The organism is Halomonas sp. DP8Y7-3 (assembly GCF_019801675.1).
GTDB classification, from domain to species: Bacteria; Pseudomonadota; Gammaproteobacteria; order Pseudomonadales; family Halomonadaceae; genus Halomonas; species Halomonas litopenaei_A.
The window spans coordinates 1-57,671 of record NZ_JAHVIO010000003.1; the positions used below are offsets into that span (position 1 = coordinate 1).

The 57,671-nt window shown below is 62.0% G+C and carries 46 protein-coding genes; 31 read left to right on the forward strand and 15 right to left on the reverse strand.

All coding sequences use genetic code 11. The features are described 5' to 3' along the window. Together KUV86_RS02410 and KUV86_RS02415 are read left to right on the forward strand one after the other, a co-directional pair. Positions 1-5,053: YadA-like family protein (locus tag KUV86_RS02410; RefSeq protein WP_222483461.1), on the forward strand; the 5,053-nt coding region annotated here is incomplete at its 5' end. A 67-nt stretch (positions 5,054-5,120) separates the two neighbouring features. Then, positions 5,121-5,834, forward strand: a complete 714-nt coding sequence (locus KUV86_RS02415; protein ID WP_222483462.1) for an SH3 domain-containing protein — start codon at positions 5,121-5,123, stop codon at positions 5,832-5,834. Positions 5,835-5,927: 93 nt separating this feature from the next. Here KUV86_RS02415 and tsaA read toward each other — a convergent pair whose 3' ends face one another. Further along, positions 5,928-6,647, reverse strand: coding sequence for a tRNA (N6-threonylcarbamoyladenosine(37)-N6)-methyltransferase TrmO (gene tsaA, locus KUV86_RS02420; RefSeq protein ID WP_222483463.1), 720 nt, complete (start codon positions 6,645-6,647; stop codon positions 5,928-5,930). A gap of 234 nt (positions 6,648-6,881) precedes the next feature. Between tsaA and KUV86_RS02425 the strand changes: the two genes are divergently transcribed. Further along, on the forward strand, positions 6,882-7,403 hold the full coding sequence (locus KUV86_RS02425; RefSeq protein ID WP_222483464.1) for a GNAT family N-acetyltransferase: 522 nt from the start codon (positions 6,882-6,884) through the stop codon (positions 7,401-7,403). Positions 7,404-7,558: 155 nt separating this feature from the next. On the opposite strand, the gene nadC is transcribed toward KUV86_RS02425, so the two are convergent. Beyond that, entirely contained in the window at positions 7,559-8,416 is an 858-nt protein-coding gene (gene nadC / locus KUV86_RS02430; protein ID WP_222237134.1) for a carboxylating nicotinate-nucleotide diphosphorylase, read from the reverse strand. 102 nt (positions 8,417-8,518) lie between these two features. Between nadC and ampD the strand changes: the two genes are divergently transcribed. From ampD to KUV86_RS02460, 6 genes are all read left to right on the forward strand, one after another. Then, positions 8,519-9,088 (forward strand): 1,6-anhydro-N-acetylmuramyl-L-alanine amidase AmpD, encoded by a 570-nt coding sequence (gene ampD / locus KUV86_RS02435; RefSeq protein WP_315900954.1) that lies wholly within the window; start codon positions 8,519-8,521, stop codon positions 9,086-9,088. A 343-nt stretch (positions 9,089-9,431) separates the two neighbouring features. Next, positions 9,432-12,104, forward strand: a complete 2,673-nt coding sequence (gene aceE, locus KUV86_RS02440; protein WP_222483466.1) for a pyruvate dehydrogenase (acetyl-transferring), homodimeric type — start codon at positions 9,432-9,434, stop codon at positions 12,102-12,104. A 74-nt stretch (positions 12,105-12,178) separates the two neighbouring features. Further along, positions 12,179-14,218, forward strand: a complete 2,040-nt coding sequence (gene aceF / locus KUV86_RS02445; protein ID WP_222483467.1) for a pyruvate dehydrogenase complex dihydrolipoyllysine-residue acetyltransferase — start codon at positions 12,179-12,181, stop codon at positions 14,216-14,218. A 313-nt stretch (positions 14,219-14,531) separates the two neighbouring features. Further along, positions 14,532-15,188 (forward strand): adenylate kinase, encoded by a 657-nt coding sequence (adk, locus tag KUV86_RS02450; protein ID WP_222161672.1) that lies wholly within the window; start codon positions 14,532-14,534, stop codon positions 15,186-15,188. Between the two features lie 205 nt (positions 15,189-15,393). Next, on the forward strand, positions 15,394-16,113 hold the full coding sequence (gene tsaB / locus KUV86_RS02455; RefSeq protein WP_222483468.1) for a tRNA (adenosine(37)-N6)-threonylcarbamoyltransferase complex dimerization subunit type 1 TsaB: 720 nt from the start codon (positions 15,394-15,396) through the stop codon (positions 16,111-16,113). A 38-nt stretch (positions 16,114-16,151) separates the two neighbouring features. Beyond that, positions 16,152-16,856: a class I SAM-dependent methyltransferase gene (locus KUV86_RS02460; RefSeq protein WP_261317320.1), complete on the forward strand. Its 705-nt coding sequence runs from the start codon at positions 16,152-16,154 to the stop codon at positions 16,854-16,856. On the opposite strand, the gene plsB is transcribed toward KUV86_RS02460, so the two are convergent. Continuing rightward, the gene (gene plsB / locus KUV86_RS02465) at positions 16,840-19,275 is read right to left on the reverse strand and encodes a glycerol-3-phosphate 1-O-acyltransferase PlsB (RefSeq protein ID WP_261397524.1); all 2,436 of its coding nucleotides are present in this window, start codon (positions 19,273-19,275) and stop codon (positions 16,840-16,842) included. The two genes, KUV86_RS02460 and plsB, sit on opposite strands and share 17 nt — an antisense overlap. Before the next feature lie 236 nt (positions 19,276-19,511). Here plsB and KUV86_RS02470 point away from each other — a divergent pair, with 236 nt between their 5' ends. Further along, complete coding sequence (locus KUV86_RS02470) at positions 19,512-20,636, forward strand: phospholipase D-like domain-containing protein (RefSeq protein ID WP_222483469.1); 1,125 nt, start codon at positions 19,512-19,514, stop codon at positions 20,634-20,636. A 122-nt stretch (positions 20,637-20,758) separates the two neighbouring features. On the opposite strand, the gene KUV86_RS02475 is transcribed toward KUV86_RS02470, so the two are convergent. Beyond that, entirely contained in the window at positions 20,759-21,460 is a 702-nt protein-coding gene (locus KUV86_RS02475; RefSeq protein WP_222483470.1) for a YecA family protein, read from the reverse strand. Between the two features lie 96 nt (positions 21,461-21,556). Here KUV86_RS02475 and KUV86_RS02480 point away from each other — a divergent pair, with 96 nt between their 5' ends. The 3 genes from KUV86_RS02480 to KUV86_RS02490 all read left to right on the forward strand — a co-directional run bounded on the left by KUV86_RS02480 (position 21,557) and on the right by KUV86_RS02490 (position 25,178). Next, positions 21,557-22,141 carry a SprT-like domain-containing protein gene (locus tag KUV86_RS02480; RefSeq protein WP_222483471.1) on the forward strand — a complete coding sequence of 195 codons (585 nt, stop codon included), beginning with the start codon at positions 21,557-21,559 and terminating at the stop codon, positions 22,139-22,141. Between the two features lie 166 nt (positions 22,142-22,307). After that, positions 22,308-24,257, forward strand: a complete 1,950-nt coding sequence (acs, locus tag KUV86_RS02485; protein ID WP_222237142.1) for an acetate--CoA ligase — start codon at positions 22,308-22,310, stop codon at positions 24,255-24,257. Between the two features lie 258 nt (positions 24,258-24,515). Beyond that, positions 24,516-25,178 (forward strand): LuxR C-terminal-related transcriptional regulator, encoded by a 663-nt coding sequence (locus KUV86_RS02490; RefSeq protein WP_206939996.1) that lies wholly within the window; start codon positions 24,516-24,518, stop codon positions 25,176-25,178. Between the two features lie 141 nt (positions 25,179-25,319). Here KUV86_RS02490 and KUV86_RS02495 read toward each other — a convergent pair whose 3' ends face one another. Continuing rightward, complete coding sequence (locus tag KUV86_RS02495) at positions 25,320-26,285, reverse strand: LysR family transcriptional regulator (protein ID WP_222483472.1); 966 nt, start codon at positions 26,283-26,285, stop codon at positions 25,320-25,322. 231 nt (positions 26,286-26,516) lie between these two features. Here KUV86_RS02495 and KUV86_RS02500 point away from each other — a divergent pair, with 231 nt between their 5' ends. Together KUV86_RS02500 and KUV86_RS02505 are read left to right on the forward strand one after the other, a co-directional pair. Then, positions 26,517-28,016 carry a CoA-acylating methylmalonate-semialdehyde dehydrogenase gene (locus KUV86_RS02500; RefSeq protein ID WP_222161676.1) on the forward strand — a complete coding sequence of 500 codons (1,500 nt, stop codon included), beginning with the start codon at positions 26,517-26,519 and terminating at the stop codon, positions 28,014-28,016. A 181-nt stretch (positions 28,017-28,197) separates the two neighbouring features. After that, complete coding sequence (locus tag KUV86_RS02505) at positions 28,198-28,872, forward strand: peroxidase-related enzyme (RefSeq protein ID WP_222483473.1); 675 nt, start codon at positions 28,198-28,200, stop codon at positions 28,870-28,872. A 96-nt stretch (positions 28,873-28,968) separates the two neighbouring features. On the opposite strand, the gene KUV86_RS02510 is transcribed toward KUV86_RS02505, so the two are convergent. The 4 genes from KUV86_RS02510 to KUV86_RS02525 all read right to left on the reverse strand — a co-directional run bounded on the left by KUV86_RS02510 (position 28,969) and on the right by KUV86_RS02525 (position 32,756). Further along, a complete protein-coding gene (locus KUV86_RS02510) occupies positions 28,969-29,640 on the reverse strand; it encodes a hypothetical protein (protein ID WP_222161678.1) in 672 nt (223 codons plus the stop codon). A 353-nt stretch (positions 29,641-29,993) separates the two neighbouring features. Next, complete coding sequence (locus tag KUV86_RS02515) at positions 29,994-31,139, reverse strand: GGDEF domain-containing protein (protein ID WP_222161679.1); 1,146 nt, start codon at positions 31,137-31,139, stop codon at positions 29,994-29,996. Positions 31,140-31,474: 335 nt separating this feature from the next. Then, complete coding sequence (locus KUV86_RS02520) at positions 31,475-32,143, reverse strand: hypothetical protein (protein ID WP_222483474.1); 669 nt, start codon at positions 32,141-32,143, stop codon at positions 31,475-31,477. Between the two features lie 325 nt (positions 32,144-32,468). Continuing rightward, entirely contained in the window at positions 32,469-32,756 is a 288-nt protein-coding gene (locus KUV86_RS02525; protein ID WP_206939980.1) for an XRE family transcriptional regulator, read from the reverse strand. A gap of 357 nt (positions 32,757-33,113) precedes the next feature. Here KUV86_RS02525 and KUV86_RS02530 point away from each other — a divergent pair, with 357 nt between their 5' ends. From KUV86_RS02530 to KUV86_RS02545, 4 genes are all read left to right on the forward strand, one after another. Continuing rightward, positions 33,114-34,547, forward strand: a complete 1,434-nt coding sequence (locus KUV86_RS02530) for an APC family permease (protein ID WP_206939978.1) — start codon at positions 33,114-33,116, stop codon at positions 34,545-34,547. A gap of 290 nt (positions 34,548-34,837) precedes the next feature. Next, the gene (locus KUV86_RS02535) at positions 34,838-35,800 is read left to right on the forward strand and encodes a TAXI family TRAP transporter solute-binding subunit (protein ID WP_206939977.1); all 963 of its coding nucleotides are present in this window, start codon (positions 34,838-34,840) and stop codon (positions 35,798-35,800) included. A 32-nt stretch (positions 35,801-35,832) separates the two neighbouring features. Then, positions 35,833-36,411: a DUF1850 domain-containing protein gene (locus tag KUV86_RS02540; protein WP_222483475.1), complete on the forward strand. Its 579-nt coding sequence runs from the start codon at positions 35,833-35,835 to the stop codon at positions 36,409-36,411. Positions 36,412-36,570: 159 nt separating this feature from the next. Continuing rightward, positions 36,571-38,574 carry a TRAP transporter permease gene (locus KUV86_RS02545; RefSeq protein ID WP_222483476.1) on the forward strand — a complete coding sequence of 668 codons (2,004 nt, stop codon included), beginning with the start codon at positions 36,571-36,573 and terminating at the stop codon, positions 38,572-38,574. A 134-nt stretch (positions 38,575-38,708) separates the two neighbouring features. Here KUV86_RS02545 and KUV86_RS02550 read toward each other — a convergent pair whose 3' ends face one another. Beyond that, a complete protein-coding gene (locus KUV86_RS02550) occupies positions 38,709-39,434 on the reverse strand; it encodes a YbaY family lipoprotein (protein ID WP_222483477.1) in 726 nt (241 codons plus the stop codon). A gap of 234 nt (positions 39,435-39,668) precedes the next feature. Between KUV86_RS02550 and purE the strand changes: the two genes are divergently transcribed. Continuing rightward, complete coding sequence (gene purE / locus KUV86_RS02555) at positions 39,669-40,190, forward strand: 5-(carboxyamino)imidazole ribonucleotide mutase (RefSeq protein WP_206939969.1); 522 nt, start codon at positions 39,669-39,671, stop codon at positions 40,188-40,190. A 55-nt stretch (positions 40,191-40,245) separates the two neighbouring features. Further along, the gene (locus KUV86_RS02560; RefSeq protein ID WP_206939967.1) at positions 40,246-41,361 is read left to right on the forward strand and encodes a 5-(carboxyamino)imidazole ribonucleotide synthase; all 1,116 of its coding nucleotides are present in this window, start codon (positions 40,246-40,248) and stop codon (positions 41,359-41,361) included. Positions 41,362-41,491: 130 nt separating this feature from the next. Here KUV86_RS02560 and KUV86_RS02565 read toward each other — a convergent pair whose 3' ends face one another. Continuing rightward, positions 41,492-42,514 (reverse strand): YeiH family protein, encoded by a 1,023-nt coding sequence (locus KUV86_RS02565; RefSeq protein ID WP_206939965.1) that lies wholly within the window; start codon positions 42,512-42,514, stop codon positions 41,492-41,494. Between the two features lie 224 nt (positions 42,515-42,738). Here KUV86_RS02565 and KUV86_RS02570 point away from each other — a divergent pair, with 224 nt between their 5' ends. Next, positions 42,739-43,674 carry a LysR substrate-binding domain-containing protein gene (locus KUV86_RS02570; RefSeq protein WP_206939963.1) on the forward strand — a complete coding sequence of 312 codons (936 nt, stop codon included), beginning with the start codon at positions 42,739-42,741 and terminating at the stop codon, positions 43,672-43,674. 70 nt (positions 43,675-43,744) lie between these two features. Here KUV86_RS02570 and KUV86_RS02575 read toward each other — a convergent pair whose 3' ends face one another. Continuing rightward, positions 43,745-44,545 (reverse strand): TraX family protein, encoded by an 801-nt coding sequence (locus tag KUV86_RS02575; RefSeq protein WP_222483478.1) that lies wholly within the window; start codon positions 44,543-44,545, stop codon positions 43,745-43,747. A 256-nt stretch (positions 44,546-44,801) separates the two neighbouring features. Between KUV86_RS02575 and KUV86_RS02580 the strand changes: the two genes are divergently transcribed. From KUV86_RS02580 to KUV86_RS02620, 9 genes are all read left to right on the forward strand, one after another. Next, positions 44,802-45,761 carry a LysR family transcriptional regulator gene (locus KUV86_RS02580; RefSeq protein WP_222161688.1) on the forward strand — a complete coding sequence of 320 codons (960 nt, stop codon included), beginning with the start codon at positions 44,802-44,804 and terminating at the stop codon, positions 45,759-45,761. 170 nt (positions 45,762-45,931) lie between these two features. After that, on the forward strand, positions 45,932-46,507 hold the full coding sequence (locus tag KUV86_RS02585; protein ID WP_222483479.1) for a TRAP transporter small permease subunit: 576 nt from the start codon (positions 45,932-45,934) through the stop codon (positions 46,505-46,507). Continuing rightward, positions 46,504-47,826 (forward strand): TRAP transporter large permease subunit, encoded by a 1,323-nt coding sequence (locus KUV86_RS02590; RefSeq protein WP_206939955.1) that lies wholly within the window; start codon positions 46,504-46,506, stop codon positions 47,824-47,826. Before KUV86_RS02585 ends, KUV86_RS02590 begins: the two co-directional genes overlap by 4 nt. A gap of 263 nt (positions 47,827-48,089) precedes the next feature. Further along, a complete protein-coding gene (locus KUV86_RS02595; RefSeq protein ID WP_206939953.1) occupies positions 48,090-49,148 on the forward strand; it encodes a twin-arginine translocation signal domain-containing protein in 1,059 nt (352 codons plus the stop codon). A 66-nt stretch (positions 49,149-49,214) separates the two neighbouring features. Next, positions 49,215-50,594 carry a glutamine synthetase family protein gene (locus KUV86_RS02600; RefSeq protein WP_222483480.1) on the forward strand — a complete coding sequence of 460 codons (1,380 nt, stop codon included), beginning with the start codon at positions 49,215-49,217 and terminating at the stop codon, positions 50,592-50,594. 44 nt (positions 50,595-50,638) lie between these two features. After that, the gene (locus KUV86_RS02605) at positions 50,639-52,024 is read left to right on the forward strand and encodes an aldehyde dehydrogenase family protein (protein ID WP_206939949.1); all 1,386 of its coding nucleotides are present in this window, start codon (positions 50,639-50,641) and stop codon (positions 52,022-52,024) included. Positions 52,025-52,031: 7 nt separating this feature from the next. Further along, entirely contained in the window at positions 52,032-53,210 is a 1,179-nt protein-coding gene (locus KUV86_RS02610; protein WP_206939947.1) for an iron-containing alcohol dehydrogenase, read from the forward strand. 89 nt (positions 53,211-53,299) lie between these two features. Further along, on the forward strand, positions 53,300-54,028 hold the full coding sequence (locus KUV86_RS02615; protein WP_222483481.1) for a glutamine amidotransferase-related protein: 729 nt from the start codon (positions 53,300-53,302) through the stop codon (positions 54,026-54,028). Between the two features lie 89 nt (positions 54,029-54,117). Continuing rightward, the gene (locus tag KUV86_RS02620) at positions 54,118-54,357 is read left to right on the forward strand and encodes a type II toxin-antitoxin system Phd/YefM family antitoxin (protein ID WP_222483482.1); all 240 of its coding nucleotides are present in this window, start codon (positions 54,118-54,120) and stop codon (positions 54,355-54,357) included. Positions 54,358-54,515: 158 nt separating this feature from the next. Here KUV86_RS02620 and KUV86_RS02625 read toward each other — a convergent pair whose 3' ends face one another. From KUV86_RS02625 to KUV86_RS02635, 3 genes are all read right to left on the reverse strand, one after another. Then, the gene (locus KUV86_RS02625; RefSeq protein WP_224908037.1) at positions 54,516-54,941 is read right to left on the reverse strand and encodes a type II toxin-antitoxin system VapC family toxin; all 426 of its coding nucleotides are present in this window, start codon (positions 54,939-54,941) and stop codon (positions 54,516-54,518) included. After that, positions 54,938-55,168 (reverse strand): type II toxin-antitoxin system VapB family antitoxin, encoded by a 231-nt coding sequence (gene vapB / locus KUV86_RS02630; protein WP_222483483.1) that lies wholly within the window; start codon positions 55,166-55,168, stop codon positions 54,938-54,940. The genes KUV86_RS02625 and vapB overlap by 4 nt, the downstream gene beginning before the upstream one ends. 95 nt (positions 55,169-55,263) lie before the next feature. Further along, entirely contained in the window at positions 55,264-57,570 is a 2,307-nt protein-coding gene (locus tag KUV86_RS02635; protein ID WP_222483484.1) for a heavy metal translocating P-type ATPase, read from the reverse strand. Positions 57,571-57,671 lie beyond the last annotated feature (101 nt).

The window sequence follows — 57,671 nt, forward strand, 5'->3', positions numbered from 1 at the left end:
TGGTGCCGTAGCGTCGGCCACCGGCGCTGACAGCCTGGCCATGGGCCCATCTGCGGTGGCGGACAAGGCCAATAGCGTGGCTATCGGCAATGGGGCCAAGGCCACCGTGGCAGACAGCGTAGCTCTGGGTAACGGTGCTACCACGGCTGCCATCGTCGATACCGCAAAAGGTACCGTGGCCGGTACCGAGCACACCTTTGCCGGTGGCGACGCCAAGGGCACCGTCAGCGTCGGTGCGGTGGGCAGCGAGCGCACTATCACCAACGTGGCAGCAGGACGCCTATCCGCGACCAGTACCGATGCGGTGAACGGTAGTCAGTTGTTCGCTACGAATACAGAAGTGGCCGAGAACAGGGGCGATATCACCACGATCAATAGTGATATTGCCAATCTGACGACGGACGCCAAGTACTACCAGGCCAACTCCACTGGTGCCGCAGCGTCGGCCACCGGCGCTGACAGCCTGGCCATGGGCCCATCTGCGGTGGCGGACAAGGCCAACAGCGTGGCTATCGGCAACGGGGCCAACGCCTCGGTGGCAGACAGCGTCGCCCTGGGTAACGGTGCTACCACGTCGGCCATCGTGGATACCGCCAAGGGCACCGTGGCGGGTACCGAGCACACCTTCGCCGGTGGCGATGCCAAGGGCACCGTCAGCGTGGGCGCAGCGGGTAGCGAGCGCACCATTACCAATGTGGCGGCGGGCCAGCTATCCGCGACCAGTACCGATGCGGTCAATGGCAGCCAGCTATACGCCACCAACCAGGCGGTGGGTGCCCTGGATGCGGGTGTGGTCAAGTACGACCTGGACGGAGACGACAATGTCGATACTGACAAGATCACCCTGGCCGGTGGGACTGATGGGACTACGCTGACCAACGTGGCAGATGGAGGCCTGACGGCAGAGAGCAGCGATGCGGTGAATGGCAGTCAGCTCTTTGCCACTAACGAGCGAGTGAGCAAGAACGAAGGCGATATCACCAATCTGACGACGGACGCCAAGTACTACCAGGCCAACTCCACCGGCACGGCGGCATCGGCTACCGGCACCGATAGTCTGGCGATGGGGCCCTCTGCGGTGGCAGACAAGGCCAATAGTGTGGCTATCGGCAACGGCGCCAAGGCTACGGTGGCTGACAGCGTGGCCCTGGGTAACGGAGCGACCACGGCCGCCATCGTGGATACCGCCAAGGGTACCGTGGCGGGCACTGAGTACACCTTTGCCGGTGGCGATGCCAAGGGTACTGTCAGCGTGGGGGCAGTGGGTAGCGAGCGCACCATCACCAATGTGGCGGCGGGCCAGCTGTCCGCGACCAGTACCGATGCGGTGAATGGTAGTCAGTTGTTCGCTACGAATACAGAAGTGGCCGAGAACAGGGGCGATATCACCACGATCAATAGCGATATTGCCAACCTGACGACGGACGCCAAGTACTACCAGGCCAACTCCACCGGCACGGCGGCGTCGGCCTCCGGCACCGATAGTCTGGCGGTGGGGCCCTCTGCGGTGGCAGACAAGGCCAATAGTGTGGCTATCGGCAACGGCGCCAAGGCTACGGTGGCTGACAGCGTTGCCCTGGGTAACGGAGCGACCACGGCGGCTATCGTGGATACCGCCAAGGGCACCGTGGCGGGCACCGAGTACACCTTCGCCGGAGGCGATGCCAAGGGCACCGTCAGCGTGGGGGCAGTGGGCAGTGAGCGCACCATCACCAACGTGGCAGCAGGTCGCCTATCCGCGACCAGTACCGATGCAGTGAACGGTAGTCAGTTGTTCGCTACGAATACAGAAGTGGCCAAAAACAGAGGCGATATCACCACGATCAATAGTGATATCGATGCGCTCGAGAGCGGCAACAAGTACTACCAAGCCAAGTCTACTCTTGATGGCGCCGATGCCAGCGGTACCGACAGCCTGGCCATGGGACCGGTGGCCAAGGCCAGCGCCAGTAATAGTGTGGCCATCGGCAACGGGGCCAACGCCAGCATTGCCAACAGCGTGGCGTTAGGTAACGGTGCCACCACGGCGGCAGTCGTCGATACCGCCAAGGGTACCGTGGCGGGCACCGAGTACACCTTCGCGGGTGGCGATGCCAAGGGCACCGTCAGTGTGGGTGCCGTCGGTAGCGAGCGCACCATCACCAACGTGGCAGCAGGTCGCCTATCCGCGACCAGTACCGATGCAGTGAACGGTAGTCAGTTGTTCGCTACGAATACAGAAGTGGCCAAAAACAGAGGCGATATCACCACGATCAATAGTGATATCGATGCGCTCGAGAGCGGCAACAAGTACTACCAAGCCAAGTCTACTCTTGATGGCGCCGATGCCAGCGGTACCGACAGCCTGGCCATGGGACCGGTGGCCAAGGCCAGCGCCAGTAATAGTGTGGCCATCGGCAACGGGGCCAACGCCAGCATTGCCAACAGCGTGGCGTTAGGTAACGGTGCTACCACGGCCGCCATCGTCGATACCGCAAAAGGTACCGTGGCGGGCACCGAGTACACCTTCGCGGGTGGCGATGCCAAGGGTACCGTCAGCGTTGGCGCTGCTGGTAGCGAGCGCACTATCACCAATGTCGCGGCGGCCCAGCTATCCGCTACCAGTACCGACGCGGTCAATGGCAGCCAGCTTTACGCCACCAATCAGGCGGTGGGTGCCCTGGATGCGGGCGTGGTCAAGTATGACCTGGACAGTAACGACCATGTCGATACCGACAGTATCACCCTCGCCGGCGGAACCGATGGCACCAAGCTGACTAATGTGGCGAAAGGAAACCTGACCGCGACCAGCACCGATGCGGTGAACGGCAGCCAGCTATACGCCACCAACCAGGCGGTGGGGGGACTGGATACCCGTTTGGGCGAGGCGGAAACGGATATCGGCGTCAACGCCGACAATATCAGCATCAATGCCAGCGCCATCAGAGATAACCGCGATGACATTCAGGACAATATCGATGCCATCGGAGGCATAGAGGCTAACGCGCGCTACTACAAGGCCAACTCCACTGGTGACGTGTCTGTCGCCACAGGTGTGGATAGCCTGGCGATGGGGCCCTCTGCCAGCGCCATGGGTGACAACAGCCTCGCCATCGGTAAGGGAGCCTCTGTCAGCGTCGCGTCCAGCGTCGCACTGGGCAGCGGGGCAAAGGCCGATCGCGCGATTGCTCCGGTTTCTGGGCAGTTTGCAGCGGGTTCCGGTGTGGTCTCCTACAACACGGGTGACGGCACCTTGTTGGGTGAAGTCTCTGTTGGCAAGACTGGCGAGTACCGACAGGTCACTCATGTCGCCGATGGTGTCGAGGACCATGACGCGGTGACGTTGCGTCAGCTCAAGGGGGCCATCGGCTCGCTATCGGATACCAATGCACTGTTCTTCCATGCCAACGGCATCGTAGACGAAGACTCCGTCGCATCAGGTGACAATGCCATGGCGGCGGGCCCTGGTGCTGTGGTCAATGCCGACGACGCCATCGGTGTCGGTTACCAAGCCAAGGTGGAAGCATCCGCAGCCGGGGCGATTGCCATCGGTGACCAGGCCCATAGTTCTCTGGCCGATGCGGTGACGATCGGCTCGTCAGCACAGGGTGGCGGGGAACAGTCCGTGGCCCTCGGTGCCGGGGCCAAGGCCACTCAGGCAGGTGCTGTTGCCCTGGGCGCGCAGTCCGTGACAGAGGATGCCGTGGCAACGAATACCGTCACCCTTCTTGGTCAGTCTCGTACAGTGGCAGGCGGTTCCCCCTTGGCGACGGTCAGTGTCGGTGCAGTGGGCAAGGAGCGCACGCTGACCCACTTGGCGGCGGGACGTGTGGCAGCGGATTCCACCGATGCCATCAATGGCAGTCAGCTCTTCGCGACCCATCAGGCGATGAACGAGCTGGTGGCCTACGACCGCATGGGCGATGGCAGCGTCAACTGGGGCCGGGTGACCCTCGGTGCCAAGACGAGGGCTGCGGGCGGAACGGTGCTGGATGGCGTGGCTGACGGCAAGATTGCCAGTGATAGCAAGGAAGCGATCAACGGCAGCCAGCTCAAGGACACCAATGACCGTGTGGCTCGGGTGGAAGGCGATGTGGATGGCATCGAGGACGTCATCGATGACATGAACGGCGATGTCGCAGCGCTGGCGGATAGCGCGGTGCAATATGACGCAGACGGTGACAAGGGTCAGATCACGCTAGGGGGCACTGGCGGTACGCTTATCACCAACGTAGCGGATGGCAGCATCAGTCAAGGCAGCAGTGAGGCCGTCAATGGTGGTCAGATCTGGGACCTGATGGAAGATGTTGGCGATCTGCAAGTGTCGGCGCAGGACAGCCAGTACTTCCAGGCCAACTCCAGCGCTCCTGCCGCCCAGGCCAAGGGTGATGACAGCATCGCCATTGGCGGCAAGGCCGTCGCTGAGTCCAAGGGTGGCGTGGCTCTGGGTAGCGGGGCAATCGCCGATCGCGAGGGCATGAATGGCAAGCAGGAGGCCTTCTCTGACGTTGCGGTGGCGTCGTCCCAGGGCGCGCTGTCGGTCGGGAGCGAAGGCGGTGAGCGCCAGATCACCCACGTGGCCGGTGGTACCGAAGACACCGATGCGGTCAATGTGCGTCAGCTCAAGTCCGTGCAGGAGGGCGCTGTCAACTATGACCGCAAGGATGACGGCAGCGTCGACTACGGTTCTGTCAGCCTCGGTAAGGGTGATGAGCCTGTACAGATCCACAATGTAGCGTCAGGGACGTCGACCTACGATGCGGTCAACCTTGGCCAGCTGAATGCACTGGATAGCAAGTTCAGCCACGCCTATGACCATCTCAGCGACAAGATCAATGAAGTCGAGCGTGATGCCAGTGGTGGCATCGCCGCCCTGGCCGCTATGGCGGATGCCCCTTATGTCGCGGGGAAGTTCACCTACCACATCGGTACTGGCTACCACAACGGCGAATCGGCCCTGGGTGTGAGCCTCCGGCGCACGGCAGATGACGGTCGCTGGAGTGTGGGGCTAGGGATCGGCGCATCCCATGGGGGGCCGACGGTGGGGCTGGGGGTTTCCGGGGTGATCGACTGAGAATGCATTCCCGCGTTGCATGGTGTGGGGTGTCGCATGGACATATGTTGGAAGAGGGCGTGAAGTAATGAAGCGATGGATAAGCGTAGTAGCGGGCTTGCTGCTGACGCCAGCAATGGCCCTGGCAAGCGTGCAAAGCGGCATCGATGCCTACATTAATGGCAATTACCCCGCCGCGTATGAACAGTGGCTGCCTCTGGCGCAGCAGGGTGACAAGGACGCACTGCATAACCTCGGCATCCTGTTTCTCGAAGGGCGAGGCGTCGAGCAGAACACCGAGCAAGCCATCTCCCTGCTGGAGCGAGCGGCAGAGCTCGGTAGCGTCTCGTCAGCGCTTGAACTCGCCGGGCTCTATGAAGCGGGACGACTGGTCCCCCAGGATGCCGCCAAGGCGGCCGAGTGGTATCGCCAAGCCGCTGAGGCGGGCTCGCCGCTGGCCCAGAACAACCTTGGGCTGTTGTACCTCAAGGGAGCGGGAGTAGAGCGTGATGTTGGCCAGGCCTTGAGTCGTTTCTCACTGGCGTCTTCAGCGGGGGTCGCAGTGGCCGCGGAAAACCTCGAGGCCGTCCTGGCTAGGCTTGTGGTCAAGCAGATCAAGGTACGCGGAGCCAATGTGCGTGAAGGGGGCTCGACCGACTTCCCCGTGATTGAGTGGGCCGGCCAAGGTGAGCAGGTCCACGTGATCGGGGAGGTCGATGGCTGGAGTCACGTCTATGTCGATGATGATCGTGCAGTAGGCTGGGTGGCCAGTCGCCTGTTGCAGGCGGCGGATCCCAGCTGAGGGAAGCGCTCGCTGATGTCGTAGGATGTATTGGGTAGCGCAGCTCTTTAGGCAAGGCCGCAGTCACCTGAAAGCTCTGCGTTACTTATCGTGTCAGCTGTTCCGCTCCAGGGCGTCCACGCAGAAGCGCAGGGCGCCTTTTTCATGTTCATGCTCAACATGGAAGCGCACGTTGACGTCGCGCAGGCTGACGCCGTACTGGCGTTGGTCGTCATGACCTCGATAGGCCGGTCTAGGATCTTGGCTCAGGACCTGGACAATCAAGCGCCTAAGCGATGCCCCGTGTGGGTGATCATCCAGTGCAGCCTGCGCTTCGGAAGAAAAGGACACGGCATGCTGGATGGGGGCGGTGGGGGCGAACCCCGCCCTGGCATCGGGCCGGCTTTCGGTCCAGGGCAGATACGGCTTGATGTCGACCACCGGGGTGCCATCCACCAGGTCCGCGCCGGCCAACAGCAAACTGACGCCCGCGGTGGTGTCGATGTCGAGGAGTTCGACCAAGGATAGCCCGAGTCGGTTGGGACGATGTGTGCTGCGGCTGGCGAATACGCCCATTCGGGCATTTCCGCCCAGGCGAGGCGGCCGAACCATCGGTTTCCAGCGTTGCGGACTAAGGTGAAAGATGAAGGTCAGCCACAGGTGGCTGAACTCATCGAGGCCTCTGACCGCCAAGGGGTCGGCAAACTCGCCCTCGAGTGTGAGCCAGGCTCTGGCATCCTTGACCAGGCCCGGCTGCCTGGGGACACCAAACTTATCGGGAAAGTCGCTGTGAATGGTGCCGATGGGGGTAAGCGTGAAGCTGGAGTCGGACATGCTCAGGCAGTGGCTCCGGCAAGAGGAAAATGGTCGAGTGGCGTCGCAGGGAGGGCCGACGTACCGGTGATCAGCGGATGCAGGCATCGTGTCATGGCAAAGCAGTGGGGCATTATCTTCTCTCGGCTGGTATCAAGATGGAGCTGGCTATTGGACAGAGCTCGGCTTGTGGGTAGGCTTGGCGAACCTCGCCAGGCGAGGTTGATGGCTGCCAGTCCCCCAGGAGTGTCTTTCATGTCTGCCCCTCATCCAGCATCGCCCGCACAGGAAGTCCGGCTTCCGCGTATCCGCTATCGCGAAGCCCTGGCGGATGACGCCTCGGACCAGGCGGAAGTGTTCTATCACGCGGTCATGACCGGTGCCAGCCGTCATTACAGCATCGAGCAACGTCATGCCTGGGCCTCGGCATTGCCCCGCGAGGGCGCCGCCTGGCGGGCTCGTCAGGCACTGTTTACGACCCTGGTGGCGGACTGTGACGGCCGCTGTGTCGGCTTTGTCGAGTACGACATCGCCCGTGCCAGAATCGAGACGCTTTACGTCTGGCCATCCCTGGCTGGACAGGGGATCGGCAGGCGTCTGCTCGAGCTGGCGGAGGAACGACTCAAGCAGGCGGGAGCCAGACGAATGATCATCGAGGCCAGCCTGCTGTTGGCCGAACCCTTGCTCAGGGCTGGTTGGGTATCCCATGGCGAAGAGTGGGTCGAGCGTAACGGGGAACGGCTGCCTCGCCTGTGTCTGAGCAAGGCTCTCACATGACGCTGACATGACGCCGACATGGCTCCGACGCGGGCTCTGACATTATCCTGAGACGATGACCCGGCCGCACGCCTGCCAGCGTGCGGGGGTACGCTCTATAAGCCCTCTGTCAGCGATAGGCCCTCTATCAGTAACGAGTCCGCCGTAAGCCTCTGTCAGCTAGCTGGGCCGTCTTCCACCATCCGCATGGACAGGTCAATCGCCTTGATGTCCTTGGTCAAGGCGCCGCTGGAAATGCAGTCGACGCCGGTGTCAGCGATCGCTTTCAGGGTGGTCTCATCGACATTGCCGGAGGCCTCCAGCGTGGCGCGACCGGCGACCTGGCGCACGGCTTCGCGCATATCGTCCAGCGAGAAGTTGTCCAGCATGATGACATCTGCACCGGCTGCCAGCGCCTGGTTGAGCTCATCAAAGGTCTCGACTTCGACCTCCACGGTGAGATCCTTGGCGATGCTGCGCGCTTCCTTCACGGCTCCGGCGATACCGCCGCAGGCCCAGATGTGATTCTCCTTGATCAGAAAGGCATCGTAGAGCCCTATCCGGTGGTTGGTGCCGCCCCCGCAGGCCACCGCATACTTCTGTGCGACGCGCATGCCGGGTAGCGTCTTGCGGGTGTCCAGCAGCTTGACCCCGGTCCCTTCCAGCAGGTCCACATAGTGGCGCGTTCGGGTGGCCGTGGCAGATAGCGTCTGCAGCAGGTTCAGGGCGGCCCGCTCGCCGGTGAGCAGGCTCCTGGCAGGGCCAGTCAGCTCAAGAAACGGCACGTCGGGCGTCAGTCGATCACCGTCGGCTGCATGCCAGGTCAAGGTGACGCGCGGGTCAAGGCGGCGGAACAGCTCGTCGACCCAAGCCACGCCGCACAGGATAGCCGGCTCGCGGCTGATGACTCGGGCGTGGCCCTGGTGTTTTTCGGGAATCAGCTGAGCCGTAATGTCCACCGGGCCGACATCCTCTGCCAGCAGGCGAGCGGCGCTGTTGCGGATCTCTTCGGCAAGGGCGTCCTGGAAATGCATGGATATCTCTGTATTGCGGCGCGTGGAGCCGACATTATAGGGGGGATAAGCCTCGGCGTCAGTGCCTGGGCGACAGACTCCGATACCGGCAAGGAGAGGCCAGTGACCTGTGTGAACGGATGGTTGAACGATGCTCGACAGGTACCTTCACCGAACATCAATGAGCGGCCCGACCAGGAAGTGTCTGCGGTGGTGCTGCATTCGATCAGCCTGCCGCCGGGTGAGTTTGGCGGTGATCATATCGAAGCGCTGTTCTGTAACCGGCTGGTGCCAGAGGCCCATCCTTACTTTGCCAAGATAGCGGGGCTCAAGGTGTCCGCGCATCTGCTGATTCGACGAGATGGCGAGTGCGTGCAGTTTGCTCCCTTCGAGGCTCGCGCCTGGCACGCTGGGCGCTCGCGCTGGTTCGATGGGCATCGCATGCGTGACGAGCTGAATGATTTTTCCATTGGCATCGAACTCGAAGGTGATCCATCGACGCCATATAGAGAAGCACAGTACCGACGTCTGGCACAGGTGCTGCACGATCTGTTTGATGCCTACCCACTCATCACCCCCGAAAGGCTGACCAGTCATGCTCGAATCGCCCCTCTGCGCAAGGACGACCCGGGTCCGTCTTTTGACTGGGCTTATCTGCGCCGCTGTTTGCAGTGCCGCGAGTCGAGGGCCTAGGCCAGCGTTCTTGCACAGTTCGACCGCAAGCCGGGTGTCAAACGGTAGTTTGTTTACAAGTGGCTGACTTTCGTCACATAACTGGCAGAGGAGCGTGGCTAAGCCATTGTGTTGCAGTGCAATATAGCTGAATTGAAAAACATTTCCATAGCTGGTTCAATTGGCAGTGCAGGGCGATTGAGGTATCTTCTTGCCCAATCGTGCCCGGTTGGCACGGATAATCTCGTAATATTACTACATGCCTGACGCTGCGAGGCGGCCGGGGATTACTCCTCAATCCCGCTCGCTCATTGGCCTCGATCGCGGGGCAGTGGACCCCCATCGTCATTCGGAGAGACGTTCTATGAGTCTTGGTTCAAGAGAAGATCTCGATCCGGTCGAAACCCAGGAATGGTTGGATTCCCTGGAGTCAGTCCTGGATCGCGAGGGCGAGGATCGTGCCCGGTACCTGATGACACGGCTCGCCGACCGTTATCGCCAGGACGGCATGCAGGTGCCCTTCTCGGTCACCACCCCGCATCGCAACACCATTCCGGTGCACTGTGAAGCGCCGATGCCGGGCGACCTGTTCATGGAGCGTCGTATCCGCTCGGTGATCCGCTATAACGCCATTGCCCAGGTCATTCGTAATAACCGTGCCAAGCCAGGGCTTGGTGGCCACATCGCCAGTTTCATGTCCTCCGCGACGCTGTATGACGTGGGCTTCAACCACTTCTTCCGCGCCCCGAACGGAGACTTCGAAGGCGACCTGATCTATATCCAGGGCCACGTGGCGCCGGGTATCTATGCCCGTGCCTACCTTGAAGGTCGTCTGACCGAAGAGCAGATGGACAGCTACCGCCAGGAAGTGGACGGCAATGGCTTGTCCTCTTACCCGCACCCCTGGCTGATGCCGGATTTCTGGCAGTTCCCCACGGTGTCCATGGGTCTGGGCCCGATCCAGGCGATCTACCAGGCCCACGTCATGAAGTACCTGCACTCCCGCGAACTGCATGATATGCAGGACCGCAAGATCTGGTGCTTCATGGGTGACGGCGAATGCGACGAGCCGGAATCCCTCGGTGCCATTCACCTGGCCAGCCGCGAAAAACTCGACAACCTCATCTTCGTCATCAACTGCAACCTGCAGCGTCTCGACGGCCCGGTGCGCGGTAACTCCCGCATCATCGACGAGCTCGAAGGTGTCTTCCGCGGCGCCGGCTGGAATGTGCTGAAGGTCGTCTGGGGACGCCACTGGGATCCGCTGTTCGAGAAAGACAAGAAGGGCATGCTGCAGAAGCGCATGGACGAGGCGGTCGACGGCGACTACCAGAATTACAAGGCCAACGGCGGCGCGTACACCCGGGAGCACTTCTTCGGCAAGTACCCGGAAACCGCCGACTTGGTCAAGGACATGTCCGACGAGGACATCTGGAAGCTCAACCGTGGTGGTCATGACCCGTTCAAGGTCTACGCGGCGTATCACGAGGCGACCACCAACGCCAACGGCCGTCCCACCGTGATCCTGGCGCATACCGTCAAGGGCTACGGCATGGGTGGCGGCGATGGTGAGGCGGCCAACGAAGCCCACCAGGTCAAGACCATGGAGTACGAAGCGCTCAAGCGGTTCCGTGATCGCTTCGGCATTCCCATCTCCGACGAGCAGCTCAAGGATGTGCCGTACTACAAGCCCGAAGATGACTCTCCGGAAATGAAGTACATGCACTACCGCCGCGAGCAGCTGGGTGGCTACCTGCCGAGTCGTCGTGCGGACTTTGAAGCGCTGGAAATTCCTGGTCTTGACGACAAGACCTTTGCGTCCCAGACCGCAGGGTCCAAGGGCCGTGAGGTGTCCACCACCATGGCCTTCGTGCGTGTCCTGAACGGCCTGGTCAAGGACAAGAAGATCGGCAAGCGCGTGGTGCCGATCATCCCCGACGAGGCCCGTACCTTTGGCATGGAAGGGATGTTCCGTCAGCTCGGGATCTACACCTCCGAAGGGCAGAAGTACGAGCCCGTCGACAAGGGACAGATCATGTTCTACCGCGAGGATCAGAAAGGTCAGATCCTCGAGGAAGGCATCACCGAGGCCGGCGCCATGTCGGCGTGGATTGCCGCCGCCACGTCCTACTCGAACAACAACACCACGTTGTTGCCGTTCTACATCTACTACTCGATGTTCGGCTTCCAGCGTATCGGTGATCTGGCCTGGGCCGCGGGTGACATGCAGGCGCGAGGCTTCCTGTGTGGCGGCACCGCCGGCCGTACCACGCTCAATGGTGAAGGTCTCCAGCACCAGGACGGGCACAGCCTGCTGCAGGCAGCGATGATCCCGAACTGCCGGACCTACGATCCCACTTACGCCCACGAAGTGGCCGTCATCGTGCAGGATGGTTTGAAGCGCATGTTCGCCGACAAGGAGAACTGCTTCTACTACCTGACCCTGATGAACGAAAACTACGAGCATCCGGAGCTTGCCGAGATTCCCGCCGCGGACATCATCAAGGGCATGTATCTGCTGCGCGAGACCGAGGGCAAGAAGGGACACGTCCAGCTGCTGGGGTCGGGTACCATCCTGCGCGAAGTCGAGGCAGCCGCTGAAATGCTTGCCGAAGAATGGGGTATCGGCTCGGATATCTGGAGCGTGACCAGCTTCAACGAGCTGCGTCGTGAAGCGCTCGGTCTCGATCGTCAGGCCTTCATCAACCCTGAGGCCAAGCCCGAGAAGCCCCATGTCACCAAGTGCCTCGAAGGGCGCAAGGGTCCGGCTATCGCGTCCACCGACTACATGAAGCTGTACGCCGACCAGGTTCGCGCCTGGGTGCCGACCGACTATCATGTACTGGGCACCGACGGCTACGGTCGCTCCGACACTCGCGAAGCGCTGCGTGCCTTCTTCGAGGTGGATCGTTACTACGTCACCGTGGCGGCGCTCAAGGCGCTGGCGGATCGCGACGAGATCGATCGCAAGGTCGTGGCCGAGGCACTCAAGAAGTACGACATCGACCCGAACAAGCCCAACCCCCTGGACGTCTGAGGCGACAAGGGAATGTTCGGTGGCATGGCGGGCCGGGAGGCCCGCCTCCGTCAAGAGTTTGAAGGAGCGCGACCTTGAGTAGCGAAATCATCAAAGTGCCCGATATCGGTGGGGACACCGATGTAGAAATCATCGAGATCGCCGTATCCGAGGGCGACGTGATCGAAGCGGAAGATACGCTGATCACCCTGGAGTCGGACAAGGCCAGCATGGATGTGCCCGCGCCCAAGGGCGGCAAGGTCATCAAGGTGCTGGTCAAGGAAGGGGATACCGTCTCCGAAGGTGACGACATCGTCGAGATCGAAGCCGAAGGCGGTGGCGATGCCGACGCAGGCAACGACGCGGCTGACGATGCCAAGGACGACGCCCCCAAGGCGGAGGCCGACAGCCAGCAGGAGGCGTCAGCGGCCAGCGACAGCAAGCCTGCTCCCAAGCAGAGCGGCGGCAGTCGTACCGTGGAGATCAAGGTTCCGGACCTCGGTGGCTCCAGCGATGTGGAGATCATCGAAGTGGCGGTGTCCGAAGGCGATGATGTCGCCGAAGAAGATACCCTGATTACCCTGGAGTCCGACAAGGCTTCCATGGATGTGCCCAGCCCCCACGCCGGCAAGTTGGTCAGCCTGAGCGTGAAGGAAGGCGACACCGTCTCCGAAGGCGATGTGATCGGCACCATGGAAGTGGCGGGTGAAGGCGGCGACGAGGATGATGGCGCGTCGGATGACGCTGCGTCCGCCAGCGCGCCTGAGGCCAGCGAGCCGGCATCCGAGGATGACGGTGACGATGATGACGCCGCCGCAGAAGGCGGCCGTCAGGAAGTGCGCGTGCCGGATCTCTCCGGTTCCAGTGACGTACCGATCATCGAGATGGCCGTCAGTGAGGGTGATGAGGTCGATGTCGAAGACGCCCTGATCACGTTGGAGTCTGACAAGGCCTCCATGGACGTGCCAAGCCCCTTCAGGGGCAAGGTGGTCGAACTTTCGGTCAAGGAAGGCGACACCGTTTCCGAGGGCGACTTGATCGGCTATATCGAAGTGGCCGGTGCAGCGCCCAAGAAGAAGGCAGCGCCCAAGCAGGAAGCGGCTAAGCAGGCAGCGCCCAAGCAGGAGGCGTCCAAGCAGCAGGCGTCTGGCGGCGGTTCGGCGGATAGCGCCAAGGGCTCTGCCGTGGCGGACAAGCCTCGCGATGCCAAGAACGTGCACGCGGGTCCGGCGGTGCGCATGCTGGCACGTGAGCTGGGTGTCGATCTTGGCCTGGTCAAGCCCTCCGGTCCCAAGGACCGAGTGCTCAAGGAAGACGTCCAGAACTACGTCAAGCAGGCCATGGCCAATCAAGGCAAGAGCCAGGGGGCATCCGCTCCGGCAGCTGCCGCGGGTGGTTCCGGTATTCCGCCGATTCCCGATCAGGACTTTAGCCAGTTCGGTGAGATCGAAGAGAAGCCGATGGGCCGCCTGATGAAGATGGGCGCCAACAACCTGCATCGCAGCTGGGTCAACATTCCCCACGTGACGCAGTTTGACGAGGCCGACATCACCGAGCTCGAGGCCTTCCGCAAGTCGATGAAGGCGGAAGCCGAGGCTCAGGGTGCGAAACTGACGCCGCTGCCGTTCATGATCAAGGCGTGTGCATACGCCCTGGCCAAGTACCCGCAGTTCAACGTCAGCCTCAAGGCCGACGGCGAGACCGTGGTGCACAAGAAGTATGTGCATATCGGCATCGCCGTGGATACGCCTGACGGCCTGATGGTGCCGGTGATTCGTGATGCCGACAAGAAGTCGCTGATCGACCTGGCCAAGGAGTCGGTGGAGCTGGCCAAGAAAGCCCAGTCCAAGAAACTCAAGCGCGAAGAGATGACCGGTGGCTGTTTCACCATCTCGAGCCTTGGGTCGATTGGCGGCACCGCCTTCACCCCCATTGTGAACCCGCCTGAAGTGGCGATTCTCGGGGTGTCCAAGGCGTCCATGAAGCCGGTATGGGATGGTGCGGCCTTCCAGCCACGCCTGATGATGCCGCTGTCGCTGTCCTATGATCACCGTGCGGTGAACGGGGCCGACGCGGCGCGCTTTACCGCGCTGCTGGGACAGCTGCTGACCGACGTCCGGCGTCTGCTGCTGTAAGCCTGCTCCACCTGGGAGCAACGAACGGCGCCGCAAGGCGCCGTTCGTCGTTGGCGGCCCGCTCATCAAGTGGCCCTTCACCTGATCAGAGGTGTTGGTGCCATGCTGTGCTACGTCACGCGAATCATGAACCTTTGATGACGCCTGACGAAAGTGCAATCCAGTATTTAGTTATTTGATATTACAGTTGTTTATCATCTTTTTCCGGTGCTGTGGCGGTTGTCTCAGGTTGTGTCGCCAGAGCTGCGCGGGTATTGTTCGCTAACCCTATTCTTCACCCCGAATTTTTCGCTTTTTCGAAGGAGTTCTACTGATGCGTTTGATCCTCTTGGGTGCACCGGGAGCCGGCAAGGGCACCCAGGCTCAATTCATCTGCGAGCGTTATGACATTCCGCAGATTTCCACTGGCGACATGCTGCGCGCAGCGGTCAAGGAAGGCAGTGAGCTGGGGCTCAAGGTGAAGGAAATCCTGAATACCGGCGGTCTGGTGTCCGATGACATCATCATCGCTCTGGTGAAGGAGCGCATCGCTCAGCCTGACTGTGCCAATGGCTTCCTGTTCGACGGCTTCCCCCGCACCATTCCCCAGGCCGACGCCATGAAGGACGGTGGTGTGAAGATTGACCACGTGCTGGAAATTGCCGTGGCCGATGAAGAGATCGTCAATCGCCTGGCGGGTCGTCGCGTCCACCCGGCATCCGGTCGCGTCTATCACGTCGTCTACAATCCGCCGAAGGAAGAAGGCAAGGATGACGTCACCGGCGAGGCGCTGATCCAGCGTGAAGACGACAGCGAGAGCACCGTGCGCAATCGCCTGTCCGTGTATCACGAACAGACCGAGCCGCTGGTGGGTTACTACCAGGAGTGGGCAGCCGAGGCGCCTGAGGCTGCACCTCGCTACCACCGTGTCGCAGGTGTCGGAAGCGTGGACGACATCACCCGTCAGGTGCTCGAGGCCCTGGAGGGCTAGTCAGGCTTCCCGCCCGTGCATCGCTGACCACGGCCCGCCATTGGCGGGCCGTGGTCGTTTACCGGGCATAGCCTGTCAAATGAGCCTGTCAAATGAGCCCGTCAGCTGAGCCCGCCAAATGTCCGACGAGCTCGGGTGCCGGCCCCCATTTGCCGGTCACTTGCTTTATAATGCGCCGGTTTTTCCCTTGCAGGATGAGTCCAACATGACCCTGATTGTGGCCCTCGACGCTTCTTCCAGCGCCTGTTCTGCGGCCTTGCTGCGCCGTATCGACGGCCAGCCGGATGAAGTGCTGGCACGTTTTGCGCAGACCCCGCGAGAGCACACTCGGCGTTTGATGCCGATGGTGGATGAAGTATTGGCAGAGGCTGGCGTCACGGCCAATGCGTTGGATGCCGTGGCGTACGGTCGTGGGCCAGGCTCGTTCACTGGACTGCGTATCGCGGCGGGAGTGGCTCAGGGGCTTGCTTATGGTCTGGGACGACCGCTGATCGGCGTGTCGACGCTGCAAGCGCTGGCTCTGAGCGGTTATCGCAGCCACCGTTATCGTTACATGGTGACGGCTCTGGACGCTCGTATGGGGGAAGTCTATGCCGCTGCCTGGCGCATCGATGATGGCCTGCCGGTAGCGTTGGTGGACGAAGCGGTGTTGCCACCGGAGCGGCTGCTACTGCCTAAAGAGCATGAGGATCATGACTGGGTCGGGCTTGGGTCTGGCTGGGCCCTGTGGGATCAGATGCCGGCAGAGCTCCAGGCCAACCTGAACCTGACAGTGGTGGACATCGATCCGGCTGCCGAAGACATGGCGCGACTTGCCGTGCAGGTGTTCGACGCTGGCGGCGGTCAGCGGCCCCATGACGCTCAGCCTGTCTATCTTCGAGACCAGGTGGCCTGGAAGAAGACGGCAAGGAAGCGTGCTCAGTGAGCGTACGCTTGGCCCCAGGGCTCGCCTTGCCCTTCCCGCTGGAGCATTGCCCCGAAGCCGGGCTTTTGCTTGAGCGAGACGAGCAGGGACGGCTAGTGCTGGCAGGGGATGAGGCCCTCTACGGCAAGCCGCTGTGGGTCGACTTTATCGGTGGTCGTGATGGTCATCGCCGACGCTTCGGCGGAGGACGCGGTCAGCTGGTGGCCAGGGCCTGTGGCCTGGCAAAGGGCATTACGCCCCAGGTGGTCGATGCTACCGCTGGGCTTGGGCGTGACGCCTTCGTCCTGGCGAGCCTGGGCGCCGACGTGCTGCTGATCGAGCGTGTGGCCGCCATTGCCGCGCTGCTCGACGATGGCCTGCAACGTGCACGTGGCTGCGAGGAAACCCGTGATGCGGCGCAGCGCATGACCCTATGTCACGGCGACAGCAGCCGTGATCTCGCCGAGCTGGTGGCGGACCATCACAAGGCACCCGAAGTGATCCATCTCGATCCCATGTTTCCTCATCGGGACAAGTCAGCGCTGGTCAAGAAGGAGATGCGGGTCTTCCGGGAGTTGGCAGGTGATGATGCTGACGCGCCGCGCTTGCTGGAGGCGGCGCTTGATGTGGCGACTCACCGGGTGGTGGTCAAGCGCCCGCGCAAGGCTCCGCCGATCGATGGGCCCGAGCCAAGGCACCGGCTGGAAGAGAAAACCAGCCGCTACGATATCTACGTGCATCGCTCGCTCAAGGCTCAGGGTTGAGCGCGGACTGGCGGTCGCGCACGTCACTGTTTTCGCGGTAGCGGGTGATCAGCGCCAGGCGTCTGCGCAGTGATGCATCGAGCAGGCGAGAGGCACGCTGGGCGGCTTGTCTGAGACACTCATCGAAGTGGACCTGCTGCTGCTCAAGCCAGATCCAGCCTTCCTGCCCCAGGGTGTCGATCAATGTCTCGAACAGTTTGGGATCAAAGAATTCCGGTGCCTCGCGGCCGCTGAGCAGGCCTAGCCGTTCTGCCAGGTCGCGGGAGCGCTCGGTCAATTCCTGCCGGGTCAGGGTGCCGCTGCCCGCGTGCAGCAGAACTTCGATCAGCAGCGCGTTGCGTTCCAGCGACGGCTGAATCATGCGTCCGACCAGCTGCAGCCGCTCCCGCGCCGCCAGGCTGTCCTTCGGGGTGAAGCTCGCGCCGTAGCGTTCCAGCAGGTCGAGATCACACAGGCTGGTCAGGATGGCATCGATACGCTCTCCAAGATCGGCATCATCGCTGATGCAGAATTCATGTGCCAAGGGTGGCCATAGAGGACGCAGCAGGTCGTGCAGCTCTGCTGGGCTGCGCTGAGTTCGGCTACGGAAGGCAAAGGCCACCAGGGCCGGCAGAGCAAACAGGTGCAGCACATTGTTGCGATACCAGGCCAGTTGCGCGGCCTGGGCGGGGGTGGCACTGACGATATCACCCAGGCGGTGATGGTGGCGTTCGACCAGCTCCAGCGCGACGGCTTTGGTCACACAGTCCTCTGGCGATTCGGCCGGTAAGCTGGGCGTCTGGGCGCAGGCCGGACTGCGGGCAAGCCGGCTCAGCAGCGCCAACTGGTCACACAGCGTCGCGTGTTCCAGTGCGCGATAAGGTGACGCCAGCAGGGCAAGGCCGGTCAGGTTGGCAGCATTCAGCGCGGCGACCTCATTGATACGCTGCGTCAGCAGGTGGCCAAGACCCGTGACCGTGGGTTTCAACCAGGGGTGATCATCGGCCCCGCTAGTGCGCCACTCCGGGGCGGACCGATCAAGGAAGTCGGCGATGGGCAGCGGTTCCCCGATGTTGACGGCGACCCGGCCGTAGGGCTCTCGCAGCCGGCCAATGACCCGCAACAGACCCAGCGGCGATTCCTTGCGTTTCTTGCCGCCGCTCAGTTCGCGCTGATAGCTCGAGTTTTCGAGAATGCGCTCATAGCCAATGTAGACAGGCACGAACACCATCGGGCGGTCGTCGCCGCGTTGACAGCGCATGAATGAGGTCAGGGTCATGGCCAGCATGCCGGGACGCGGAGACAACATGCGGCCACTTCGCGAACGCCCGCCTTCGATGAAGTACTCCATCGGGTAGCCACCGGCCAGCAAGCGATGCAGGTACTCGTTGAAGACGGCGCCATAGAGCCGGTTGTCGCGGAAGCTGCGGCGCAGGAAGAACGCCCCGCCGCGCCTCAAAAGGGGGCCGACGATCGGCATGTTGAGATTCTTGCCCGCCGCGATGTGCGGCGGCATCAGCCCCTCTCGGTAAAGCACGTAGGACAGCAGCAGGTAGTCGATATGACTGCGGTGGCAGGGCACGTAGATCAGGGTGTGGTCGCCTGCCAGGGACTTGACCTTGTCCAGGCCGGTCACATCGACGCCATCGTACAGGCGATTCCACAACCGCCGCAGGGCGCCGGCAAGGAAGCGCAACACCGGATAGGTCATGTTTGCCGCAATCTCATGCCCGTAACGGCGTGCACGTCGCTTTAGCCGCGAGGGCGACATCCCCTGGTCGACCTGCTGTTCGATGGCATGGCGTACCGCATCGCTGGCCACGACGCCCTGGATCATGGTGCTGCGGTGAGACAGATCCGGGCCCAGCACCCGTGTGCGCACGCGGCGAAAATGCACGCGGAGCAGGCGAGCGGCCTTGCGGTTGGTGAGCGATGGGTCACCATTGTGCAGCTCCTCGAGGTGCAGAGGCGCGCCGAACTGCAGCTCCACATCGCGGCCGTTGATCAAGACCGACAAGGCCCGTCGAACTCGCCCGGTTAGTTGCCAGCTATCTGCTGCCAGCAGATGCCAGAAGCCGAAATTCTTGCCCGGGGCGCGACCCCAGAACACGCTGACCGGTACTAGCTGGACCTGGATACCGTTGGCGACAAGCTGGGTAAATGGAGCAACGCTGGTCGCGCGGCCGCGCCACAGGCGCGAGCCACGAGCCGGAAGCGCCACGCAGCGTGGCAGTGAAAGCTCCGCCAACTTGCCGTGGGCGGGAGGCAGTCCATGCTCCCGACAGTAGGCATCCAGCAGCAGCACATCGCTGAGTGCTGGCCTTGGCAGCACATACAACGTCGGCAGGTCGGGATTGAGCTGCAGCGGAGCCGGCTCGGCCAGGCGGACCTCTGTCCATAGTTTGATCAGTCGTCGCAGCGGCGCGTGAAACATAGCCATCCCGTTGTCCATGCCGCGAGCAGTCCGGGCTCGGCGGTCATCCATGTGTGCCGTCAGTATAACGATCGGACACGCAAACTTGGGATTAATTGCGAAGAAGGCTGGCGTCAGGCCACCTTCTCTCGCGACTTTTCTGTGCCCTTTGATTAGGGTATTCAGGAGTCACGATGGTGGCGGGTGTGACGCTGCCATGGCCAGGCAACGACCCGCATGCAATGGCATGGAGGCCAGGCGAGATGAGTACCCAATGGCGTGAGCACAACGCGGTGGAACTGCTGCCAGAGGCAGATCGATTTCTGCCGGCCTTGTTCGAGGCGGTGGCTGAGGCACAGGAATCTGTGCTGGTAGAGTTGTATCTGATGGAATCGGGTGAGCTGGCCAACCGAGTCATCGAGGCGTTGGTCGATGCGGCCGCCAGGGGGGTGGCGGTCTATCTGCTGCTGGATGGATTCGGCGCGATGGGGCTGTCACGCGCTGATCGACAGCGGCTGACGGCAGGCGGAGTCTGGTTGCGTGACTTCAACCCGCTGGGCTGGCACTCATTAGCCCGCAACGTCAGCCGCGATCACCGCAAGCTGGTGGTGGTCGACCAGCGGCTTGCCTTCACCGGCGGATTTGGGGCGGTGGATGACTTCCTGTCGGCCTGGTTTGAGGTGGCAGTGCGGGTGCGGGGGCCGGTCGTCAACGACTGGGTCGCGCTGTTTGCCCAGGTGTGGAATTCACCGCTGGCCAGAGGCGCCGACCAGGCGCCGGCGCTACCTCGCGTACCCGCTGCAGCCGCCACCGCTGACGCGGCGGATGGCAAGATGCGGGCCAGGGTCATGTGGGGGCGTGGCTATCGCTTTCAGGCGATCCGTCATTCATTGCAGCAGCGTATCGATACCAGTCAGGGTCGGTTGTGGCTATGTACGCCCTACTTCGTACCGACATTGGGTACGCGACTGAGACTGCAGCGAGCGGCACGCAAAGGGGTGGATGTGCGCCTGTTGCTGCCAGGGCAGGACCATGACCATCCCGGTATTCGATATGCCGGACAGCGCTTCTACTCGCGCCTGCTCCGCGCTGGCGTGCGCATCTACGAATTCCAGCCGAGCTTTATCCATGCCAAATTCGTCATGGTGGACGACTGGGTCAGTCTAGGGTCATGCAACTTTGATCACTGGAGCCTGCAATGGAACCTGGAGGCCAACCAGGAAGTGGAAGATGCTGGCCTGGCGCAGGAGGTGGCGACGCTGTTCCAGCGCAATTTTGCCGTCAGCAAGGAAATCTCGCATGAGCATTGGAGCCGCCGCTCACTGTGGGCAAAGTTGAGAACCTGGCTGTATGGCACTCTCGATGGCTGGATGACGCGCTTGCGCTGATGGACAGTGGATACCGCCTCATCTAGCGCGGGCTCGACGACGCCAGGCCTCGCCGAACCCGATGACAGTGCCGGTAGCAGCGCCGGTGGCAGCGCTAGTGGCAGCGCTAGTGGCAGTGAGGTTCAGCGCTTGCCCTTGCCTTTGGAGCCGCCCTTGCCGCCTGCTCCCTTCTTGGCGGAAGGTGGCGCGCCCTTGCCCCGTGCGGGGGACTTGCCTCTAGGCTTGGGCTTGGGGGTATCCGGCGGCACCCGGAAGTGCAGATACAGATCCAGCACCAGTTCAGGCAATTGGTTGACCAGCTCTTCCAGACGTTTTGCATCGCCGGCCAGGTCCGCCATGTCGGGTTCATCGGCAAACAGCCCCGACAGTGCCATGAAGGGCAGCAGCAAGGTGGCGACGCTTTCTTCGTCGCCCTCGAACCAGGGGGCCTCGTCCAGGAAGACGCCCTCCATGAAACCGGCACACCAGTCCCCGATGGGGGTCTCTTCCGCTGCCATGCCATCCAGCGTCAGCTCGAAGGGCAGCTCTGGCAGCCCCCCACTTTCCAGCACATTGATGGCGTTGGACCTGAGCTGCTCGAACAGCCCCAGGATGATCTCACGCTCCTGCTCTGACTCGAACTCCGGTGAGCCGTGGAACAGCTCGGCCACCCAAGTGGCAGCATCGGTTTCCCGTGGCGCCACTGCCAGGGCGACCAGAAAGCCGTGCGCGCCAATCAGGTCTAGCGCATCAGCGCCGGCCCGTTCCTCGAGAAAGTCATCGAGCAGGTCCAGAGCATCATCTTCGAGCAGCGGTTGCGGGAGCGGCGTTTCGGCGTCGGACATGGAGCGCTCACTTGGTCGGGGGTGGAATGGGGACGGTCTTTACCGCCCTGGTTCGAGGCGGCATTCTAGCATTCCTTGAGGGAGACTGATGATTCAATGAGTGAGACGCGACGCAGACCGCGTGCTGCTTTGGCAGGCACCGCCCCGGTACTTCCCGCGGTGGACGGAGAGTGGCTGGAAGCGCTTGAGGCCGAGGCCCTGCATGCGGCGGTGAATGCCAGAGTGAAAGCGGCGGTGGCCCTGTGTCGCGACGTTCACCCGCATCTGCCGGAACCCGCCGTGTGGTGTGATCTGCGGGGGAAGGGCGCTGGTCAGGCGCATTTCGGCCGAGGAGGGCTGCGCTTCAATCCCAGGCTGCTGGAGGAGAACCGCCAGGCCTTCTTTGAGGAGGTGATTCCCCATGAGGTAGCCCACTGGTTGGTCTGGCACCTTGAGGATGGTCCTTCCTTTCGTCCGCACGGGCGGGAGTGGCAGACCGTCATGGTGCGCCTGTTTGGCCTGTCACCCAGGGTGACTCATCGCTTTGACACCAGCCGGTCCAGTCCTGCACCGTTTCGCTATCGTTGCCACTGTCGTGACCACCATTTTTCTGCTCGCCGCCACGCCAATGCGAAGGCCGGTCAAGAGTATCGCTGTCGTCACTGTCGTGGGCGGCTTTGCTACATCGATCGGGCCGACTGAAAAAATGGCATAACTCTTTGTTTGTAATAATAAAAATAGTCATACCAATGTCTAAGGGGAAAGCCTGGGCTGGCAACGTTATGCTGGCTAGCAGGTTATTCGCGCCGGACACGCCTCTGTTGGCGGCTGGCTCTCCACTTCAATGGGTATCCAAGGACAGAGCACCATGAGCGATCACAAGCACGTCTATCCGGTCTCCGATACGTTCGCCAAGACCGCCTGGGCCGACAAGGCCACCTATGACAAGCTCTATCGGCAGTCGGTGGAAGACCCTGAAGCTTTCTGGAAAGAGCAGGCCGCTCGCCTCGACTGGATCAAGGCCCCCAACACCATCAAGTCGGTCTCCTACGCCAGTGACAATGTGGATATCCGCTGGTTCGAGGACGGCACCCTGAATGTCGCCGCCAACTGCCTGGACCGTCACCTCGAGACCCGTGGCGACAAGCCGGCCATCATCTGGGAAGGTGACGATCCCGGCGAGTCGTCGATCATCACCTACCGCGAGCTGTACGAGCGTACCTGTCAGTTGGCCAACGGATTGAAATCGCTTGGCGTTGGCAAGGGCGACACGGTGACGCTCTACATGCCGATGATTCCCGAGGCCGCCATGGCCATGCTGGCCTGCGCGCGTATTGGCGCGGTGCACTCGGTCGTGTTCGGCGGTTTCTCCCCTGACGCGCTGGCACAGCGGGTCAAGGACGCTGCTTCTCGCATCATCATCACGGCGGACGAGTCGGTTCGTGGCGGCAAGCACGTGCCGCTCAAGGACAACGTGGATGCGGCGCTGACCCGCGATGGCACCGATGTGGCGGAGAAGGTGCTGGTGGTCAAGCGTACCGGTGGGGATATCGAGTGGCACCAGGATCGTGATGTCTGGTACCACGACCTGGTGGCAGGACAGGACACTGACTGCCCCGCGGAAGAGATGGGCGCTGAGGACCCGCTGTTCATCCTGTATACCTCTGGTTCTACCGGTACCCCCAAGGGGCTCAAGCACACCACCGGTGGCTACCTGACCTACGCCAGCCTGACCCATCAGTACGTGTTCGACTATCACGAGGACGAGGTCTACTGGTGCACCGCGGACGTGGGCTGGGTCACCGGACACAGTTATATCGTCTACGGGCCCCTGGCCAATGGCGCCGTTACCCTGATGTTTGAAGGGGTGCCCAGCTACCCCACTCACGGCCGCATGGGCGAGATCGTCGACAAGCACAAGGTCAACATTCTCTATACCGCCCCGACGGCAGTGCGCGCCCTGATGGCCCATGGTGACCATGTCATGGATTCCAGCTCGCGCAGCAGCCTGCGTCTGCTGGGGTCTGTCGGGGAGCCGATAAATCCGGAAGCCTGGGAGTGGTTCCACCGAGTCATCGGCAACGGCCAGTGCCCAATCGTGGACACCTGGTGGCAAACCGAGACCGGCGGCATCATGATTACCCCGCTCCCCGGTGCCATTGCGCAGAAGCCGGGTTCGGCGACGTTGCCTTTCTTCGGGGTGCAGCCCGCACTGGTGGACAACGAAGGCAAGCGACTTGACGGCGCGACCGAGGGCAACCTGGTCATCCTCGATTCCTGGCCGGGGCAGGCACGTTCCATCTGGAACAACCATGAGCGCTTCGTGCAGACCTATTTCTCGACCTATGAAGGAACCTACTTCACCGGCGATGGTTGTCGTCGCGACGAGGACGGCTATTACTGGATTACCGGCCGGGTAGATGATGTGCTCAACGTTTCGGGCCACCGCATGGGGACGGCCGAGATCGAGTCATCGCTGGTGGCTCACTCCGCCGTCGCGGAGGCCGCGGTGGTGGGCTTCCCGCACGATATCAAGGGGCAGGGCATCTATATCTACGTGACCCTTAACGATGAGGCGGAGCCCAGCGATGAACTGCGCAAGGAATTGACCCAGTGGGTGCGCAAGGACATCGGCCCCATCGCATCGCCTGACCATATCCAGTGGGCGCCGGGGCTTCCCAAAACGCGCTCTGGCAAGATCATGCGGCGTATCTTGCGCAAGATCGCGGCCAACGAATGCGATGGACTGGGTGATACCAGCACGCTGGCCGATCCCACGGTGGTGGAAGACCTGATCGAGCACCGCGCCATCAAGTAACAGCGGGTTGGCAGACGCTCGACATGGCATGAATCATGCCGAAACGCCGGTGGCGGCGATGCCCGCCACCGGCGTCTTTTCGTCTGGAGTGCACCGAATGGTGCGGACTTGATGGGCATCTTGTGGCTGACGTTGATGAAGGGAGTGCAAGGGTGCTTGGGAAAGCCGGTGGCCATGGGGTAACATGCTGGTCAAACAAGCGTCTTGCGTTGTGGCGTCAGGGCCTGACACGCCGCAGCGGAATCCGGAGGAGAATCCATGGCCTTTGCCCAGAAATTCATCGTTGCCGATGATCATCCGCTGTTCCGTGCTGCCTTGACGCAGGCGCTGCGCCAATTGGCACCTCAGGCCGAGATCATTGAAGCGGATACCATGGAAGCCACTTCCGACGTGGTGATCCGGCATCCTGATGCCGATCTGATTCTGCTCGACCTGCACATGCCTGGCGCTCACGGCTTCTCTGGGCTGATCCAGTTGCGTGGACAGACCCCGGACGTGCCGGTGGCGGTAGTGTCCGGCAGTGATGAGCTGCACGTGGTTCGTCGAGCCATCGACTACGGTGCGTCCGGCTTCATTCCCAAGTCTTCTTCGCTGGCGTTGATTGCTGAAGCCGTGGGGGAGATTCTCGATGGTGAGGTGTGGCTGCCGGAAGACATGGCGGACGCCCTCGGTGAAGCCGATGAAGAAGAAGCCCGTTTCGCTGAGGCGATCGCCTCGCTGACCCCCCAGCAGTTTCGCGTGCTGAACATGCTGACGGAAGGGCTTCTCAACAAGCAGATTGCCTACGAGTTGAATGTGTCTGAGGCGACCATCAAAGCCCACGTCACGGCGATTCTGCGCAAGCTTGGGGTGCATTCACGCACCCAGGCGGTGATCGCCGCGCAGAAGCTTGAGGTCGAGCCGCCCAAGGTCGAGTCCTGAACGGACCTGGTCCAGCGCTGCAGAGCACCACAGCAACACCCCGCCATCCGGCGGGGTGTTGTGTTTTGGGGCGCCCGGCCAGGGGCGCCCGGCGAGGGGTGCCCGGCCAGGGGTGTTTAGCGAAGGGGCTCGGCAGGGGTATCAGGGCGAAGCCTGATCGCTGCCGGGGTCGTCGTCCGGCATGACCAGCTGCGCCTGCCTTCCCATCAGGAAGTCCTGGTTGAGCGCGAGAGCCTCCCGCAGGTAGTCCCACAGCAAGCGGATGCGCGTCAGCTGCCGCTGTTCCTGCCGCGCGGTGACCCAGAACTGCCTGTCGATCGATACGTCGTGGTCGAGCACTGTCCTCAGCTCGGCGCGCCCGGCAGCCATGAAGCATGGCAGCACGCCAAGACCGGCACCGCTTTCGGTTGCCATCATCTGCGTCGTGACACTGGTGCTGCGTAGTGAAAAGTGGGCCTTGGTGTCCTCGCGACGGTGTGCCAGCAGAGGGTCCAGATAATTGAGCTGCTCACTGAACAGCAAGTCATCCACATAACCGATCAGCGGGTGCTGGCTGAGTTCCGAGCGGTGCAGGGGGGCACCGTGCTGTCGCAGGTAGCGATCCGCGGCGTAAAGCTTCAAGCGGTAATCGCACAGCCGGGATGTGACCAGGCCCTGATTGGCCGGCCGTTCGATGGTGATCGCCAGGTCGGCCTCATGACGGCTCAAGTTGACGACTCTAGGGAGTGCCAGCAGGTCTAGAGTGAGGCCTGGATGTCGGCGACAGAAAGCGCTGAGCAGGGGCGCTATCACCCAGGTGCCAAAGCCCTCGGTGACACCCAGTCGAATCTGTCCTTCCAGCCTCAGGTTGTGGTCGACCAGACCGTCAGTGGCGTCGTCTGCATGGCGTGCCATGAGCTCTGCGTGCACCTTCAATCGCTCGCCGGCTGGTGTAAGACGATAGCCATGAGTACTGCGTTCAAACAGCTGAGTGTTGAGGCGCTGTTCAAACCGGCGCGTTCGACGAGATAGGGTGGAATGATCGACCCCCAGGCGCCGCGCGGCATCGGCCAGGCGAGGGTGTCTGGCCACTTCAAGAAAGACCTGCAGATCCTGCCAGTCGAGCACGTTTGCCTCCGGTTGTCCGCCGACATCGCTTTTGCAAAATTGCACAAGCAATGTGCCCCGCTGAACATTGTTTGGCTATCCGACCTGTGGCTAGACTGACCCTCTTTGCTTGCGTGTGTAGCCTCACGCTGGGCGTTGGTGGATCGCCCTGCACCACGCGAGCCGCTGGTGTTGACAGCGACACGATACGGCAACAACGCGATACGACAACGACAAGAGTAGGAGCACGCCATGACAGTCCGCGATATTCCGATGATCATCGATGGCCAGGCCGTCCCCTCGCAGTCCAGTGAATGGCGCGACGTGACCAACCCGGCCACCCAGGAGGTGGTAGCCAGGGTCCCCTTCTGTACCCTCGAAGAGGTCGACAAGGCGGTCGCCAACGCCCACCAGGCCTTCTCCAGCTGGCGCAAGGTGCCGCTCGGCAAGCGCATGAGGATCATGCTGAAGCTGCAGGCGCTGATCCGCGAACACACCCCTGAGCTTGCGGCCTTGATCAGCGAGGAGCATGGCAAGACGTTGCCCGATGCAGAAGGAGAGGTGGGGCGTGGGCTCGAGGTGGTGGAGCATGCCTGCTCGATTACCTCGTTGCAGCTCGGCGAGGTGGCGGAAAACGCGGCCAGTGAGGTGGATGTCTATACCCTCAACCAGCCCCTTGGCGTGGGCGCCGGGATCACCGCTTTCAACTTCCCCATCATGTTGCCATGCTTCATGTTTCCGCTGGCGATCGCCACGGGCAATACCTTCGTCCTCAAGCCATCCGAGCAGGATCCCAGCTCGACCATGCGGCTGGTCGAACTGGCCCTTGAAGCCGGTGTCCCGCCTGGCGTGCTGAATGTCGTGCACGGTGGCCCAGATGTGGCCAACCGTCTGTGCGAGCACCCGGATATCAAGGCCATGTCCTTTATCGGCTCGACCCATGTCGGTACCCAGCTCTACCGCCGGGCCAGCGAGTCCGGCAAGCGTGCCCAGGCCATGATGGGAGCCAAGAATCACTGTGTGGTCATGCCCGATGCCAATCGCAGCCAGGCTATCAACAATCTGCTGGGTTCCGCCTTTGGCGCTGCTGGTCAGCGCTGCATGGCGAACTCCGTCGTGGTGCTGGTCGGCCAGGCGCGGGAATGGCTGGACGATATCGTGGAAGGCGCACGCAACATGAGAGTGGGGCCAGGCACCGACCGTCAGGCGGATCTCGGCCCACTGGTGTCTCCGGCGGCCAAGGACCGGGTTGAACGCCTGATCGCCCAGGGTGAGCAGGAGGGCGCCAGGCTGCTGGTCGATGGGCGTGGCTGTCAGGTGGAAGGTTATCCCCAGGGCAACTTTGTGGGGCCTACACTGTTTGCGGGTGTTACCGCCGAGATGGACATCTACCGGGAAGAGATTTTCGGCCCAGTGCTGTGCGTGGTGGAAGTGGACACGCTGGATGAGGCAATCGCCTTCATCAATGCCAATCCTAACGGTAACGGCACCTCGATCTTTACCAACTCGGGATGGGTGGCGCGGCGCTTCGAGACGGATATCGATGTGGGGCAGGTAGGCATCAATGTGCCGATCCCGGTACCGGTCGCCTATTTCAGCTTCACCGGCTCACGGGCATCCAAGCTGGGCGACCTGGGCCCCAACGGCAAGCAGGCGATCAGTTTCTGGACCCAGACCAAGACGGTGACTGCGCGCTGGTTTGAGCCTGAAAATGTCTCCTCTGGCATTAACAGCACGATCTCGCTGAGCTGAGCTGAGCTGTGAACTGAACTGAAGGACGCCAGAACCCGCGACAATGCCCCGGCAACGGGGCATTGTCGTAGGTAGACAGGTGGGGCGTGTTCGATCAAAGGACAAGAGTGAGAGCGCTTGCTTTACGTTAACGTAAAGTCAGTGTTCCGAGAGCCACCTCACTCAATGCTGGAGTCCGCCCATGTCGTCTCGCTCGTCATCCGTTTCTCCTACTCTCTCGTCTTCGTTATCGTCTTCCCTGTCATCGCCGGTACCGCCGTCCGGTGATCCGTCCCTGAGTCGCTTTCCCGTTCCAGCGTCTCTTGACGAGCTGCCCGACGATATTCGTGACAGCATTCTTGCCGTTCAAGACAAGGCGGGTTTTATCCCCAATGTGTTCTTGATGTTGGCCCATCGGCCCGCTGAGTTTCGCGCCTTCTTTGCCTATCACGATGCTCTGATGGAGCGGGAGTCAGATACCCTGACCAAGGCCGAAAAGGAGATGATCGTGGTCGCCACCAGCGCGCGTAACCGCTGCCTGTACTGTGTGGTGGCCCATGGCGCCTTGGTGAGGCTCTACAGCAAGGATCCATTGTTGGCGGATCGCGTGGCGATCAATCACCATAGCGCGGACCTAAGCGAGCGGCATCGTGTGATGCTGGACGCCGCCATTCACTGCGGCATCGACGTAGGAGAGTTGACCGAAGAGTGGATGACGCGACTGGAGGCAGTGGGCTTTACCCAAGACGACATTTGGGACATTGGCGCCATCTGTGCCTTCTTTGGCCTGTCCAATCGATTGGTCACCTTGACCGGCACGCCACCGAATCCAGAGTTCTACCTGATGGGGCGGGTGCCCCGCGAGTCCAACCCTTAGGTTCGCAAGGCAAGCGAGCTCGAGGAAACACGGCATGCCTGCCTGCGCGGACAAGTCGCTGCGTCGCGGGCGTCTGGTGTCGCTTGGCTGGTGACCTCAGCTCAGCAGGGAGAGCAGCGGCTTTTCGGCCAGCTCGATCAGCCATCGTGCAAGCAGCTGGCGCTGGGAACCATGTGCAACCAGGCCCACGGTATCGTCGCTGCCGTTCTCGGCATCGGCGTGTGGCAGGCTGATGGCAAAATCACCCTCCTGCAGGTGGAACTCGTGGATTTCCCGCAAGCCGGCAGGTGTCTCGCAACGTATCGAACGATAGCTGTCGTCTTCTCCATAGATCAGACGATGGCACACCTTGTAGCGCGTATAGAGCGAGAGCCCACCCGCAAAAGCAGGCCATCTGGCGGGGGTGTGGCGAATATCATCGGGAAGGGCAACATCGTCTTCCAGGGCCTGGGAAAGAGACTCTTCCAGGGTGGTGGAAAGCAGCGGGCGCCATGGCATCGCGGGGGAGGCCGTGGCCAAGTCCTCGGGCCGACGGATATCGATATCCTGATAGACCAGCGTATGAGGCTGGCAGTCGCCATTCTGCCAGCCATCGAGCAGTCTCAAGGTCAGTCTGCCCTGCTCAAGAGGGCCAAACAGCAGCGTCTGCAATGCCAGTAACAGATGCAGCTGGCGCTCGTTGGCCTGATTGTCGAATGCAGTATAGGGCGAGGTGAACAGGCGATGCAGACGGCAGGGCGCGTGTTCCTTGGCTTCGCTGTATGGCATGGCGACATGTCCTCGAGAGCCGGGCGAATAGTATCATTTGCTTAGCTTAATAAGTTAATCCTGTTTCTTTAAGCATGGCAACGGCTGTCTTGCTGGACGGTCTTGTTGACTGTCTGAGTTACGGCCTTATCTATGGTTGCGCAGATATCTTCGTGGGGTTCCCGGTGCCAGGAAAACATTGCATCAATATCTGCGCCGACGATTCACCGCGTTGCGCGCTCTCGAGTTCAACAGCGATACCGCATAGGCTCCGAACGCTGTGTTTCGGTTGCCTGGCATCGCGTTGTGCTCGGCTGATGTGTTCAGCGCTTGACTAGGGCGTCAGGCCAGATGATCGATCAGCTGCTCGGTGCCTAGCGTTCATCGTTGTGGGCCGTGGTGGGCTGAGCAGCCTGCTTGTCCGTTACTTGCGCGTCGTCAGTGGGGGAGGGCTTGGCGGCCTTATTGCTGCGGCCTCGCTTTCTGGCTTCCTTGTTGCGATACATCATGGCATCTGCCGCACGCAGCAATTCCTCCTCGCGCAGGTACTCGCGGTCGCCAGTCTCGGCCACCCCCAGGCTAATGGAGAAGTCCGGGTACTTGTCCTGAAAGGCCAGTTCGATCTTGCTGCCAATGGTACCCGCACTCTTGACGTCGCAGTCAGGCAGGATGCAGCAGAACTCGTCGCCGCCAAGGCGACAGCAGATGTCGCTGGACCTCACGGTCTCACGCATGATCTGGCCAAAGGTGATCAGTATCTCGTCACCCTTGTGATGGCCATAGGTATCGTTGATCTGCTTGAAGTCATCGATATCACAGTAGATCAGGCTTACCAGCGAGTGACGCCTTTCTGCCATGCGGATTTCGCGACTCAAGGCCTCGCTCATGCCGCGTTGATTGAACAGTCCCGTCAGCGCGTCCTTTTCGGCGTAGGTAGCAAGCTCCTTCGTCTTTTCCTCGAGATTGCGGGCATAGATTTCCATTCGCCGCTTGGCGCTGTGCACTTCATTGAGCAGGGTGTCGATATAGGTATCGAAGACCAGCGTGATATCGAAGTACATCAACTTGTCGAGGTTATCCTTGGCCGAGGTAAGACTGTGTTGATCGGTCAGGTTCTCGTCGATCACCCGAAACAGGATTTCCTTGAGGGTTCTCATGGCGGCAAGGAACAGCTTGGGCTCCACCCCGATACGCTTGTGTACCAGTCCGATGCGCAGCCGGCTGTTGACGTATTCCGCATCGTAGTAACCGGTGAACAGATCAAGCACGTACTGGCGCTGAGCGGAACGCAGCCGCTGAAGGGTTTCCGAGTCGCCGATCAGCAGGCTGATTTCATCGATTTCGGTCTGGCGCTCGTAGAACTCTTCGACAATGATTTCGATATGTTCATTAATGATGGGCTTTAGCGCAGCCAGATCAGCCAGACCTGCCTCATCAAGATTCAGGAACTCCTTGCGGCGCTGAATCTCTACCTCGCTGATATGCATCTGCTCGAGCAGGGATTTGTCGATCGGCCTCATGGCGACTCTCACCGGATTGATGCGCCGCTCGCGGATTGACGAAAATCCCCGGCGCCGACATTAAGAAGAAGTGTGTCTTCAACATATATCGCGTTACGGCCGGGCTTGCACCGCATTTTGGCGATTGTGCACGCCATTGACACACGAGGATTCCACGCAGTGCGCAAATGAGTACATGTTGGCTGGCGAGAAGGTCGTCAGCACCAGTGTACAAGGGGGGAAGGGCGTGGCGCCGAGAGGCAGGGGGAGAGATTGGAGGGTGACGCGAAATAGCGGGTGCTACGCGCCCGCGCCGTCATGCCAGGATGACGGCGCAGCCGTATGAGTCGACGTCTTTACTGGATCACTGAGCGGAGCAGGTCGGAGACGTTGCCACCTTGCGCGGGAAGGGCTAAAGCGGCGGCATCAGGAGGAGTGGAGGTCAGTTGGGAGACCTGGAACTTGTCACCGAAACGCAGGATACCAAGTCCACGCTGTTCCAGTTGGGCGGCCACTGGATCCGGTTGTCCCGTCATGATGCGCTGATAGCGGTCGACCACCAACAGTAACTCTCGGACCTCGCCGCGCTGGCTGAGTACCAGTGAGTCCTGGCGACGATCGCCGTCACGATTGATCCAGTCGAGGCGGTATACGTCTCCTTCGATACCCGCAACGCTCTCCGTTGAGCCAGTGGGCTCTAGGGCCAGCACCTGCTGAGCCTGATAGCTGCCCAGTTGGGACATGTCCTGTCCGCCGAGCTGCCCGGCAATCGACTGCAGGTCACGGATACCCAGAACCACCGGCTGTCCGCCGAAGTTGGTCACCGCATACCCCTTGCCATCGCGAAGTAGCAAGTAGCCCTTGGCGGCGTGACGAGGGAAGTCCAGGCGAAGCTGGTCTCCTATCCAACGTGCCGTCACTGCGCTATCGGGATCGCCACTGCCGTCTACCAGGGTGGCCTGGCCGTCGGCCAGCACCATGGGGGACATGCACAGAAGGCAGGCTGCCAGAAGGGAACGGCGCATGGGGATTTCCTCTACATAGGGGTAAAGAAGGGGGAAAGAAGCACAAAGGGTGAAGACGCGTGATGCAGAGATACGTGGAAAGTGAGAGTTCGGCAGTCAGCGAAGGTTCCATGGCATCGCCAGAACGGCCTAGCGGCCACGTCAGTGTAGACCCCGGGCGGTGCCCGCGACGACTGGCGCAGCCAGGGGAGTGGCAGGCGTTGCTTGGCAACACTGAGCCAGGCGCGATCGGGATACACGGAAGCTGACGTCATCGCCTGCGGGCGACGTCGTCAGCGTGAGCTATTCAGTGATTCGGCTCAGAGGTTCTGTTCCGAGGTTCAGTTCAGTGATTCAGTGATAGGTGGCCATCGTCGATGATTCGGCGGATGGCCTGCAATTCATCGCAGGTGAAGTGCTCCAGCCTTCCAGACAATAGATCACTGATCTTTTGCATGGGTAGGCCTGCGCGGCGGGCGATCTCACGGCTTCCGAGATCGGATACGGCAATCAGCCGTGTGACGATGCGCATCAGTCGTGTGCGCTGTTCCAGGTCCCTGACGTCGAGGTCAGGGCATCGTCGAGGAGGCGGTTCTGAGGCGTCTGCTCGAGACAAGGAATCTGCGGTGCTCATGGTGCTCCAATGGGCGTTTGCGACCCCTACAGCATGCAACCTTTTTTGCTCCCTTGCCAGTCCAAAATCGGCAAACGGCTAGTGTCATTGACGGGGCCGTCAGGGGAAAGCGCAGGGAGGCCCGCTACGCCCGGGTGCACGGGCGAATGGAGGTATGCTGCGCCGATGTAAACTTAGACGAAAGAGGTATCAACCAGTGCTGCTGACGGCAGAGTAGCGCGTGATAGTTTTCTCGCTCGAGGGATACCTTCAACAAGAAAGGCTCTGACATGAGAGCTTTCCCCCCGCCTGACCTGTTCTGACCTGTTGTCCCTTCGCGGGTAGCCAGGGCGGGGGAGTCACAACGAGCGATAGATTATGCAAGCGAACAGCAGTGAAGGAGCACAGCTAAGTCGAGTGCTCGCGCGCAAGGATGTTCTGGCCCTGGCGTTTGGTGCCATGGTGGGCTGGGGCTGGATTGTCCTCACCGGAGGCTTTATCACCTCAGCCGGGAGCCTTGGTGCCATTCTGGCCTTTCTGCTCGGTGGAGCGGTCATCGTGCTGGTGGGCCTGACCTACGCCGAGCTGGCGTCGGCGATGCCACAGGTGGGCGGGGAGCACGTCTACAGCTATCGCGCCATGGGGCACTTCGCCTCATTTTTGTGTACATGGGCCATTGTGCTGGGCTATCTGAGCGTGGTGGCGTTCGAGGCGGTGGCGCTGCCTACCGTCGTCGAACACCTGTTCCCTTCCTATGCGGTCGGGCATCTTTGGACGCTGGCCGGCTGGGACGTCAAGGCGACCTGGGTCGCCGTGGGCATGGCCGGTTCGATCGTCATGATGATCATCAACTACGTCGGCGTGCGCACCGCTGCGCTGGTGCAGAAGCTGGTGACCTTGCTGATCCTGGCGGTGGGCGTGATGTTCATTACTGGCGCCTTGTTCGAGGGCGGCAGCGCCAATCTGACACCGCTGTTCAACACCGAGAGCGGGGTGCTTGGGGGAATCACCATGGTGCTGATCATGGTGCCGTTCCTGTTCGTCGGCTTTGATGTCATCCCCCAGGCTGCGGAGGAGATCGACCTGCCGTTTCGCGATATCGGACGCGTGTTGATGCTGTCCGTGGTGCTGGCCGTGTTCTGGTACGCCTTCATCGTGCTGGGGACCGCGCTGATGCTGTCTCCCGCTGAACTCGAGAACAGCTCCCTCGCGGTACCGGATGCGATGCGGGCGGTGTTCAACACTCCCTGGGCCGCCAATCTGATGGTGCTGGCAGGTATCGCGGGCATCCTGACCAGTTGGAATGCCTTCTATGTGGGAGGCTCCCGGGCCATCTATGCCCTGGCGCATTGCGGCATGTTGCCGGCCTTCCTGGCCAAGCTGCATCCCCGTCATCGGACGCCGGTCAACGCCATTCTGCTGATGGGACTTGTGTCCAGTCTGGCTCCGCTGCTGGGTCGCCAGGCTATGGTCTGGCTGGTCGTGGCGGGCGGACTGGGCATCGTCATTGCCTACCTGTTTGTGTCCATTTCCTTCCTGATACTGCGGCGTAAGGAGCCGGAGCTCGAACGTCCTTTCCGGGTCAAGCATGCCAGGCTGGTGGGCTGGCTGGCGGTCGTGATGTCGCTGGGCCTGATTGCGCTGTACCTGCCCGGCAGTCCTTCGGCGCTGTCTGCGATCGAGTGGGGACTGTTCGCCGGCTGGATGGGACTTGGACTGGGGCTGTATGTGTGGTCCCGCCAGCGCTACGGCACCGACTACAGCGAGCGCCAGATGAAGCGTGAGCTGGCGGGGGCTGGGCAGGACGTCTGAGTCCGCCGCGTCGCCAGCCGATCCATCATGAACCGTTATTCAACGCTAGCGGGTGAGCGGCGCGGAGCCTCGCGCCCGCAGCCAGGCCGCGGCAGCGGCCTGGTGAATAGCGTTGACGCCATGAATCAGCAGCGATGCATCTAAGACCTTGTGAGAATTGCAGACAAAGACAAAAAACGTCGAAATGTTGGCATTGGCGAAGTCGCTAGGCACTTGCTAGTTTGCTTAGCGCATCTCGAATCGATCAACAACAACGTCACGATGGTTCCCACGAGGAACGGAGGAAGATCATGCGAGCACTGACATTCGCCCTGACGGCGTCCCTGCTGGTTGCCAGCCACACCGCGGTGGCCCAGAGCCAGCTGTCGATTGCCACTGGCGGCACCGGCGGCACCTATTACCCCTATGGCGGGGGCCTGGCGGAGCTGATCAAGAAGCATGTTGATGGCTATGATGCCGTGGCAGAGGTCACTGGTGCCTCGGTAGAGAATATGGGGCTGGTGTGGCGCGGCGACTCGGACCTTGCCCTGGCGCTGGCGGATACGGTGTACCAGGGGGCGACCGGCACCGGCGATTTCGAGGGGCGCAAGCTCGAAAACATTCGTGCTATTGCGTCGATCTACCCCAACGCGGTGCAGATCGTCACCATGGCGGACTCCGGTATCGACTCGCTGGATGACCTGGAAGGTAAGGTGGTATCGGTGGGCGCCCCGGGTAGCGGTACCGAACTTAACGCTCGTGCCATCCTTGAGGCCAACGGCCTCAGCTATGACGATTTCGACGCACGGCGCCTCAACTTCAACGAAACCGCTGATGCCTTGCGTGACGGCGATATCGATGTCGGCTTCTGGAGTGTCGGTCCGCCCACCAGCTCGATTCTGAATCTGGCGACCACCAGCGACGTGCGCCTGATCGGTCTCAGCGACGAGGAAGTCGCCAACGCCCAGGAAGACGAGCCGGTGTTCGCCGCCTACGAGCTCAAGCAAGGCCTTTATGAAGGCATGGACGCCGCGGTGCAGACCCTGGGCGTACCCAATGTGCTGATTGCCAGCAGCGAGATGGATGACGAGCTGGCCTACCAGATCACCAAGACGTTGTTCGAGCAGACCGATGAACTGATCGCCATTCATCCTGCCGCCAATGACACCACGGTTGAGTTCTCGGTGGAGTCCACGCCCATTGCCTTCCATCCGGGTGCCCTGCGTTACTACGAGGAAGTCGGTGCTGAGGTGCAGGACAAGCAGCGTCCCTGATGGTCATGGGGACACGCTTCACAAGGCGAGCCATGGGGCTCGCCTTGTGCGTGCTATGGCTGGGTGTGGCGCCGATGAACGCAGTGGCTGCGGAGCTGACGTCGAGCTGTGACGATCAACTGACGGTTCGCGATAGTCAGGGCAGGCTGCTGGTGGCAATCCCGATGCCGCCTGGCGCAGGGTGGTGCATGGCCTGGAACCATTCCGTGGAAGGGTTCGAGGTGCTCGACTGCTACCGTCACGTAGAAGGCCAAATGGTGCTGGAGCGCAGCCACCTGCCCGACTTTGCCGCCGGCCTTGACCATGTGCCGGGCCGCGGGCGGCAGGTCAGTGATGGGCAGGGAGGCTACTGGATCAACGATATCGACGAGGCGGTGCCGGGTAATCACTACCGGCTGCGGGTCGGCGCCAAGCGCGTTGATCACCGCCTGGTCAGCCGTGGAAAGCCCACGCTGGAAAGGTTGGTCGCGGCGGGACGGTCGTGTGCAGCCGCCTGGGCGGAAGCGTTGCCCGCGCAGGCTACCCCGATCAGCTTAAGCGATATTGCGGCCGGGCGTTTGGTCAGCGTTGGCCTGGAGGGGCGCGGCGTGGATGACCATGGTCCAGGCTAGGCTTGAGCATCCATAAGGCTGGCACGACCAGCCATTGTCTAACGTACATGCAAGGCGAAATTCGCCGATAAGGCAGGGAGCGAACGTCGCTGCTGCGCCATTTGATGGCGCAAGGCTGACACCAGCATGCCCCTGACTGACACTCCCAGGAAGATAACGATGAGCGAATCGCCAGCTTCTCCCGTGGTGCCTGGCAGCCAGGCCAACCACTCGAAAATCGTACTGTGGCTGATCTCTCTGGTAGCGATCGGCCTGTCACTGTTTCAGCTCTATTCGGCTGGCATCCAGCCGCTCGGCTTGTTCTATCAGCGCAGCATCCACCTGGCGCTGGTCATGATGCTGGCGTTTTTGATGTTCCCCGTGTTTGGCCCGTCCCGAGGGCGAGGCCCGGTGGGAGCGCTCATCGACCTGGTGTTCTTCTGTGGCGCCGTGGTCACCGGCGGTTACATGGCGCTGTATCTTGACGAGATCATCAATCGCGCAGGATTCTGGAGCCAGACCGATATCTGGGTGGGCATCATCGCCACCGTGACCGTGCTGGAGGCCAGTCGGCGAGCGGTGGGGCTTGGCATGACCATCATCGGCATGATCGCCATTCTCTACGCTTTTGCCGGCCCCCGGGGCGAGTTGCCCTGGCTCGGGCAGTTCCTGCCGGGCATCCTGGAACACCGCGGCTACAATCTGGATCGCCTGGTGGGCCAGCTGTACCTGGGCCAGGAAGGCATTTTTGGTCTGCCCATGGGGGTAGCCGCCACCTACATCTTCATCTTTGTTCTGTTTGGTGCCTTTCTCGAGATCACTGGCGCAGGCAAGTTCTTCATCGATCTGGCGTATGCCGCCACCGGGCGCCAGCGCGGTGGGCCCGCCAAGGCTGCAGTGATTGCCTCTGCCGGGATGGGGTCGATCTCAGGGAGTGCGATTGCCAACGTGGTGACCACCGGCGCCTTTACCATTCCTCTGATGAAGCGCCTTGGCTACAAGCCGCATCAGGCGGGGGGCATCGAGGCGGCGGCCTCTACCGGGGGGCAGATCATGCCGCCATTGATGGGGGCTGGGGCATTTCTGATTGCGGAATACACCCGGCTGCCCTACCTCGAGGTGGTCAAGGTCAGCATTCTTCCGGCCTTCATGTACTTTGGCACGGTCTACCTTTTCGTCCACATCATCGCTCTGAAAGAGGGCATGCAAGGCATGGCCAAGGAAGAGCTGCCGCAGATGAGCGACGTGCTCAAGCATGGCTGGCACTTCCTGCTGCCGCTGGCGGTGCTGGTGTGGCTGCTGGTGATGAACATGTCGCCGATGCGGGTCGGCTATTACGCCATCGTCTGCATGCTGGTGGTGGCCGTGTTGCGCTTCGCCGTCTGGTTCTTGTTCGTTGCGCCAAAGGAGGGGCAGCCGGTCAATGCCCAGCGCCTGGGCCTGGCCTGTCGCAATGGCCTGATGAAGCTGCTTGAGGGGCTGGAGCTTGGGGCACGCAACGCGGTGGCGGTGACCATGGCCTGTGCGGTGGCCGGTATCATCGTTGGCGTGGTCGGTTTGACCGGCCTCGGCCTCAAGTTCTCGGCCATGATGCTGGCCTTCTCCAACGGCCACTTGCTGCTGGCGCTGATCATGGTGCTGCTGGCCAGTCTGGTCCTGGGCATGGGCCTGCCGGTAACGGCGAGCTATATCGTGCTGATCGTGCTGGTCGGTCCGGCACTCTCCAATGAGTTTGGCGTACCGCTGCTGATCGCTCACCTGGTGGTGTTCTGGTACTCCCAGGATTCCAACGTGACGCCACCTATTGCACTGGCAGGCTTTGCAGGTGCTGCCATTGCGGGTGCCAAGCCGATGGAGACCAGCTTCCAGTCCTGGAAGTTCGCCAAGGGCCTGTATCTGGTGCCGCTGTTCATGGTCTACAACCCCGAAATCATTATCGGTGGGCCGGTCTGGCTGTTGATCTGGAAGGGCGTGACGGGCCTGCTGGCGTTGGGTGCCTTTGCGGCGACGCTGGAGGGCTACCTGTTCACCCGGATCCCGCTGTGGCAGCGGCTGCTGCTGTTGCCGGCAATCGTGGGCGTGTTCCTGCCGTCGATGATGTTCGACGTTGCCGGGGCCGCGGTGATGGCGGCGATCATTGGTTTCAACTATTGGGAGTCGCGCAGGGTGGCAACGCCCGCCTAGTTGGTCGAGTGACAGGTTTTCCCAGCGTGACGACAGCGCCGTGCCTCAGGGCACGGCGCTGTCGTTGTGTCGTGGCACACGTTGTGTTGTGGAACCGCTAGGCCAGAACCGTACGGGTGATGGCGGGGCCCGCGTTACTGGGCTTGAGCGCTGTCGCTGCCTTCAGTAGGGGCTGTCGCATTAGGGGCTGTAGCAGCAGGGGCTGTCGCATTGCCGCCGCCGGCGGCCGCTGCCCCCTGGCTGGGTTCCTGCATGCCAGCTGCTTGCTCGGCCACCGCGTCGGCCTGCTCAGCGGCCTGCTTCTCTGCGGCGGTGGGCTCATCACCGCTCGACAGCAAGGCCTCCTGGGCTTGCTGCATGCTTTCACTCTGCGCGTTGCCATCGGCTCCCACCGGGTGGAGCACGATGGACACCGGAGGCTGGTCGGCGTCTGGGCCGACCTCGACCGGGTTGGCTTGGGTGCTGGTCCAGATCAGCTGGCCGTCGTCGCCCCGGATTTCCCCACGCAGGCTATGGGTGTGACGTTCGCTGACATCGTTGGTGTCATAGCTCAAAGAGAAATCGGTGGGCGCCTGGCGGTCGATCGAGACCGTGGTCTCGGCAATGGTCTTGGCCGGTGCGTCGGCCAGGGCCACATCGTTAAGAAGAACCTTCACGTCAGCGCCCTGTGGCAGTGTCTGCCCGGTTTCGGCAAAGCTGACGGTACCCTTGAGGGTCATCTGTGTGGCCTGCTCGGCGCTGGCCTGCTGGCTGGTCTCGGCACTGCTCTGGGAGCTGCTGGCGTTGCTCTGGCTATCGTCGCAACCGGCCAGCGCCAGGCCAGATGTTAAGGCGGCGATAAGCAGCAGGGTCGGTTTCATGGCTCTCTCCTTGGTGAGCGTGTCGTCCTAATAGACGCTGTGACATTGGCGATGACAGAAAAAAGTAGCAGACCAATGCGCAGTCAGAATGAATGTTGCTGTCGCTGGCTGACGACGTCTGTATCGGGAGAGGTATCGCTCCCTCGGCTCTGCTAGACTATGGCGCTTCCCGATTGTTCCCTAGTCGCGGCGATTTCTTTGCTGCGGCACCGTCGTTTCTTCGAGGAGTTGCCGATGTCATCCACCTCCCCAGCGCCCCGGGTCGGCGTGATCATGGGTTCCAAGTCTGACTGGCCTGTCATGGAGCACGCCGTCACCATGCTGGAGCGCTTGGGCGTGAGCTATGAAACCCAGGTCGTCTCCGCGCATCGGACGCCGGACCTGTTGTTCGACTACGCCAAGAGTGCTGCCGAGCGTGGCATCCAGGTCATCATCGCTGGTGCAGGAGGCGCGGCCCACCTGCCGGGCATGGTGGCGTCGCAGACGGCATTGCCGGTGCTGGGTGTTCCGGTTGAATCCAAGGCGTTGAAAGGGCTGGACTCGTTGCTGTCGATCGCCCAGATGCCAGGTGGCGTAGCGGTGGGTACGCTGGCGATCGGCAAGGCTGGCGCGACCAACGCGGGGCTGCTGGCGGCTCAGATCGTCGGGCTTGCCGATAGCGCGGTGCGTGATGCGGTAGAAGCCTTCCGCGCCGAGCAGACGCAGACGGTGCTGGATAACCCTGATCCCCGTCCGCCGGAAGCTCGCCAGGGCTGAGCGTGGTAGGCGCCCCAACCCTTGCACGACCGTCGTAAGAGCATAGGAGCAAGTCATGAAGATTGGTGTTCTCGGGGCCGGACAGCTTGGCCGCATGCTGGCGCTCGCCGGCTACCCGTTGGCCAACCGGTTCCGCTTTCTCGATACCACCGGGAATCCCAGTGCCGGCATCGGTGAGGTGATGATCGACACCGACCAGAAACATATTCAGAGCTTTCTCGAAGATGTCGACCTGGTCACCTATGAGTTCGAGCATCTGCCAGTCTCGCTGGTTCAGGCGATCGAGGCAGAGCGGCCGGTCTATCCGGGCAGCGAAGCGATTCGCGTGTGTCAGAACCGGGCCGAGGAAAAGGCACTGTTTGATCGCCTGGGCATTCCCACTCCCGCCTATCGGTTGGTAGACAGCGCAGAGGCGCTGGAGGCCGCCGCCAAGGAACTGGGGACTCCGGTGGTGGCCAAGTCCATCACCGAGGGCTACGACGGCAAGGGGCAGGCGGTGCTCAAGCAGCCAAGCGACGCTGCAGACGCCTGGTCGCGCATCAACCACCCGCGGCTGATCGTCGAGTCCTTTGTCGACTTTGTTCGCGAGGTATCGATCATTGCCGTGCGCGGCCGTGATGGACAGGTCGTGTTCTATCCCATGGCCGAGAACGTGCACGTCGACGGCATCCTGCGTTACTCGCTGGCGCCCATGCCCAACCTGGATGACAGTGTTCAGCATACTGCCGATGAGTACATTCGTGCGCTGCTGGACGAGCTGGACTATGTCGGCGTGCTGACGCTGGAGCTGTTTCAGTGTGCCGACGGTAGCCTGTTGGCCAACGAGATGGCGCCACGGGTCCATAACTCCGGTCATTGGACCATGGACGGTGCGGTCACCAGCCAGTTCGAGAACCATTTGCGCGCCATCCAGGGCTTGCCGCTGGGCGATACCAGCGCGCGTGCTCCCACCTGCATGGTCAACGTGATCGGTCGTGAGCCGGACCCGAGCCAGGTGCTGGCCATGCCCGATGCCCATCTGCATCGCTACGACAAGAGCGAACGAGCAGGCCGCAAGCTGGGCCACATCAATCTGGTGGCCGCCGATCATGCGACCTTGCTGGATCGTGTTCGCCAGTGCGCAGCGCTGGTACCCGATGCCCCTGAGGTGCGCTTCAGCTTCGAAGACTGAGCGCAGGTTGCGTGGCAGCAAGCACAGCGGGCCCCTTCTGGGGGCCCGCTGTCGTTTGTGCTGCTTGTACTGTTTGTACTTAGCCGCTGGCGGTCAGACGCTTGGCCGCTATCCAGGATGATGGGGCCGCTCACCCCATCAACACGGCGCTGGCCAGGCCACCGCCGACCACCAGCAGCACGAACAGGATCAATGCCAGCAGGAAGGGCTTGATGCCCAGCGCCTTGAGGCGTGATATCCGGGTATTGATGCCCAGCGCCGCCATGGCCATGGTCAGCGCGATCTGACCACCAAGCACCAGCGCAGCATGGAGTGGAGCCGGCAGGCTGATGACACTGTTGACCCCGACCATGACGATAAAGCCCAGAGCAAACCACGGAATGACCAGCTTGGCTTTCTCGACCTGACCGCCGGCCTGTCCATCCAGCGTGGCGGCGTCTGCTTCACTGGGCTGGCGTAGCCACCACTGGCCGACGATCAGCAGGAAGGGGACCAGCAGCATGACCCTGACCAGCTTGACAATGACCGCATTGGCCAGCGCGTCCGGGCCGACCGCGTCGCCCGCGGCGACGACCTGAGCGACTTCATGAATGGTGGCGCCGATATAGACGCCGAACAACCCTTCCTCCATGCCCAGCCACGGGTACAGCAGGGGATAGGTCAGCATCGCCAGAGAACCGAACAGAACCACGGTGGCCACCGCCATGGACGCAGCGGCAGGCCTGGAGCGGATGGTAGACTCGGTGGCGAGAACCGCCGCCGCCCCGCAGATGGCACTGCCTGCGCTGGTCAGCAGGGTAGTTTCTCGGTCCATGCCGAGCACCCGGGTGCCGATCTGATAGCCGCTCACCAGTACGGCAGTAATCACCAGTGCATCGAGTAACAACACCTTGGGACCGAGTCCTACCACCTGGGCAAAGGTCAACGATAGCCCGAACAGCACGATGCCACCGCGCAGCAGCCAGCGGGTGGCAAACGCCAGTCCCTTATGGGAAGACTCCAGGGTACGCCCCAACGGCAGGTTGCCCACGATGATACCCAGCAGCAGGGCGAACACCAGCGGACTGATCCCCGTGTCACTGATGCCTGGCAGGCGGCTGATCACCTGGCCGGCCAGTGTGAGTAGGGCGCATAGTACCAATCCTTGCCACATGATCCTGACCTCCTTTCATTATTGTGCTGGCATCGATACTTCTGCGAGCGGCACGGGAAGGCGTGCCTCATCTGGCTACCGACGTCAGCTTTGCTCTGATGGGGCCATTCTAGGCTTGGATATATCTTTTGATTATCGTGTAATAACGAAACCGGTTATAAGTAAAACCGATATAAGAGCAGGCGGCGTTTGCGAGGCTCCTGATCACGCAGTGAGAGGTCATCATGTCCCACCCTACCCATCAGCGATCACGCTCGCGCATCACCTTGCGCCAGCTGGAAGTCTTTGTAACCGTCGCCAGACTGGGGACTGTCAGCGCCGCTGCTCGACAGCTAAGCCTTTCTCAATCGGCCACGAGCCAGGCGCTGGCCGATCTGGAGCGGCAGCTTGGCGTGGTGGTATTCGAGCGTCCCGGGCGTAGACTCAGCCTCAACGATATGGGGCATCGTCTGTTGCCCAGAGCCGAGCAGTTGCTGGATGAGCTTGATGACCTGGTCGCCGCAGCGGTAGAGCCAGGGGATGTGCTGCACGGTAGCCTGGCGATTTCTGCCAGTGCCACCATCGGGACCTACCTGCTGCCGCCCCTGGCCGGTGAGTTCGGTGAATGGCATCCCGGTGTCGATCTGCGACTGCGCCTGCGCAATACCGGCGAGGTCATTGCCGAGGTGCAGCGTTTCGATGCGGACCTGGGATTGATCGAGGGGCGCTGCCATGAACCGGGCCTGGCCAGTGAGGTGTGGTGCGAAGATCACATGGTGGTGGTCTGCGCGCCTGGGCATCCACTGGTGGAAAAGGGCCGCATCTCGGACGTGGATCTGGCCGAGCAGCCCTGGATACTGCGTGAACTGGGCTCTGGCTCCCGGGAGGTGCTCGAGGCAGCGGTGCTTCCTCGAGTGGCCAGACTGAAGGTGCGGATGGAGCTGGGGCAGCACGAAGCCATCAAGCAGGCCGTCGCGGCCGGCTTGGGCCTTGGCTGTCTATCACGCTTGAGCGTGCGTGGGGAGCTGGAGCGGGGCGACCTGGTGGAGCTGGCCCATGACCTGCCATTGACGCGCCACTTCTCGCTGGTGTGGCATCCGGACCGCTACCGTAGCCCGGCATGGCAGGCCTTCAAGGTGTTTCTGGTGGAGCACAAGGATCGCGTCATTCACCGTCGCTGAGCCATCCCACAGCAGGATGGCACGAAGTGAGCTGAAGGTATTAAGCGCAGGCTAGCCATCACGTGGCGGTCTACAGGATCTGCGCATTGCCATTCCACAGCAGGATGGCAGCGATCACCGCGAAGTGAGCGGGATACCACGCCAGCCACATCTTTCTCGGCATGGTCACAGAGGGGGCTCGGACCAGGCGGCTGGCACCGGCAGCCAGCAGCAGGACCAGCAGCACGGTGGCTACCGTTACCGACTTCGCCATGTCAGAGGAATTCATCAGGCCGGCCACTGCCAGCAGCGGCAGGCAGCCTGCCACGGCCAGCAGCCGCGATGGGATATCGTCGTCGGCGCGATGCAACTGACCGATCGCCAGCATGAAGAAGGGAACCAGCAACAGCCCCTGGTGGCCGTACTCCACCCAGAAGCCGGCGAAGTACCATGCCAGCGCGATGCCCAGGGTCTCCAGGGCGAGACGTGGATAGCCCAGTTCGCCGCCGTCCTGGCGCCGGGTCAGTTGCTCGAGCCAGTGACCCGCCATCAGGCCAAGGGCCAGGGTAAAGCAGATGTTGAGCTGGAAGATCGCTTCACGTGGCATCAGCTGGTAGGGAAGCTGGGCGAGCAGACCGATGACCATGACTCTGCGGGCGTAGCGCAGGGGATCTCGGGTGTTGAACAGACCATGCCAGGCCACCATGCCGGCGAACAAGGGAAAGGCGATGCGACCGACACTCGAATCGATCCAGCCCATATGCCAGGCATCAGTGGCCAGGTAGCGGGCGACATGATCCAAGGTCATGGTGATCAGTGCAATCCACTGTCCCCAGCCGGTCCAGGCGGAAGACGGGCGCGCCGCGTAGCTGGCGTTGGTGGCGAGGTTCATCGGACATCCCTGTTGTTCGCAATGTCAGGATAGACTGATGGACGTCCCACAAGTTCCAATACGGCACATTTTAGCCGTTGGGAGCTGCACGGCTCAGGCATCCGAGCGGCGCGCCTCGCAGCGGCTCGTCGGGGCAGGCCTTCATGCAGTGGCACCTTTGGACGTCACCGCCGGTGAAGAGCAGGATAAGATGGGGTGCGTGACGGCAGGCGCTGCGTCACAGGGACAATAACAAGACAACCCTTCAGGAGTTGCCATGAAGAATGGCTTCGGTTTCGATCTGCGCAGTATGGAAATCTTCGTCGAGACGCTGGAACGGGGCAGCCAGAGCGCCGCCGCGGAAGCGCTGGGGTTGACCCAATCCTCGGTATCCCACTGTCTGGCGACCCTGGAAGAGAGCCTTGGACTGACGCTGTTCGAGCGTCGCTCACGTCCTTTGGAGCCGACCAGCGCTGGGCGGTTTTTCTATGACCGGGCGAGACGGCTGCTGAGTGAAGCCAGGGATACGCGCCGCGAGCTGATTTCCGGCGCCTTTGGCCAACTGCATCAAATGCGGCTGGCACTGGTCGACTCGTTGGCCACCGCCGTGGGCAAGCCCTTGATCGACCTTATCCGGCGACACACCCGGGACTATACCCTTACCACGGGGCTCTCCCACATGCATGGTCACTCACTGCTGACCCGACATGTGGACGTGATCATTTCGGATGATCGCCTCGAGAATTATGACGGCCTGGAGCGCCACAGCGTGCTGGTGGAGCCTTTCGTGCTGGTCCTTCCGGCCGACTGGTCAGGCCCTGCCGACAATTTGCGCTGGCTATCGCGTCAACTCGATCTGGTGCGCTATGTCCCGCAGTCATTGATCGGGCAGAGCATCGAGCGTCATCTGCGGCTGTCTGGCGTCGAGCTGCCGGCGCGTCTTCATCTGGACAATACCTGTGCCTTGCTCAAGGCGGTCAGCGATGGTGTCGGCTTTACCGTGACGACGCCGTTGTGCCTGTACCAGGCGGGTCTTGACCAGCTCAGGGTGCGGATCGAGCCGCTGCCCCTATCGCCGCTTAGCCGCACGCTGACGCTGGTCGCGCGACGGGATGAGCTGGGAGGGCTGCCTGGGCAGCTGGCCCGTGACGCACGGCGTTTACTGGACGCTGGCTTTCGCCGCACCCTGGCAGCCGAGCTGCCCTGGGTAGACGCACAGATCACGACGACGTCGTGACGTTCCCCGCGGGGTGAACCGTCCTGGTGCGTCGAGGTCCTCACGATGCGCCAAGCGGTGGCAATATCGAAAGCTTCGATAGTGCGGGTGTCGTTGAAGTCGATGCAACTGGCGAGGTTGGTCTGGCTGAACCAAGACTCATGAGATTCCTCTTGAGTCCGGGAGACCCCATGCCGGCAGCCATTCGTCTCTACGTTCGTTACGTCGACCGCTTCAACCGGCGCATCGGTCGTATCGTCATGTACCTGATCTTCGTGATGATAGGTGTACTGCTGTATGCCTCGCTCTCGCGCACGCTGTTTGACCGGCCGCTGCTGTGGGGCGTCGAGGTCTCGCAGTTTCTGATGGTGGCCTACTTTCTGCTGGGTGGCGCCTATTCCATGCAGCTCGATGACCACGTGCGCATGGATCTGTTCTATACCCGGCTGTCCCCTCGTGCCAAGGCCATGAGCGACGTGCTGACGATGCTGTTGCTGCTGGTGTTCCTGGGCACACTACTGGCTGGCGGCATCTCCAGTACCAGCTATGCGATCAAGTACGGCGAGACCAATTACAGCTCCTGGGCGCCGCCACTGGCACCCATCAAGACCATCATGACCGTCGGCGTGGCCTTGATGCTGGCCCAGTGTCTTTCCACCCTGTTCAAGGATGTCGCCGTGCTGCTCGGGCGACCGCTGGAGGAGAGTGAAGGGGAGAAGGATGCCAGGGAAGGGAAGGACCGCAAGAACGGGGAGGGCGACCGATGAGCTACGAAATGATCGCCCTGACCATGTTCTCTTCCATGATGCTGCTGCTGCTGACCGGACAGCGGGTGTTCGGCGTGATTGGCTTTGTCGGCGCGGCAGCCGCCTTGGTGCTGTGGGGCGACGGCGGCATGGAGATGCCCTTCAGTGCCGCCATTCAGTTGATGAACTGGTACCCGCTGTTGACCTTGCCGCTGTTCATCTTCATGGGATACATGCTGTCGGAATCGGGCATCGCCTCCGAGCTCTACGAGATGTTCCACGTGTGGATGGGGGGGCTGAGAGGGGGCCTGGCGGTGGGCACCATCGGTCTGATGGTGGTGGTCTCGGCGATGAATGGGCTGAGTGTGGCCGGTATGGCCATCGGCGCCACCATTGCCCTGCCGGAACTGCTGCGACGGGGCTACGACAAGGTCATGGTCACCGGCGTGATCCAGGCTGGCAGCTCGCTGGGCATATTGGTACCGCCCAGCGTGGTGCTGGTGCTCTACGGCATGATTGCGCGCCAGCCGGTCAGCCAGCTATGGCTGGCCGGGGCGATACCCGGCTTGATCCTGGCGGCCATGTTCGTGGCCTATATCGTCATCCGCTGTCGCTTGCAGCCGAGCCTTGGGCCGACCCTGCCGCCGGAAGAACGCAACCTCTCCACCGCTGACAAGTTGAAGCTGTTGCGCGCCGGCATCATGCCATTGGCCATCTTCTTTTTCATGACCGGCCTGTTTGTGATGGGAGTGACCAGCCTGGTGGAAAGCGCTGCGGTGGGGGCGCTGTCGGCCACCCTGGCTGCCCTGATCAAGGGACGCTTGAATCGCGCAGTCATCGAGACCACGGTGCGCCGCTCGCTGGGTATCACCTGCATGTTCATGTGGATCATTCTGGCGGCGCTGTGCTTTGGCGCGGTGTTCGATGGTCTCGGCGCGGTGCGTGCCATCGAGTCTGTATTCCTCGAGGCCTTTGGCCTGACCCCCTGGCAGATCCTGGTAATGATGCAGCTGTCCTACATCCTGCTTGGCATGTTTCTCGATGACACCGCCATGCTGGTGATCGTGGCGCCGCTTTACGTGCCGCTGGTCATCAGTCTTGGCTTCGACCCGATCTGGTATGGCGTGCTCTACACGATCACGGTGCAGATCGCCTACATGACCCCGCCCTTCGGCTACAACCTGTTCCTGATGCGGGCCATGGCACCGCCGGAGATCAGCCTGGGGGATATCTACAAGAGCGTGTGGCCGTTTGTCGCCATCATGTTGGCGGGCCTGGCGCTGATTACCGCCTTTCCCCAGCTCGCACTGTGGCTCCCCGAGCTGTTCCGGGATTACTGAGCCTGGGCTCAAGCAGCGACCGGACCTGCATTGCCAGGGTCTATCGCGCACCGGTCAGCGGCGAAGAAGGTGCGCCACAAGGCATGTTAGGCCGGATGCCGGATGCCGGAGCGAGCGAGCTATAGATAGCGCAACATCGACAACAAACAGGACACGAAAAACGGCAGGAGGCCGGGCAACACACCGACAGGTGCAATGAGTCACAGCAGTACCCGATGGCATCACCCCTGACCACAACAATCGACAGAGTAGGGAGAGATCCAATGACCAACCGTCGCGACTTCTTGAAAAAGGCCGGTGTCGCTACCGCCGCTACCGTGGGCGCAGGCACTCTGGCCGCGCCCTATGTGCATGCCCAGTCGAAGACGCCGATACGCTGGCGTCTGCAGACCTATGCAGGGCCAGCGCTGGCGGAGCATGTCATCAAGCCTTCCATTGATGCCTTCAACAAGGCCGCCAATGGTGAGATGGAAATCGAGCTGTATTTTTCCGATCAGCTGGTCCCCACCGGGGAGCTGTTCCGGGCCATGCAGAGAGGCACCATCGACGCCGTGCAGAGCGATGATGACTCGATCAATGCACCGGTGGACGTGTCGGTGTTCGGCGGCTATTTCCCGTTTGCCTCGCGTTACAGCCTGGATGTACCGACCCTGTTCAACCACTACGGTCTGAAGGAAATCTGGGAAGAGGCCTACGGCGAGATCGAGGGCGTGACCTGGCTCGGCTCGGGCAGCTGGGATCCCTGCAACTTCGTCACCCGAGAGCCCATTCGCAGCATCAAGGACCTCGAGGGCAAGCGGGTGTTTACCTTCCCCACTGCCGGGCGCTTCCTGACTCGCTTCGGGGTGGTGCCGGTGACCCTGCCCTGGGAAGACATCGAGGTCGCCATGCAGACCCGCGAGCTTGATGGCATCGCCTGGGCGGGCATTACCGAGGCTTACACCGTGGGCTGGGCGGATGTCTCCAGCTACTACCTGACCAACAACATCTCGGGCGCCTGGGCGGGGTCCTACTTTGCCAACAGCGAACGCTGGAACGAGCTCCCGGATCACCTGAAGACGCTGTTCAGGATGTGCATGGACAGCTCTCATTACTATCGTCAGCACTGGTACTGGTGGGGTGAAGCCCACTACCGCACCAAGGGTGGCAAGCTCGAACTGACCTCCATCCCGGAAGAAGAGTGGCAGACCATCGAGGATGAAGCGCTGGGGTTCTGGGATGAGATTGCGGCCCAGAGCGAGCGCAATGCCAAGGTGGTGCAGATCCTCAAGGACTATCGCCAGACCATGCAGCAGGCGGGCCCTCCTTATCGCTACAGCTGATACGAGGCAGTGCAGGCCGGCCTGCGGGCCGGCCCTTCATTCCTTCGCCCATGAGGAGGGTGATCGATGTCAGGACTCAACCCGAGGGACGTGCGCACGGCAGAGGATGCTCGGCGCGTGGTCGAAGCGCGCAACCTCAGCCACGTCAAAGTCGGCTTTCTCGACCTGGACGGGGTCATGGTCGGCAAGTACATGCAGCGTGACAAGTTCTTCGCCGCGCTGGAGGGGGGCTTTGCCTTCTGTGATGTCGTGCTGGGCTGGGACAGCAAGGACGAGCTGTACGACAACACGCGCTTTACCGGCTGGCATACCGGTTACCCCGACGCCCAGTTGAGGCTATTGCCGGAGACCTGCCGCGAGGTGCCCTTCGAGGGCGACATGCTGCTTTTCATGGCGGAATTCACCGAGCGGGCCGAGGTGATCTGTCCCCGTGGGCTGCTGCGTCGAGTGCTGGCCCGGGCCGCCGACATGGGATTCAAGGTGCATGGATCGCTCGAATATGAGTTTTTCATGTTCCAGGAGACGCCTGAGTCGGTGCGCGAGAAGGGCTTTCGTCAGCTGCGTCCCCTGACGCCCGACATGATGGGCTACTCGATGCTCAGAAGTTCGGTCCACGCCGAGCTGTATCACGAGTTGTTGGCCCTGTCGGAACGCATGGACTTCCCCATCGAGGGGCTGCACACCGAGACCGGGCCGGGAGTGCTGGAGGCGGCCATTGGCGTCGACGAAGCGCTGGCTGCCGGTGACAAGGCGGCGTTGTTCAAGACCTTCACCAAGGTCTGGGCTCAGCGGCGTGGCCTGATGGCCACCTTCATGGCCAAGTGGTCGCCGGACTATCCCGGGCAGAGTGGGCATATCCACCTGTCGATGACCCACCTGAATGACGGCCAGTCGGCCTTCTATGACGGTGAGGCCGAGTACGGCATGAGTGCCATCCAGCGTCATTTCGTCGCCGGACAGCAGCGCCTGATGCCGGAGTTTCTGGCCATGTTCGCGCCTACCGTCAATAGCTACACCCGCCTGATACCTGGTTTCTGGGCGCCGACAGACGCCACCTGGGGGGTGGAAAACCGCACGACGGCGCTGAGGGTCATTCCCGGCAGCGCCAAGTCTCAGCGCGTCGAATATCGCCTGGGTAGCGCTGATGCCAATCCCTATCTGGCGCTTGCCGCGGCAGTCGGCGCCGGCCTCTATGGGATCGAGCAGCAGCTTGAACCCGACACGGCGGTCACTGGTAACGCCTACACACTGGATCACCCGGAGCATCAGGCGCTGCCTCGAACACTGTGGGACGCAGCGCAGCGGCTAAAGGGATCAGCCCCGGCGCGGGCGCTGTTCGGTGACGACTTCGTCGAGCACTTCGCGGCCACCCGAGAATGGGAAGAGCGCGAGTTCCGACGTCATATCACCGATTGGGAGCTGGATCGCTATTTCGAAATCATTTGACGCGGATGCCCGGCATCCCGCCCATCGACTGACGAGAGAACCGCATGGCCATTCAACAGACCCTATCGCCGGTGGACGGCTCGGTGTACGTAGAACGAGAGCAGGCCGATGCCGAGCATATCGAGCGTACCCTTGCCCTGGCGACCGATGCCCAGAAGCGCTGGCGTGACGTCAGTGTGGAACAACGCTGCCGTCTGGCCAGCGCCATGGTGGATGCCTTTATCTCCCGGCGCGATCAACACGTGGAAGAGCTTTGCTGGCAGATGGGGCGGCCCATCGCTCAATCGGGAGGCGAAATCGGCGGTTTCGAGGAACGTGCCAGGGCCATGATCGAGATGGCGCCTGGGGCGCTGTCTCCCCTCAGGCTAGGCGACAAGCCGGGGTTTACTCGCTACATCCGCCGCGAACCTCTCGGCGTGTCACTGATCGTGGCGCCCTGGAACTTTCCCTACATGACGGCCGTGAATGCGGTGATCCCGGCGCTGCTTGCCGGAAACGCGGTGATCCTCAAGCACTCGGCCCAGACCCCGCTGTGCGCAGAGCGCATGGTGGAGGCCGCCCGGGAGGCGGGTATCGAGGAGGGCGTCTTTCAGTTCCTGCACATGAGTCACGCCGACGCCGAGCAGGTGATGGGAGATCCACGCATTGCCCACGTCTCGTTTACCGGGTCGGTCGCGGGTGGGCGCACCGTGGAGCAGGCAACGGCGGGGCGTTTCATTGCGACAGCGCTGGAACTGGGAGGCAAGGATGCGGCTTACGTGCGTGGCGATGTCGACCTGGACAGCGCAGTGGATGGTGTCATGGATGGCGCCTTCTTCAACTCAGGCCAGAGCTGCTGTGGCATTGAACGCATCTATGTCGAGCGGGCCATCTTCGATGATTTCGTCGCGCGCGCCGTGGCCTGGCTGAAGCAGCTCAAGCTCGGTAATCCCACCGACCCCGCCACGACCCTGGGGCCCGTGGTCAAACCTGCTGCCGCGGATTTTGTACGTGGCCAGGTAGAAGCGGCGGTCGCTGCCGGCGCACGTGCCTGGATCGATCCTGGCGACTACCCGCTGTCTCGGCCAGGTAGTGCCTATCTGGCGCCGCAGCTGCTGACGGACGTCGATCACTCCATGGCGGTGATGCAGGAGGAGAGCTTTGGCCCGGTGGTCGCCGTCATGCCCGTCGATAGCGACGACGAGGCCATTGCACTGATGAATGACTCCGCCTTTGGCCTGACCGGCGCGATCTTTACCCGCGACCTGGAGGCCGGTGAGGCACTGGCGGCCCGCCTTGACGTCGGTACGGCCTTCGTCAACCGCTGCGACTATCTGGATCCCGAGCTCGCCTGGACGGGGGTCAAGCTATCAGGACGTGGTTGCTCGCTATCGCGCCTGGGCTTTGACAGCCTGACCCGGCCCAAATCCTTCCATCTCAAGCATCCCTGAGGTCACCATGAGCGATATCAGCCGCTTTACCACCAGCTGGAATTATCCGTCTTCGATCCTGACCGGCGCGGGGCGTATTCGAGACCTGCCGCAACAGTGCCATGAGCTTGGCATGCATGCGCCGCTGCTGGTGACCGACCCTGGCCTGGCGGCGCTGCCGATGGTGGCGGATGCCCTTGAACACTGTCGATCGGAAGGACTCCGGGTCGGGCTGTTCAGCGAGATCAAGGGCAATCCGACCGGCGCCAATGTCATCGCTGGCGTGGATGCCTTTCGCGAGGGGGAGCATGACGGCGTGATCGCCTTCGGCGGCGGTTCCGGGCTTGATGCCGCCAAGGCGGTGGCCCTGATGGCCAATCAACGTGACGGCCTGTCGCTGTGGTCGCTGGAGGACATCGGCGACAACTGGAAGAATGCCGATGCCAAGGCCATCGTGCCGGTGGTAGCGGTACCTACCACCGCGGGCACCGGCTCCGAAGTGGGACGTGCCTCCGTGATTACCGACGAGGCAGAGCACGTCAAACGCATCATTTTCCACCCTGGCATGGTACCGGCGCGGGTGATTCTTGATCCGACCCTGACCGTCGGACTGCCTCCTGCGGTGACCGCAGCGACCGGTATGGATGCCCTGTCCCACTGCCTGGAAGCATGGTGCGCGCCAGGCTACCACCCCATGGCGGAAGGCATCGCGGTGGAAGGCATGCGGCGGGTACGAGACTTCTTGCCGAGGGCCTATGCCCATGGCGATGACCTGGAGGCCCGCCTTAACATGCTGGTGGCCTCCAGCATGGGGGCGACGGCCTTTCAACGAGGGCTGGGGGCAATGCACGCCCTGGCGCATCCTCTGGGAGCCCTCTATGACGCCCATCACGGCACCCTTAATGCCATCCTGATGCCCTATGTGCTCAAGGCCAACGAGCGCGCCATCGGCGAGCCCATGGTCCGCCTGTGTCGCTATCTGGATCTGCGCCAGCCCAGCACCGCCAGCGCCATCGATTGGGTGCTGGAACTGCGCGAACGACTGGCGATTCCTCATGATCTGGCGGCTATCGGTATCGACGATTCACAGGCCGACAAGGTCGCCGAAATGGCGGTGGTGGACCCGTCTGCGGGATCCAACCCCATCGCCTTCACGGCCGAAGACTATCGTCGAGTCTTTCTGGCGGCCCTTGAGGGCAGACTCTAGCGGCCGGCCTCGCCCGATGACACAGCCCTGGCGGCTCTCTGGCAAGGTGGCCGGCCAGCGTCAAGGGAGTACTGGTGATGGAGAACATCATGCGAATCGGTCTACTGCAGTGCGATGACGTGGCACCTGAACTGATTGCCGCCCATGGCAACTATCCCGCCATGTTCGAGGCGTTGCTGGCGCCGGCGGCATACGATCTTGGCGTGACGCTAGAGTGGCAGGTCTATCGCTGCCTGGATGGCGAGATTCCAACGGATATCGAAGCGGTGGACGCCTGGCTGACCACCGGTTCCAAGTTTGGGGTCAACGACGGCCATGACTGGATCGATCGTCTTGAGGGATTCGTACGCGATCTCTATCGCGCCGAGAAGCCGCTGGTGGGCATCTGCTTTGGCCACCAGTTGATCGTCAAGGCGCTAGGCGGCGAGGTCATCAAGAGCCCCAAGGGGTGGGGGGTTGGCCTGTCCAACAATCGGGTAGTCGAACGCGAACCCTGGATGACGCCATGGCAGGAAGCGCTTGACCTGCTGGTCAGTCACCAGGACCAGGTGGAGGTGCTGCCCGAGGGCGCCTGTACGCTTGGGGGGAGTGGCTTCTGTCCCCACTACCTGATCCGAGTGGGCCGCTGCTTCCTCGGGGTTCAGGGGCACCCGGAATTTCGCCCGGACTACTCCCGTGACTTGATGAACCTGCGCCAGGGCCTGGTGGGAGACGCCCGGGTGCGCCAGGGACAGGCCTCGCTGGCTGGACGCATCGACGACGCCGTGATGGCCGAGTGGATACTGCGCTTTATGCGCGAGGCGATCGCGGTCAGGTAGTGTGGTGACGATGACTGGAGCAAGCAGTATACGGTTGTACGCTTGTCTTATGTCGCAGGCAGTTTGTCGTGACCAGGTGGGGGAAGAGCATGCGGTCCTTTGATATCCCTGAAGCCAGCACGCAATTGGTACAGCTAGTCGCTCGCGCGCAGCAAGGCGAGGGATTTGTCATCGCCAAGGCGGGTAAGCCCATGGTGCGTGTCACGGCTATCGATAGTCCAGGGCCTGGTCAGCAGAGACGCCTTGGCTTTCTGGAAGGCCAGTTCAGCGTGCCGGAGGACTTCGACCGAATGGCTGAGCGCGAGATCGCGGATATGTTTGGCGCTTGACGTGAACCTTCTGCTGGATGTCCACGTGCTTCTCTGGGCGGCCGCTGATCCTGGCCGATTGTCGTTGGAGGCCGTAACTGATGACTGATCTTGCCCAATAGACGTGGATCACGGGCCAACGACAAGCGGATGCTCAGTGGAGTTCGGTGCACCCCGGATCACGTCGGGTGTTGATGACACCAATCCTGATACACAAGGCCTTCTACGCGGCCAAATTCTCGAACGTTATTGGTCACCAAAATGGCGCCGGATGCTATGGCGTGCCCTGCGATCCCCGTATCGTTATACCCGATGGGGGTGCCCGCGCTCCTTAGAGTGCTCATGATTGTCAGCGCAGCGTCTACCGCGAGTTGATCCCACGGCAATATGTCATCGAGTCGTTTGACGAACTCGTCCACCAAGGTCTTGTGTTTGGCCAACGCCTTTTTGCCGACCTGGCCGTAGCGCATTTCAGCGTAGGTGATGGCCGACACGACGATCCGGTTTCCCGATTCGACCTCTTTGCTCAAACGCTGGATAACCCTCACCGGATGTTCTCGCATAATGAACGAGCAAGTGCAGGTATCGAGCATATAGGTCGTCACAGGTGGAACCTGCCTTCGTCGTCCACGACGGAGGGGCGCTCCTGCAGGAAGTCGTCGTCTGCCTTGGGTAAATCCTTGAATGACTCCCAGGATGGGCGAACAGGACGAAGGGTGATCACATCGCCGTCTCGGGTGATTTCCAGCTCTCTAATGCCTTCATAGGCCATGTCAGCAGGCAGTCGTACGGCCTGATTCTTTCCATTCTTGAAAATCGACACGGTTCGCATGTCCCGCTCCTCCTGAGGCTTCGCTCTCTGCATAGCGTAGTTGCGTTGACATACATATGCAAAGCATATGCCTTACTCCCTCGAGCCCACCGCGCTTATGACTCGGTCCGATACGTCAGAATCCTCAGCCCATTGCCTACCACCAGAAGGCTCGATCCCAGGTCGGCGAAGACGGCCATCCACAGGGTGGCGTTGCCGGTCAGGGCGAGGACCAGAAACACGGCCTTGATCCCCAGCGCCAGCGCAATGTTCTGCACCAGCAGTCGCCGAGTGGTGCGGGCCAGGTCGATCAGCCTCGGCAGGCTGGCCGGGTCATCGTTCATCAACGCGATATCGGCGGTCTCGATGGCCACGTCGCTGCCCGCCGCGCCCATGGCGATGCCGACATCGGCTCGGGCCAGCGCCGGTGCATCGTTGATGCCATCGCCGACCATGCCGGTGGTGCCGCGCTTGGCCAGGGCATCGAGGTGCTCGAGCTTGTCTTCCGGCAGCAACTCGCCGAAGGCCTCGTCGATGCCGGCTTCCAGGGCGATGGCATCGACCCGGGACTGGCTGTCGCCGCTGAGCACGCTGACCTTGACGCCTTGGCGATGCAGGCGCTTGATCGCCGCCTTGCTGCTCGGACGCAGGGCATCCCGTACCTTGAAGCTACCCAGCACGGTCGCGTCGCGGCCAAGCCAGACGACGCCGGCAGCATCATCCGTTGGTCCATGACTCAGCAATACCGTGTCGTCGACGCCCATGTCGCGGGCCAGACGGCCATTGCCGAGCCATACCCGAGCAGTCATATCGGTGTCGCTTGTCGCCTCCCTGGCCACTAGACCACGACCACTGCGCTCCTCGACCTGCTCGAGAGTGACATCGGGCTGCGCGCCCAACCCCACCACCAGAGCGCGGGACACCGGATGGTTGGAGCGCTCGGCCAGGGCCACGGCCAGGCGGTGGCAGTCCTTGTCGGACGTGTTGCCGATGGCACTGGCGCTGACCAGGTGTGGCTTGCCCTCGGTGAGGGTACCGGTCTTGTCCATGGCCAGGTGGGTCAGGCGGGTGGCCTGCTCCAGAAAGGCGCCTCCCTTGATCAGAATCCCCTGGCGAGCGGCGGCGCCGAGCCCGCTGACCACGGTGACCGGGGTCGAGATGACCAGGGCGCAGGGGCAGGCAATGACCAGCAGGACCAGGGCACGATAGACGCCGTCGAGCCACGGACCGAGGCCCAGCAAAGGCCAGCCGACAGCCACGACCAGCGCCAGGACAAAGACCACCGGCGTGTAGACGGCGGCGAAGCGATCGATGGTGCGCTGGGTCGGCGCACGCCGTGACTGGGCGTCCTCTACGGCGTGAATGATGCGGGCCAGGGTGGTGTCACTGGCGTCGCGTGTCACGCGATAGTCGAGATCGCCGGATAGATTGATCGAGCCTGCGTAAACAGTGTCGCCTGGACCGCGTTCGCGAGGCAGGCTTTCGCCCGTGATAGGGGCTTCATCCAGGCTCGCTTCACCGCGCACGATCTCACCATCCAGCGCCAGGCGTTCACCGGCGAACACCCTGACCAAAGTCCCAGGCCTGACCTCTTCTGCCTTGATCTCGCGCCAGCGATTTGCCTCGGCTGCGCTCTCGTCGCGCACTCTTGCCATGGGCGGCGCCAGGTCAAGCAAGCCTGAGATGGCCCGGCGGGCGCGCTCCAGCGAGCGCGCTTCCAGATGTTCCGCCAGGGTGAACAGCACAATCACCATGGCCGCCTCGGACCAGTGCCCAATCAGCATCGCGCCGGTGACGGCAACGCTCATCAGGGCATTGATATTGAGGGTGCCCTGGCGTAGCGCCAGCAAGCCTTTCTTCCAGGTGGGCAGCCCCACCATGGCGATGGCGATAATGGCCAGCAGCGCCGCCAACCAGGGCACGCCCAGGCCAAGCCAGCCGGTGACCTCTGCCCCCAGAGCCAGTGCGCCGGCGACTGCCAGGCGAGCCCAGGGCAGAGAAGCGCTATCGCGGGGGGGCTCCTGCTTGGCCTGGTCAAGGAAGCGAGCCGTCATTCCCGCCTCCTGAATACGCGACGCGACCGCCCGGCGGTCCACATTTCGGTGATGGATGGTGAGCCGACGCTGCATGGTGTCAAAGGTCAGCTGCTCGACGCCTGGCAGGCTGTTCAGTGCCTTGCGCAGGACGCGCTCTTCAGTCGGACAGCACATTTCGTCAACGATCACGTCCAGGCGCTGAGTGCCCTCCGGCGTAGCCGCAGAGGTACTGTCGGTCGATGCATTCTCGGTCGACGCACTCTGGGTCGACGAACAGTGCGCACTCGACGTTCCGCTCGGGTCGTTGCCGCAGGACGCTTTCGTGTGCCCGACACTGCAGCAGGATGAGGGGTCGTCTGACGGTGTCTGGCGCTCAAGATCAGCCATGCCTGGAACTCCAAAGAGGATTCTGGTATCCAAGTTGACACCCTGTAGTGACTACAGAGTCAAGCATCCGAGTGAGTCACGAGATCACCTGCCGCGAGAAG

What these genes read in the sequence shown, in the direction of transcription:
- KUV86_RS02415 (WP_222483462.1), top strand. Translation starts at nt 5,121, where the DNA reads ATGAAGCGATGGATAAGCGTAGTAGCGGGCTTGCTGCTGACGCCAGCA.
- tsaA (WP_222483463.1), bottom strand. Translation starts at nt 6,647, where the DNA reads ATGTCCGACTCCAGCTTCACGCTTACCCCCATCGGCACCATTCACAGC.
- KUV86_RS02425 (WP_222483464.1), top strand. Translation starts at nt 6,882, where the DNA reads ATGTCTGCCCCTCATCCAGCATCGCCCGCACAGGAAGTCCGGCTTCCG.
- nadC (WP_222237134.1), bottom strand. Translation starts at nt 8,416, where the DNA reads ATGCATTTCCAGGACGCCCTTGCCGAAGAGATCCGCAACAGCGCCGCT.
- aceE (WP_222483466.1), top strand. Translation starts at nt 9,432, where the DNA reads ATGAGTCTTGGTTCAAGAGAAGATCTCGATCCGGTCGAAACCCAGGAA.
- adk (WP_222161672.1), top strand. Translation starts at nt 14,532, where the DNA reads ATGCGTTTGATCCTCTTGGGTGCACCGGGAGCCGGCAAGGGCACCCAG.
- tsaB (WP_222483468.1), top strand. Translation starts at nt 15,394, where the DNA reads ATGACCCTGATTGTGGCCCTCGACGCTTCTTCCAGCGCCTGTTCTGCG.
- plsB (WP_261397524.1), bottom strand. Translation starts at nt 19,275, where the DNA reads ATGGCTATGTTTCACGCGCCGCTGCGACGACTGATCAAACTATGGACA.
- KUV86_RS02470 (WP_222483469.1), top strand. Translation starts at nt 19,512, where the DNA reads ATGAGTACCCAATGGCGTGAGCACAACGCGGTGGAACTGCTGCCAGAG.
- KUV86_RS02475 (WP_222483470.1), bottom strand. Translation starts at nt 21,460, where the DNA reads ATGTCCGACGCCGAAACGCCGCTCCCGCAACCGCTGCTCGAAGATGAT.
- KUV86_RS02480 (WP_222483471.1), top strand. Translation starts at nt 21,557, where the DNA reads ATGAGTGAGACGCGACGCAGACCGCGTGCTGCTTTGGCAGGCACCGCC.
- acs (WP_222237142.1), top strand. Translation starts at nt 22,308, where the DNA reads ATGAGCGATCACAAGCACGTCTATCCGGTCTCCGATACGTTCGCCAAG.
- KUV86_RS02490 (WP_206939996.1), top strand. Translation starts at nt 24,516, where the DNA reads ATGGCCTTTGCCCAGAAATTCATCGTTGCCGATGATCATCCGCTGTTC.
- KUV86_RS02500 (WP_222161676.1), top strand. Translation starts at nt 26,517, where the DNA reads ATGACAGTCCGCGATATTCCGATGATCATCGATGGCCAGGCCGTCCCC.
- KUV86_RS02505 (WP_222483473.1), top strand. Translation starts at nt 28,198, where the DNA reads ATGTCGTCTCGCTCGTCATCCGTTTCTCCTACTCTCTCGTCTTCGTTA.
- KUV86_RS02510 (WP_222161678.1), bottom strand. Translation starts at nt 29,640, where the DNA reads ATGCCATACAGCGAAGCCAAGGAACACGCGCCCTGCCGTCTGCATCGC.
- KUV86_RS02515 (WP_222161679.1), bottom strand. Translation starts at nt 31,139, where the DNA reads ATGAGGCCGATCGACAAATCCCTGCTCGAGCAGATGCATATCAGCGAG.
- KUV86_RS02520 (WP_222483474.1), bottom strand. Translation starts at nt 32,143, where the DNA reads ATGCGCCGTTCCCTTCTGGCAGCCTGCCTTCTGTGCATGTCCCCCATG.
- KUV86_RS02525 (WP_206939980.1), bottom strand. Translation starts at nt 32,756, where the DNA reads ATGAGCACCGCAGATTCCTTGTCTCGAGCAGACGCCTCAGAACCGCCT.
- KUV86_RS02530 (WP_206939978.1), top strand. Translation starts at nt 33,114, where the DNA reads ATGCAAGCGAACAGCAGTGAAGGAGCACAGCTAAGTCGAGTGCTCGCG.
- KUV86_RS02535 (WP_206939977.1), top strand. Translation starts at nt 34,838, where the DNA reads ATGCGAGCACTGACATTCGCCCTGACGGCGTCCCTGCTGGTTGCCAGC.
- KUV86_RS02540 (WP_222483475.1), top strand. Translation starts at nt 35,833, where the DNA reads ATGGGGCTCGCCTTGTGCGTGCTATGGCTGGGTGTGGCGCCGATGAAC.
- KUV86_RS02545 (WP_222483476.1), top strand. Translation starts at nt 36,571, where the DNA reads ATGAGCGAATCGCCAGCTTCTCCCGTGGTGCCTGGCAGCCAGGCCAAC.
- KUV86_RS02550 (WP_222483477.1), bottom strand. Translation starts at nt 39,434, where the DNA reads ATGAAACCGACCCTGCTGCTTATCGCCGCCTTAACATCTGGCCTGGCG.
- purE (WP_206939969.1), top strand. Translation starts at nt 39,669, where the DNA reads ATGTCATCCACCTCCCCAGCGCCCCGGGTCGGCGTGATCATGGGTTCC.
- KUV86_RS02560 (WP_206939967.1), top strand. Translation starts at nt 40,246, where the DNA reads ATGAAGATTGGTGTTCTCGGGGCCGGACAGCTTGGCCGCATGCTGGCG.
- KUV86_RS02565 (WP_206939965.1), bottom strand. Translation starts at nt 42,514, where the DNA reads ATGTGGCAAGGATTGGTACTATGCGCCCTACTCACACTGGCCGGCCAG.
- KUV86_RS02570 (WP_206939963.1), top strand. Translation starts at nt 42,739, where the DNA reads ATGTCCCACCCTACCCATCAGCGATCACGCTCGCGCATCACCTTGCGC.
- KUV86_RS02575 (WP_222483478.1), bottom strand. Translation starts at nt 44,545, where the DNA reads ATGAACCTCGCCACCAACGCCAGCTACGCGGCGCGCCCGTCTTCCGCC.
- KUV86_RS02580 (WP_222161688.1), top strand. Translation starts at nt 44,802, where the DNA reads ATGAAGAATGGCTTCGGTTTCGATCTGCGCAGTATGGAAATCTTCGTC.
- KUV86_RS02585 (WP_222483479.1), top strand. Translation starts at nt 45,932, where the DNA reads ATGCCGGCAGCCATTCGTCTCTACGTTCGTTACGTCGACCGCTTCAAC.
- KUV86_RS02590 (WP_206939955.1), top strand. Translation starts at nt 46,504, where the DNA reads ATGAGCTACGAAATGATCGCCCTGACCATGTTCTCTTCCATGATGCTG.
- KUV86_RS02595 (WP_206939953.1), top strand. Translation starts at nt 48,090, where the DNA reads ATGACCAACCGTCGCGACTTCTTGAAAAAGGCCGGTGTCGCTACCGCC.
- KUV86_RS02600 (WP_222483480.1), top strand. Translation starts at nt 49,215, where the DNA reads ATGTCAGGACTCAACCCGAGGGACGTGCGCACGGCAGAGGATGCTCGG.
- KUV86_RS02605 (WP_206939949.1), top strand. Translation starts at nt 50,639, where the DNA reads ATGGCCATTCAACAGACCCTATCGCCGGTGGACGGCTCGGTGTACGTA.
- KUV86_RS02610 (WP_206939947.1), top strand. Translation starts at nt 52,032, where the DNA reads ATGAGCGATATCAGCCGCTTTACCACCAGCTGGAATTATCCGTCTTCG.
- KUV86_RS02615 (WP_222483481.1), top strand. Translation starts at nt 53,300, where the DNA reads ATGCGAATCGGTCTACTGCAGTGCGATGACGTGGCACCTGAACTGATT.
- KUV86_RS02620 (WP_222483482.1), top strand. Translation starts at nt 54,118, where the DNA reads ATGCGGTCCTTTGATATCCCTGAAGCCAGCACGCAATTGGTACAGCTA.
- vapB (WP_222483483.1), bottom strand. Translation starts at nt 55,168, where the DNA reads ATGCGAACCGTGTCGATTTTCAAGAATGGAAAGAATCAGGCCGTACGA.
- KUV86_RS02635 (WP_222483484.1), bottom strand. Translation starts at nt 57,570, where the DNA reads ATGGCTGATCTTGAGCGCCAGACACCGTCAGACGACCCCTCATCCTGC.